The organism is Crossiella sp. NPDC003009 (assembly GCF_053591555.1).
The window spans coordinates 55,255-111,961 of sequence record NZ_JBSFUA010000017.1; the positions used below are offsets into that span (position 1 = coordinate 55,255).

The 56,707-nt window shown below is 71.2% G+C and carries 49 protein-coding genes (2 of these 49 running past the window's edge); 20 read left to right on the top strand and 29 right to left on the bottom strand.

The window, feature by feature from the left end; translation table 11 throughout:
- The 5 genes in view from rhaS to ACWDY5_RS19805 are tightly spaced (at most 18 nt apart) and all read left to right on the top strand, a layout consistent with a single transcriptional unit that may run on beyond the window.
- Window positions 1-380 carry the 3' end of a rhamnose ABC transporter substrate-binding protein gene (rhaS, locus tag ACWDY5_RS19785; protein ID WP_449723641.1) on the top strand. It extends 682 nt beyond the left edge of the window, so only the last 380 of its 1,062 coding nucleotides appear in the window; its start codon lies off the left edge, out of view; it ends in the stop codon at window positions 378-380.
- A gap of 1 nt (window position 381) precedes the next feature.
- Window positions 382-699, top strand: a complete 318-nt coding sequence (locus ACWDY5_RS19790; RefSeq protein WP_449723642.1) for an L-rhamnose mutarotase — start codon at window positions 382-384, stop codon at window positions 697-699.
- An 18-nt stretch (window positions 700-717) separates the two neighbouring features.
- Window positions 718-1,872 (top strand): L-rhamnose isomerase, encoded by a 1,155-nt coding sequence (rhaI, locus tag ACWDY5_RS19795; protein ID WP_449723643.1) that lies wholly within the window; start codon window positions 718-720, stop codon window positions 1,870-1,872.
- A gap of 1 nt (window position 1,873) precedes the next feature.
- The gene (locus ACWDY5_RS19800; RefSeq protein ID WP_449723644.1) at window positions 1,874-3,898 is read left to right on the top strand and encodes a bifunctional aldolase/short-chain dehydrogenase; all 2,025 of its coding nucleotides are present in this window, start codon (window positions 1,874-1,876) and stop codon (window positions 3,896-3,898) included.
- Entirely contained in the window at window positions 3,895-5,220 is a 1,326-nt protein-coding gene (locus ACWDY5_RS19805) for a rhamnulokinase (protein WP_449723645.1), read from the top strand. Before ACWDY5_RS19800 ends, ACWDY5_RS19805 begins: the two co-directional genes overlap by 4 nt.
- Here the strand turns inward: ACWDY5_RS19805 and ACWDY5_RS19810 are convergent.
- Complete coding sequence (locus ACWDY5_RS19810; protein WP_449723646.1) at window positions 5,168-6,220, bottom strand: LacI family DNA-binding transcriptional regulator; 1,053 nt, start codon at window positions 6,218-6,220, stop codon at window positions 5,168-5,170. The genes ACWDY5_RS19805 and ACWDY5_RS19810 overlap by 53 nt on opposite strands.
- 364 nt (window positions 6,221-6,584) lie before the next feature.
- Here ACWDY5_RS19810 and ACWDY5_RS19815 point away from each other — a divergent pair, with 364 nt between their 5' ends.
- Together ACWDY5_RS19815 and ACWDY5_RS19820 are read left to right on the top strand one after the other, a co-directional pair.
- Window positions 6,585-7,586 carry a GDSL-type esterase/lipase family protein gene (locus ACWDY5_RS19815; protein ID WP_449723647.1) on the top strand — a complete coding sequence of 334 codons (1,002 nt, stop codon included), beginning with the start codon at window positions 6,585-6,587 and terminating at the stop codon, window positions 7,584-7,586.
- A 21-nt stretch (window positions 7,587-7,607) separates the two neighbouring features.
- Window positions 7,608-9,488, top strand: a complete 1,881-nt coding sequence (locus tag ACWDY5_RS19820; RefSeq protein ID WP_449723648.1) for a glycosyl hydrolase 53 family protein — start codon at window positions 7,608-7,610, stop codon at window positions 9,486-9,488.
- A gap of 68 nt (window positions 9,489-9,556) precedes the next feature.
- Here ACWDY5_RS19820 and ACWDY5_RS19825 read toward each other — a convergent pair whose 3' ends face one another.
- The 7 genes from ACWDY5_RS19825 to ACWDY5_RS19855 all read right to left on the bottom strand — a co-directional run bounded on the left by ACWDY5_RS19825 (window position 9,557) and on the right by ACWDY5_RS19855 (window position 18,056).
- Window positions 9,557-10,249, bottom strand: coding sequence for a glycoside hydrolase family 12 protein (locus tag ACWDY5_RS19825; RefSeq protein ID WP_449723649.1), 693 nt, complete (start codon window positions 10,247-10,249; stop codon window positions 9,557-9,559).
- Window positions 10,250-10,408: 159 nt separating this feature from the next.
- Entirely contained in the window at window positions 10,409-12,163 is a 1,755-nt protein-coding gene (locus tag ACWDY5_RS19830; RefSeq protein WP_449723650.1) for a glycoside hydrolase family 35 protein, read from the bottom strand.
- Window positions 12,164-12,193: 30 nt separating this feature from the next.
- On the bottom strand, window positions 12,194-12,751 hold the full coding sequence (locus ACWDY5_RS19835) for a hypothetical protein (RefSeq protein ID WP_449723651.1): 558 nt from the start codon (window positions 12,749-12,751) through the stop codon (window positions 12,194-12,196).
- A complete protein-coding gene (locus tag ACWDY5_RS19840) occupies window positions 12,748-13,584 on the bottom strand; it encodes a carbohydrate ABC transporter permease (RefSeq protein WP_449723652.1) in 837 nt (278 codons plus the stop codon). The genes ACWDY5_RS19835 and ACWDY5_RS19840 overlap by 4 nt, the downstream gene beginning before the upstream one ends.
- Entirely contained in the window at window positions 13,581-14,471 is an 891-nt protein-coding gene (locus ACWDY5_RS19845; RefSeq protein ID WP_449723653.1) for a carbohydrate ABC transporter permease, read from the bottom strand. The genes ACWDY5_RS19840 and ACWDY5_RS19845 overlap by 4 nt, the downstream gene beginning before the upstream one ends.
- Before the next feature lie 17 nt (window positions 14,472-14,488).
- Complete coding sequence (locus tag ACWDY5_RS19850; protein ID WP_449723654.1) at window positions 14,489-15,751, bottom strand: ABC transporter substrate-binding protein; 1,263 nt, start codon at window positions 15,749-15,751, stop codon at window positions 14,489-14,491.
- 43 nt (window positions 15,752-15,794) lie between these two features.
- A complete protein-coding gene (locus ACWDY5_RS19855; protein WP_449723655.1) occupies window positions 15,795-18,056 on the bottom strand; it encodes a rhamnogalacturonan lyase in 2,262 nt (753 codons plus the stop codon).
- 214 nt (window positions 18,057-18,270) lie between these two features.
- On the opposite strand from ACWDY5_RS19855, the gene ACWDY5_RS19860 reads away from it, so the two are divergent.
- Window positions 18,271-19,266, top strand: coding sequence for a LacI family DNA-binding transcriptional regulator (locus tag ACWDY5_RS19860; protein WP_449723656.1), 996 nt, complete (start codon window positions 18,271-18,273; stop codon window positions 19,264-19,266).
- 6 nt (window positions 19,267-19,272) lie between these two features.
- On the opposite strand, the gene ACWDY5_RS19865 is transcribed toward ACWDY5_RS19860, so the two are convergent.
- Window positions 19,273-22,101: an AAA family ATPase gene (locus tag ACWDY5_RS19865; RefSeq protein WP_449723657.1), complete on the bottom strand. Its 2,829-nt coding sequence runs from the start codon at window positions 22,099-22,101 to the stop codon at window positions 19,273-19,275.
- 177 nt (window positions 22,102-22,278) lie between these two features.
- Between ACWDY5_RS19865 and ACWDY5_RS19870 the strand changes: the two genes are divergently transcribed.
- From ACWDY5_RS19870 to ACWDY5_RS19880, 3 genes are all read left to right on the top strand, one after another.
- The gene (locus ACWDY5_RS19870) at window positions 22,279-23,811 is read left to right on the top strand and encodes a S8 family serine peptidase (RefSeq protein WP_449723658.1); all 1,533 of its coding nucleotides are present in this window, start codon (window positions 22,279-22,281) and stop codon (window positions 23,809-23,811) included.
- A 34-nt stretch (window positions 23,812-23,845) separates the two neighbouring features.
- Complete coding sequence (locus ACWDY5_RS19875; protein ID WP_449723659.1) at window positions 23,846-25,297, top strand: trypsin-like serine protease; 1,452 nt, start codon at window positions 23,846-23,848, stop codon at window positions 25,295-25,297.
- Between the two features lie 141 nt (window positions 25,298-25,438).
- A complete protein-coding gene (locus ACWDY5_RS19880; RefSeq protein WP_449723660.1) occupies window positions 25,439-26,614 on the top strand; it encodes a serine hydrolase domain-containing protein in 1,176 nt (391 codons plus the stop codon).
- Window positions 26,615-26,618: 4 nt separating this feature from the next.
- Here ACWDY5_RS19880 and ACWDY5_RS19885 read toward each other — a convergent pair whose 3' ends face one another.
- Both ACWDY5_RS19885 and ACWDY5_RS19890 read right to left on the bottom strand, forming a co-directional pair.
- The gene (locus ACWDY5_RS19885; RefSeq protein ID WP_449723661.1) at window positions 26,619-27,608 is read right to left on the bottom strand and encodes a BTAD domain-containing putative transcriptional regulator; all 990 of its coding nucleotides are present in this window, start codon (window positions 27,606-27,608) and stop codon (window positions 26,619-26,621) included.
- A gap of 69 nt (window positions 27,609-27,677) precedes the next feature.
- Window positions 27,678-29,837: an ATP-binding protein gene (locus ACWDY5_RS19890; RefSeq protein ID WP_449723662.1), complete on the bottom strand. Its 2,160-nt coding sequence runs from the start codon at window positions 29,835-29,837 to the stop codon at window positions 27,678-27,680.
- A gap of 189 nt (window positions 29,838-30,026) precedes the next feature.
- On the opposite strand from ACWDY5_RS19890, the gene ACWDY5_RS19895 reads away from it, so the two are divergent.
- On the top strand, window positions 30,027-31,562 hold the full coding sequence (locus ACWDY5_RS19895) for an FAD-dependent monooxygenase (RefSeq protein WP_449723663.1): 1,536 nt from the start codon (window positions 30,027-30,029) through the stop codon (window positions 31,560-31,562).
- A 58-nt stretch (window positions 31,563-31,620) separates the two neighbouring features.
- Here the strand turns inward: ACWDY5_RS19895 and ACWDY5_RS19900 are convergent, their stop codons facing one another.
- The 3 genes from ACWDY5_RS19900 to ACWDY5_RS19910 all read right to left on the bottom strand — a co-directional run bounded on the left by ACWDY5_RS19900 (window position 31,621) and on the right by ACWDY5_RS19910 (window position 34,472).
- The gene (locus ACWDY5_RS19900) at window positions 31,621-32,607 is read right to left on the bottom strand and encodes a zinc-binding alcohol dehydrogenase family protein (protein WP_449723664.1); all 987 of its coding nucleotides are present in this window, start codon (window positions 32,605-32,607) and stop codon (window positions 31,621-31,623) included.
- 58 nt (window positions 32,608-32,665) lie between these two features.
- Window positions 32,666-33,586: a helix-turn-helix domain-containing protein gene (locus tag ACWDY5_RS19905; RefSeq protein WP_449723665.1), complete on the bottom strand. Its 921-nt coding sequence runs from the start codon at window positions 33,584-33,586 to the stop codon at window positions 32,666-32,668.
- A gap of 508 nt (window positions 33,587-34,094) precedes the next feature.
- A complete protein-coding gene (locus ACWDY5_RS19910; RefSeq protein WP_449723666.1) occupies window positions 34,095-34,472 on the bottom strand; it encodes a nuclear transport factor 2 family protein in 378 nt (125 codons plus the stop codon).
- A gap of 304 nt (window positions 34,473-34,776) precedes the next feature.
- Between ACWDY5_RS19910 and ACWDY5_RS19915 the strand changes: the two genes are divergently transcribed.
- Window positions 34,777-35,208: a PPOX class F420-dependent oxidoreductase gene (locus ACWDY5_RS19915; protein ID WP_449723667.1), complete on the top strand. Its 432-nt coding sequence runs from the start codon at window positions 34,777-34,779 to the stop codon at window positions 35,206-35,208.
- Window positions 35,209-35,288: 80 nt separating this feature from the next.
- On the opposite strand, the gene ACWDY5_RS19920 is transcribed toward ACWDY5_RS19915, so the two are convergent.
- Window positions 35,289-35,597 (bottom strand): winged helix-turn-helix transcriptional regulator, encoded by a 309-nt coding sequence (locus ACWDY5_RS19920; RefSeq protein WP_449723668.1) that lies wholly within the window; start codon window positions 35,595-35,597, stop codon window positions 35,289-35,291.
- A gap of 198 nt (window positions 35,598-35,795) precedes the next feature.
- Between ACWDY5_RS19920 and ACWDY5_RS19925 the strand changes: the two genes are divergently transcribed.
- Together ACWDY5_RS19925 and ACWDY5_RS19930 are read left to right on the top strand one after the other, a co-directional pair.
- Window positions 35,796-36,164 (top strand): winged helix-turn-helix transcriptional regulator, encoded by a 369-nt coding sequence (locus tag ACWDY5_RS19925; RefSeq protein WP_449723669.1) that lies wholly within the window; start codon window positions 35,796-35,798, stop codon window positions 36,162-36,164.
- A gap of 159 nt (window positions 36,165-36,323) precedes the next feature.
- Window positions 36,324-38,846, top strand: coding sequence for an excinuclease ABC subunit UvrA (locus ACWDY5_RS19930; protein WP_449723670.1), 2,523 nt, complete (start codon window positions 36,324-36,326; stop codon window positions 38,844-38,846).
- Window positions 38,847-38,941: 95 nt separating this feature from the next.
- Here the strand turns inward: ACWDY5_RS19930 and ACWDY5_RS19935 are convergent, their stop codons facing one another.
- The 6 genes from ACWDY5_RS19935 to ACWDY5_RS19960 form a co-directional block, all read right to left on the bottom strand.
- Complete coding sequence (locus tag ACWDY5_RS19935; protein WP_449723671.1) at window positions 38,942-39,196, bottom strand: hypothetical protein; 255 nt, start codon at window positions 39,194-39,196, stop codon at window positions 38,942-38,944.
- A 114-nt stretch (window positions 39,197-39,310) separates the two neighbouring features.
- On the bottom strand, window positions 39,311-39,808 hold the full coding sequence (locus ACWDY5_RS19940; protein ID WP_449723672.1) for an HAD domain-containing protein: 498 nt from the start codon (window positions 39,806-39,808) through the stop codon (window positions 39,311-39,313).
- Window positions 39,809-39,826: 18 nt separating this feature from the next.
- Window positions 39,827-40,948 (bottom strand): transcription termination factor Rho, encoded by a 1,122-nt coding sequence (gene rho / locus ACWDY5_RS19945; RefSeq protein ID WP_449723673.1) that lies wholly within the window; start codon window positions 40,946-40,948, stop codon window positions 39,827-39,829.
- A 190-nt stretch (window positions 40,949-41,138) separates the two neighbouring features.
- Complete coding sequence (locus ACWDY5_RS19950; RefSeq protein WP_449723674.1) at window positions 41,139-41,771, bottom strand: VC0807 family protein; 633 nt, start codon at window positions 41,769-41,771, stop codon at window positions 41,139-41,141.
- Window positions 41,772-41,773: 2 nt separating this feature from the next.
- Window positions 41,774-42,946, bottom strand: coding sequence for a cytochrome P450 (locus tag ACWDY5_RS19955; RefSeq protein ID WP_449723675.1), 1,173 nt, complete (start codon window positions 42,944-42,946; stop codon window positions 41,774-41,776).
- 57 nt (window positions 42,947-43,003) lie between these two features.
- Window positions 43,004-45,244 (bottom strand): ATP-binding cassette domain-containing protein, encoded by a 2,241-nt coding sequence (locus tag ACWDY5_RS19960; RefSeq protein WP_449723676.1) that lies wholly within the window; start codon window positions 45,242-45,244, stop codon window positions 43,004-43,006.
- 62 nt (window positions 45,245-45,306) lie between these two features.
- Here ACWDY5_RS19960 and ACWDY5_RS19965 point away from each other — a divergent pair, with 62 nt between their 5' ends.
- A complete protein-coding gene (locus ACWDY5_RS19965; RefSeq protein WP_449723677.1) occupies window positions 45,307-46,248 on the top strand; it encodes a helix-turn-helix transcriptional regulator in 942 nt (313 codons plus the stop codon).
- On the opposite strand, the gene ACWDY5_RS19970 is transcribed toward ACWDY5_RS19965, so the two are convergent.
- Together ACWDY5_RS19970 and ACWDY5_RS19975 are read right to left on the bottom strand one after the other, a co-directional pair.
- Entirely contained in the window at window positions 46,241-47,140 is a 900-nt protein-coding gene (locus tag ACWDY5_RS19970) for an SDR family oxidoreductase (protein ID WP_449723678.1), read from the bottom strand. The genes ACWDY5_RS19965 and ACWDY5_RS19970 overlap by 8 nt on opposite strands.
- A 20-nt stretch (window positions 47,141-47,160) precedes the next feature.
- Window positions 47,161-47,859, bottom strand: a complete 699-nt coding sequence (locus tag ACWDY5_RS19975) for a TioE family transcriptional regulator (protein WP_449723679.1) — start codon at window positions 47,857-47,859, stop codon at window positions 47,161-47,163.
- 82 nt (window positions 47,860-47,941) lie between these two features.
- Between ACWDY5_RS19975 and ACWDY5_RS19980 the strand changes: the two genes are divergently transcribed.
- Window positions 47,942-49,084: an erythromycin esterase family protein gene (locus tag ACWDY5_RS19980; RefSeq protein WP_449723680.1), complete on the top strand. Its 1,143-nt coding sequence runs from the start codon at window positions 47,942-47,944 to the stop codon at window positions 49,082-49,084.
- On the opposite strand, the gene ACWDY5_RS19985 is transcribed toward ACWDY5_RS19980, so the two are convergent.
- The 6 genes from ACWDY5_RS19985 to ACWDY5_RS20010 form a co-directional block, all read right to left on the bottom strand.
- Entirely contained in the window at window positions 49,079-49,855 is a 777-nt protein-coding gene (locus tag ACWDY5_RS19985) for an ABC transporter ATP-binding protein (protein WP_449723681.1), read from the bottom strand. The genes ACWDY5_RS19980 and ACWDY5_RS19985 overlap by 6 nt on opposite strands.
- Entirely contained in the window at window positions 49,852-50,880 is a 1,029-nt protein-coding gene (locus tag ACWDY5_RS19990; protein ID WP_449723682.1) for a FecCD family ABC transporter permease, read from the bottom strand. The genes ACWDY5_RS19985 and ACWDY5_RS19990 overlap by 4 nt, the downstream gene beginning before the upstream one ends.
- Window positions 50,877-51,854: a FecCD family ABC transporter permease gene (locus tag ACWDY5_RS19995; protein WP_449723683.1), complete on the bottom strand. Its 978-nt coding sequence runs from the start codon at window positions 51,852-51,854 to the stop codon at window positions 50,877-50,879. The genes ACWDY5_RS19990 and ACWDY5_RS19995 overlap by 4 nt, the downstream gene beginning before the upstream one ends.
- Window positions 51,854-52,849, bottom strand: coding sequence for an ABC transporter substrate-binding protein (locus tag ACWDY5_RS20000; protein WP_449723684.1), 996 nt, complete (start codon window positions 52,847-52,849; stop codon window positions 51,854-51,856). The genes ACWDY5_RS19995 and ACWDY5_RS20000 overlap by 1 nt, the downstream gene beginning before the upstream one ends.
- Window positions 52,849-53,733, bottom strand: coding sequence for a siderophore-interacting protein (locus ACWDY5_RS20005; RefSeq protein WP_449723685.1), 885 nt, complete (start codon window positions 53,731-53,733; stop codon window positions 52,849-52,851). The genes ACWDY5_RS20000 and ACWDY5_RS20005 overlap by 1 nt, the downstream gene beginning before the upstream one ends.
- A 118-nt stretch (window positions 53,734-53,851) precedes the next feature.
- A complete protein-coding gene (locus ACWDY5_RS20010) occupies window positions 53,852-54,280 on the bottom strand; it encodes an SRPBCC family protein (RefSeq protein WP_449723686.1) in 429 nt (142 codons plus the stop codon).
- A gap of 141 nt (window positions 54,281-54,421) precedes the next feature.
- On the opposite strand from ACWDY5_RS20010, the gene ACWDY5_RS20015 reads away from it, so the two are divergent.
- The 3 genes in view from ACWDY5_RS20015 to ACWDY5_RS20025 are tightly spaced (each overlapping or abutting the next) and all read left to right on the top strand, a layout consistent with a single transcriptional unit that may run on beyond the window.
- Complete coding sequence (locus ACWDY5_RS20015; protein ID WP_449723687.1) at window positions 54,422-55,375, top strand: hypothetical protein; 954 nt, start codon at window positions 54,422-54,424, stop codon at window positions 55,373-55,375.
- Window positions 55,372-56,463, top strand: coding sequence for a sensor histidine kinase (locus ACWDY5_RS20020; RefSeq protein WP_449723688.1), 1,092 nt, complete (start codon window positions 55,372-55,374; stop codon window positions 56,461-56,463). The genes ACWDY5_RS20015 and ACWDY5_RS20020 overlap by 4 nt, the downstream gene beginning before the upstream one ends.
- Window positions 56,460-56,707: the start of a response regulator transcription factor gene (locus ACWDY5_RS20025; protein ID WP_449723689.1), read on the top strand. Its footprint extends 358 nt past the window's final position; 248 of the gene's 606 nt are visible here — the first part of the coding sequence; its start codon is at window positions 56,460-56,462; the stop codon falls past the right edge of the window. The genes ACWDY5_RS20020 and ACWDY5_RS20025 overlap by 4 nt, the downstream gene beginning before the upstream one ends.

Consider the following 56,707-nt stretch of genomic DNA (forward strand, 5'->3'; position numbering starts at 1 on the left):
AGGGCCTGCTCCAGGCGCACCCGAACCTCAAGGGCATCATCTCCCCGACCACGGTCGGCGTCGCCGCGGCCGCGCGGTACCTCAGCTCCTCGGAGTACAAGGGCAAGGTCGCGCTGACCGGGCTGGGCACGCCCAACCAGCTGCGCAAGTTCACCCACGACGGCACGATCCGCGCCTTCGCCCTGTGGGACCCGGACAAGCTCGGCTACCTCGCCACCTACGCCGCCGCCGCGCTGGCCTCCGGGCAGATCACCGGCGCGCCGGGCGAGAAGTTCACCGCGGGCGACCTGGGTGAGTACACCGTCGGGGCCAAGGGCGAGCTGGTGCTCGGTCCGCCGACGGTGTTCACCAAGGACAACGTCGACCAGTTCGACTTCTGACATGCGCGTCTGTTTCACCTTGCGGGTGCGGCCGGACCGGATCGCGGAGTACCGGGAACGGCACCGCGAGGTCTGGCCGGAGATGCTGGCCGCACTGCGCGCGGCGGGCTGGCGCGACTACTCCCTCTTCCTCGGCGAGGACGGCCTGCTGGTCGGCTACCTCGAATGCGAGGACTTCGACAGCGCGCTCGCCGAGATGGCGCGCACCGAGGTGAACGCCCGCTGGCAGGCCGAGATGGCGGAGTTCTTCGTTGACCTCGGTGACGCCAAGGCCGACCAACGCATGCGGACACTCGACGAGGTCTTCCACCTCGACTGAGCACTTCCAGGAGAGAACATGAGTGTCAAGGCCGCGCTGCGGGAGCAGCGGATCGAGACGCCCTCGTGGGCGTACGGGAACTCGGGGACCCGGTTCAAGGTCTTCGCCCAGCAGGGGGTGCCGCGCACGCCGTTCGAGAAGATCGACGACGCGGCGGAGGTGCACCGGCACACCGGCATCGCGCCCACGGTGGCGCTGCACATCCCCTGGGACAAGGTGGAGGACTACGGCAAGCTGGCCGGGTACGCGCGGGAACGCGGCGTCGAGCTGGGCACCATCAACGCCAACGTCTTCCAGGACGACGACTACCGGCTGGGCAGCGTCACGCATCCGGACGCGGCGGTGCGGCGCAAGGCGATCGGGCACCTGCTGGACTGCGTGGACATCATGGACCAGACCGGGTCGCGGGACCTGAAGCTGTGGTTCGCCGACGGGCTGAACTACCCCGGCCAGGACAACCTCAGTGCCCGGCAGGACCGGCTCGCCGAGGCACTGCACGAGACCTACCAGCGGCTCGGCCCCGATCAGCGGATGTTGTTGGAGTACAAGCTGTTCGAGCCCGCGTTCTACGCCACCGACGTGCCGGACTGGGGCACCGCGTACGCGCACTGCCTGGAACTCGGCGACCGGGCCCAGGTGGTGATCGACACCGGGCACCACGCGCCGGGCACGAACATCGAGTTCATCGTCTCGTTCCTGCTGCGCGCCGGGAAGCTGGGCGCCTTCGACTTCAACTCCCGGTTCTACGCCGACGACGACCTGATGGCGGGCGCGGCCGACCCGTTCCAGCTGTTCCGGATCATGCACGAGATCGTGCTGGCCGACGCGCTGAAACCCGCCACGGGCATCGCGTTCATGCTCGACCAGTGCCACAACATCGAGCCGAAGATCCCGGCGATCATCCGCTCGGTGCTCAACGTCCAGGAGGCCACCGCCAAGGCGCTGCTGGTCGACCAGGAGGCGTTGTCCGCCGCGCAGCACGACGGTGACGTGCTGGCCGCCAACGGCGCGCTGATGGACGCCTACAACACCGATGTCCGGCCACTCCTGCGCGAGCTGCGCGCGGAGCAGGGCCTGGATCCCGACCCGATGGCGGCCTACCGGCGGTCGGGCTACGCAGAGCGGATCGTCCGGGAACGAGTCGGCGGCCAGGCCGCCGGATGGGGTGCGTGAGATGAACCAGGTGGAAGCGCTGCTGGGGCGGAGCAACCGGCTCGGCGCGGATCCGCGCAACACCAACTACGCCGGCGGCAACACCTCCGCCAAGGACTCGGTGACCGACCCGGTCACCCAGCAACCGGTGGAGCTGTTGTGGGTCAAGGGATCCGGCGGTGACCTGGGCACGCTCACCGAGGCTGGGCTGGCCGTGCTGCGGCTGGACCGGCTGCGTGCGCTGGCCGAGGTCTACCCGGGGGTGGACCGCGAGGACGAGATGGTCGCCGCCTTCGACTACTGCCTGCACGGCAAGGGCGGCGCGGCGCCCTCGATCGACACCGCGATGCACGGCCTGGTGGACGCCGCGCACGTGGACCACCTGCACCCGGACGCGGGCATCGCCTTCGCCACCGCCGAGGACGGCGAGAAGCTGGTGCGGGCCTGCTTCGGCGACCGGGTGGTGTGGGTGCCGTGGCGGCGGCCCGGTTTCCAGCTGGGGCTCGACATCGCCGAGGTGAAACGAGCCAACCCGCAGGCCATCGGCGTGATCCTGGGCGGGCACGGCATCACGGCGTGGGGCGCGACCAGCCAGGAGTGCGAGGCCAGCTCCCTGGAGATCATCGAGACCGCGCAGCGCTACCTCGACGAGCACGGCCGCGCCGAGCCGTTCGGGCCGGTGACCCACGAACCGTTGCCTGCGACGGAACGCCGGGTGCGCGCGGCCGAGCTGGCCCCGGTCATCCGCGGCCTGGCCGCCACCGACCATCCGCAGGTCGGCCACTTCACCGACGCCGAGGTGGTGCTCGACTTCCTTTCCCGTGCAAGGCATCCAGAGCTGGCCGCGCTCGGCACCTCCTGCCCGGACCACTTCCTGCGCACCAAGGTCCGGCCGCTGGTGCTCGACCTGCCGCCGGCCGCGCCCCTGGACGAGGCGATCGCGCGGCTGCGCGAGCTGCACGAGGCCTACCGCGCCGACTACCGGGCCTACTACGAACGGCACGCCGAGCCGGACAGCCCGCCGATGCGCGGCGCGGACCCGGCGATCGTGCTCGTGCCGGGTGTCGGCATGTTCAGCTTCGGCAAGGACAAGCAGACCGCGCGGGTGGCAGGCGAGTTCTACGTCAACGCCATCAACGTGATGCGCGGCGCGGAGTCGGTGTCCCGGTACGCCCCGATCGAGGAGCGGGAGAAGTTCCGCATCGAGTACTGGGCCCTGGAAGAGGCGAAGCTGCGCAGGCTGCCCAAGCCAAGGCCGCTGGCCACCAGGGTGGCACTGGTCACCGGTGGCGGCTCCGGCATCGGCAAGGCGATCGCGCGACGGCTGGCCGCCGAAGGCTCGTGCGTGGTGGTCGCCGACCGCGACGGCGAGGCCGCGCGGGCGGTCGCCGAGGACATCGGCTCTGCCGACGTGGCCGTGCCGGTCACGGTCGACGTCACCGGCGCGGCGGCTGTCGCCGAGGCGTTCCGCACCGCGGTGCTCGCCTTCGGCGGCGTGGACCTGGTGGTCAACAATGCCGGGCTGTCAATCTCCAAGTCGCTCGCCGAGACCACCGAGGCCGATTGGGACCTTCAGCACGACGTGATGGCCAAGGGCTCGTTCCTGGTGTCCCAGCAGGCCGCCAAGGTCATGCGCGGACAAGGGCTGGGCGGCGACATCGTCTACATCTCCAGTAAGAACTCGGTGTTCGCCGGGCCGAACAACATCGCCTACGGCGCGGCCAAGGCCGACCAGGCGCACCAGGTCCGGCTGCTGGCCGCCGAGCTGGGCGCCGACGGCATCCGGGTCAACGGGGTCAACCCGGACGGCGTGGTGCGGGGTTCCGGCATCTTCGCCGGCGGCTGGGGTGCCCAGCGCGCGGCGGTCTACGGCGTGCCGGAGGAGGAGCTTGGCGCGTTCTACGCCCAGCGCACGCTGCTCAAGCGCGAGGTGCTGCCCGAGCACGTGGCGGCCGCGGTGTTCGCGCTCACCGGTGGCGAGCTGTCGCTGACCACCGGGCTGCACGTGCCGGTCGACGCCGGTGTGGCCGCGGCGTTCCTGCGATGAGGGCCACCGTGGCCGCGGTCGACCTCGGCGCGTCCAGCGGGCGGGTGGTCCGGGGACTGGCCGGGGACGGCGCGCTGGCGATCGAGGAGGTGCACCGGTTCCCGAACGGGCCGGTGCGCCTGCGCGAGACCCTGCACTGGGACGTGCTCGGGCTGTACCGGGAGGTCCGCACCGGTCTGCGCCGGGCAGGTGAGATCGACAGCATCGGCATCGACAGCTGGGCGGTGGACTACGGCCTGCTCGACGAGCGCGGGGCGCTGCTGGGCAACCCGGTGCACTACCGCGACGCCCGCACCGACGGCATCACCCCGCCGATCGACCCCGACCGGCTGTACCGGCTCAACGGCCTGCAGTTCCAGCCGTTCAACACGATGTTCCAGCTCGCCGCCGAACCGCTGCTGGCGCACGCGGCGCAGCTGCTGCTCATCCCGGACCTGCTCTCCTACTGGCTGACCGGGGAACGCGGCGCCGAGTACACCAACGCGACCACCACCGGCCTCATCGACGTCCGAAGTGGACAGTGGTCGGACGAGCTGACGCGCGGCCTGCCGCCGGGGCTGCTGCCGGAGCTGCGCCATCCCGGTGACCCGGTGGGCGACTGCGAGGGCGTCCCGGTCACCGCGGTCGGCTCGCACGACACCGCATCGGCCGTGGTCGCGGTGCCCGCCGAGGGCGAGGCGTTCGCCTACATCTCCTGCGGCACCTGGTCGCTGGTCGGCGTCGAGCTCACCGCGCCGGTGCTGACCGTCGAGAGCAGAGCGGCCAACTTCACCAACGAGGGCGGGGTGGACGGCACGATCCGCTACCTGCGCAACGTCATGGGCCTGTGGCTGCTCCAGGAATGCCTGCGCTGCTGGGACGCCGAGCTGGACCCGGTGCTGCGGGCGGCCGAGGGCGCGCGAGGTTCGGTGTTCGACCCGAACGACCCGGTGTTCCTGCCGCCAGGGGACATGCCGGCGCGGATCCAGCGGTGGTGCCGCGAGGCGGGCGAACGGGTGCCCGAGACCCCCGGGGAAGTCGCGCGGTCCATTGTAGACAGTCTCGCGCTGGCCCACCGGGACGCGATCGCGGCGGCGCAGCGGTTGTCCGGCAAGGAGGTCGAGGTCGTGCACGTGGTCGGCGGCGGCTCGCGCAACGAGCTGCTGTGCCAGCTCACCGCCGACGCCTGTGGTCTGCCGGTGGTCGCCGGGCCTGCCGAGGCGACCGCGCTGGGCAACGTCCTCGTGCAGGCCCGTGCCGCCGGCGCGGTGCCCGGCACCCTGGGCGAGCTCAGATCGCTCGTGCGGGAGACCCAGCCATTGCGGCGCTACCTCCCCCGGTGAACGCCGGGCCGGGCGCGGTGCTCGCGCGGGTACGCAGCTTGGGCGGCAGCAGGGTCAGCGGCGGCGTCGGCAGCCCGTTCACCTTCGCCACCAACAGGTCCACCGCCTGCCGCGCCAGCTCCTCCGCGGGCAGCCGCACCGAGGTCAGGAACAGCTGATCGGCCAGCTCGTCCGGGCAGATGGCGACCACGGCCACGTCCTCGGGCACCCGCCGCCCCAGCGCGCGCAGGCTGCTGGCGACCCAGCCCAGCGCCGCCTCGTTGTGCACCACGAGCGCGGTCATCGCCGGTTGCGCGCGCAGCAGAGCCCGGGTGCAGATCAGCACCGACTCGTAGTCGTCCTCGGCGGGCAGCGCGGTGGAGGCGATGCCGCGGCGCATGGCCGCCGCGCCGAAGCCCGCCATCGTGCGCTGCGCGTACCCGGTGTTGCGCTGGTACACCACGCTCGGCGCGCCGAGGAAGCCGATGTAGCGGTGGCCGAGGTCGGCGAGGTGATCGACACACCGCGCAGCCGCGGCCTCGAAGTCCAGATCGACGCAGGTCAGCCCGTTGGTGGTGGCCGGATGTCCGATGAGCACGGACGGCTGGGCGAGCTGGCGCAGCAGGGGCACCCGCTCGTCGTCCAGCTCGACGTCCATCACCAGGAACCCGTCGACCTGGGCGCTGCCCGCGACCCGCCGCAGCCCTTGCGCGCCCTGGTCCGCGGTCACCACCAGCACGTCCAGCTCGTGCCTGCGGGCCTCGGCGATCGCCGAGGTGACGAACCGCATCAGCACCGGCAGGTACGCACCGCGACGCAGCGGCAGCACCAGCGCCACCACGTTGGTCCGGCTGGTCGACAGCGTCCGCCTGCCCGAGAGCGGGCGGTAGCCGAGCTGGCGGATGCTCTCGGCGACCTTGGACCGGGTCTGCGCCGAGATCGACCGCCTGCCGGTCAGCACGTACGAGACCGTGCTCGGCGCGACACCGGCGTGCCGCGCCACATCCGCGATGGTGACCACGTTGGCACCTCCGTGCGTTGAAGCGCTTCGACGACTTTCAGGTCGCTCAGCATGCACGTTCGGAACCGGAAATGTAAGCGCCGAAGGTCAGCGGTTCGACCTGTTCGACCCGGTTCCATCGAATGACTGTCGAACTGTCGCGGGCCGGACTTGGCCCACGACCTCGGCGGCCACCGTCCATATGCGACCACAGGGATTGAATCGTTACAACAAAAGGCTAAGCGCGCTGCTCCGGGCGCGTCAACCGCCGATCAGGGAAAGCGCCTTCCACCCTATCTGGCAACGCTTTTGCCTCTTGCGCTGTGAGTTGAAACGGTTCATCGTCACACAGCGGCAGCGTAGCCAGAACCTGAGGAGAAACGACATGAAGTTGCTCGTCGCGGCGACACTGCTCGCCAGTCTGGTGCTTCCGGTCCCGGCGGCGCAGGCCGCGACCACGGGTTCGCCCACTGACCCGAACGTCAAGTACTTCGGCCGGTGGAACACCAGCTCCGCCAGCGCCTACACCTCCGAGTGGGCAGGCGGGTACCTCGTCGTCGGCTTCACCGGCACCACGCTGAAACTCAAGCAGCGCAGGGCGATCGACTTCTTCGTCAGCATCGACGGCGGACCCGACGTGTCCTACGTCAACCGCAGCGGCACGGTGGACCTCACCCCGAACAAGCTCGCGCCGGGCAGGCACACGGTGCGGGTGTCCTACCGGCCGATCGCCGGGTCCTACCGGGGTGACGCGGTGTTCCAGGGCATCACCCTGGACGCGGGCGCGACCACGTTCGCGCCGAGCGTGCCGTCGAAGATCATCGAGTTCGTCGGCGACTCGATCACCGTCGGGCAGCGGTCATCGAAGCAGGCACTCACCGCCTACGGCTGGCTCACCGGCGAGAAGCTGAAGGCCGGGCACACCCAGATCGCGGTCGGCGGCGCCTGCCTGCACCCGGCGGCCGACGGCTGCCTGAGCATGCGCGAGGGGTTCCTGCGCACCGGCCTCGCGACCAACGCGCCCGCGTGGAACTTCAACCGCTACCGGGCGAACGCCGTGGTGATCAACCTTGGCACCAACGACGTCGGGCACAACGTGAGCAAGGAGGAGTTCCGCTCCTCCTACGTCACGCTGCTGCGACGGGCCCGGGAGAAGTACCCGACCGCGGCGATCTTCGCCATGGGCTCCCTCCGCAAGCGGTACCTGCCCGAGACGCAGGCGGCGGTGCGCACCCTCAACGACGGCGGCGACCGCAACGTCCACTTCGTCGGCACCGAAGGCTGGATCAACGAGGCCACCGACACCGTGGACAACGTGCACCCCAACGACCAGGGCCACCGCAAGATCGCCGACCGCCTGGCGCCGATCGTCGGCGCGAAGCTCTAGGCCGGATCCCTTGGGAGAGTCATGACCATGCGATGTGGGGCCAGGGTCGCCGCGGTGCTCACCGCGCTCGCGACCGTGGCGGCGGGGATGTTCGTCGCTCCCCCGCCGGCACACGCCCTCTACGGCACCGCTGACATCAAGCCGATCGAGAGCAACATCGCCGCCAAGTTCTGGGCTTCGGCCACCGCGAGCAGCGGCTCGTCCACCGCCCCCTCGGCGATCGACGGAAATCCGGCGACCTCCTGGTACGCGGAGGGTTCCGGCAGGCAGTGGCTGACCGTCGACCTCGGCGGCGGCTATGACAACCTGCGCAAGGTCAAGGTGGTCTTCGCCGGCCGCGGGGTGGCCTACCGGTACCGCGTCGAGGTCTCCCCTGACGGCCGCCGGTGGACCGAGATCGCCGACCGGACCGCCGCGCGTGGCGCGGTGCACCTGTTCACCCGGCCGGGCACCCGCTTCGTCCGGCTCACCGTCCTCGGCGCGTCCGGTCACGCCAGGATCGGGGTGAGCGAGCTCCAGGTCTTCAACTACCTGCGCCCGGACCTCACCCTCGGCGCGGACCTGTCCTGGGTGGACGATCGGCAGGACCAGGAGCACTGGGTGCACCCGCTGGCCGCCGACAAGGGGGCCGGACCGCACCTGCTCGACGTGGCCAAGGACCGCGGCATGGAGTTCGCCCGGCTGCAGATCTTCAACGAGCCGAGGAGTGAAAGCACCGGCGAGCCGACGCCGATCCCCCGCCAGGGACCGGAACGCTCACTCCGGTCGGCACGGTGGATCAAGGACCGGAAGATGGGCCTCGGCATCGACTTCCACTACGCGGACTCCTGGGCGGACCCGTCCAAGCAACCAAAACCGCGCGCCTGGGCCGGGCTGGAGTTCGAGGACCTGACCAAGGCGGTGTACGGCTACACCCGCGACTACCTCCGCCAGTTGATCCGGCAGGGCACCAGGCCGGACAAGGTCGCGGTCGGGAACGAGATCATCAACGGGTTCATGTACGGCAGCGAGGCGGCCCTCATCGGCACCACCGACCCGCCGTACTTCGTCAAGCAGCCCGACATCTACCAGGCCAAGCCCGGCGGTGGCCTGCTGTGGCGCTACTGGCAGTCGAGCGACCCGGTCGAGCAGCGGCTCTACCACGAGGCCTGGGACCGGTTCACCACGCTGGCCGCGGCCGGGATCAAGGCGGTCCGGGACACCTCGCCGAAGTCCAAGGTGGAGATCCACGTGATCGTCGGCACCGACCGGCTGGCCAAGACCATGGAGTTCTGGCACCAGTTCCTCACCAGGGTCAAGGCCAAGGGCCAGAACCCCGACGTGCTCGCCATCTCCTACTACCCGGAGTGGCACGGCACCCCGGAGGCCCTGGACGTCAACCTGCACACGATGGCCAAGACCTACCCCGGCTACGAGATCGACATCGCCGAGACCGCCTACCCCGCCTCCGGGGGCAACGGATCGCCGATGCCCAACTCGCCCTTCCCGCGCACCATCCAGGGCCAGGCGGATGCGATCCAGCGGGTCTTCCAGGCGGCCAACGACGTGGTCGGCAACCAGGGCGCCGGCGTGCTGGTCTGGGAACCCGCGGGCTTCCAGCCGATGTTCCGCGCCGTGCCGAACCTGCCCAACACCTGGGAGCCGCACGCCTCGATCAACGTCTTCAACGCGAGCCGGGCCAAGCACATCCTGGAGGACACCGTCTACCTCAGCACCCGCACCGGCGGGGTCCCGGCACTGCCCGCCACCGTCCGCGCGCTCACCACCGCGAACAACACCATCGCCGCTATTCCCGTTCGCTGGCAGGCATTGCCGGCCGGGGCGACCGGCACCCCCGGTGAGGTCGTGGTCGTGGGGACGACGGCGCTGGGCCGGGTCACCGCGGTCATCGACGTCAGCTAGCGGGGGCCACAAGACCGTGGGCAGGCGGGCTGAACACACCGCCCGCCTGCCCACGCTTCAGCCGCGGATCAGCCGCCCGAGACCGAGTAGCTGTTGGTGGTGAAGTTCATGCCACCGTTGGAGGAGGTGATCTCGTAGCCGAACTGGACCTCGCCGACGGTGACGTCGCCGTACCAGCCGCGGCCGCGGATCCAGTCCAGCACCGCCTTGATGTCGACCGTGCCTGCCGAGGTGTTGGAGGTGCGCAGGAAGGAGAACACGGCGTTGTGGCCGTTGGAGCCGCGGTAGACGTCCCAGGTGTGGCCGCCGACGCTCGCCCGGACCTGGAAGGAGCCGATGGCGCCGACCGGGCCGGTCTTGTTCATCCACAGCATGATCTCGTAGGCGTTGTTGTTGGCCCAGATGTCATACGCGGTCGCGTAGGCGCCCGAGCCGGGCACATTCACGTTGAAACTGCTGCGCAGGGAACCGATCGAGCTGATCCTCTTGTTGATCGCCTTGCCCGCGTGCGGGTACGACTTCACCCCGCCGGTGTTGGGATGGTTCGCCCACACGCCCCAGTTGCTGTACGAGTTCGCCCAGATCGACTGCGTGCCCGCACCGCCGCCCCAGATGTTGTTGCGGACGGTGTAGCCACCGTTCGACCAGGTGCCCCACTTGTCCGAAGACGACCAGGACGCCGCGGACGCGGCAGGCGCGCCCAGCGAGACCGCCAGTAGCGCGGCCACCGCCACCACAAGCGCACGAATTAGTTTGCTCATCAACTCGTCCTTTCCGCACAGCATTGAACGGAATTCGATCCGCCGCTGAATCGAAGCGGTTCACCGGGACCTTAGAGAGCGAATGTGTCGAAGGCAACGAAAAGTTCGTTCGACGTGCGTTCGACAGTCGAAACGGTCGATTCGACGCCAAGAAAGGAGTCAGGCCTCGGTGTGCCCGAGCAGCGGTTCGGGCACGAACCGCACGATCGGCTCACTCATGGCGTCGAGCTCGAGCACGACCACCTCGTTCTCCCCGGCGCGGACCACCGGGCCGGGCAGGTAGAGCGTGCGCTGCGGGGTGCGCGACCAGTACCGGCCGAGGCAGAAACCGTTGACCCACACCACACCCTTGCCCCAGCCCTGGGTGTCCAGGTGCAGGTCGGCGGGCTCCGGCAGGCTGAACCCGGCGCGCAGCAGCACCGGTCCGGCGATCGGGCCGGTCACCGGCGTGCGCTGCTCGGCGGCCCACACCGGCGGCGGGCAGCTGAGGTCGATCGGCAGGACGTCCCACTCGGTGAGGGGGACGCCGTTGAGCGTCGCGCCGCCGATCAGGCCCTTGGGCTCGCCGATGCGCGGGCCGTAGTTGACCCGGCCCTGGTCCTCGATGAGCACCGACAGCGATCCGGTGCCGCTGCCGAGTCCGAGCACCCGCTGGTGGTGCTCGCGCAGCAGGGTGCCGACCGGCTGGTCGTCCAGGAACACCGAGGCCCGGTCCCGCACCTCGCCGAAACTCAGCACCGCGGCTCCCGGCACGTCGATCCGGGTGCGCAGCAGGGCCAGCCGCGGCGCGCCGTCGAGGTCGTCCAGGCGCGGGAGGGTGTGGTGGCGCTGCCAGGAGCCCCAGGCCGCCGGGTTGTCGAACAGGCGGACCGGGTCGCCGAGCGGGGTCGCCGGCGACGGCGCGGGCGGCACCGGCGGCGGGGCGTCCGGCACCGGGTGGTACTTGGCGATCACCTCGCGGAAGGCGTGGTACTTGGCGGTCGGCCTGCCCGCCTCGTCCAGCGGGGCGTCGTAGTCGTAGGAGGTGACCGTGGGCTGGTAGACGCCCTTGTCGCTGGCGCCGCTGGTGAGTCCGAAGTTGGTGCCGCCGTGCACCAGGTAGATGTTGACCGAGGCGCCCGCGGCCAGCAGCGTGTCCAGTTCGGCGGCCGCGTCCTCGACCGGCGTGGTGTGGTGGTGGGCGCCCCAGTGGTCGAACCAGCCGACCCAGAACTCCGAGCACATCAGCGGTCCGGTCGGCTGGTGCCTGCGCAGGGTGGCCAGGCGTTCCGCGGCACGGGAGCCGAACGAGGCGGTCATGTGCACGCCGTCGATCCGGCCGGCCGCCATCATCTCGTCGATGGGCTGGTCCACTGTGGTCAGTGGCACGGTGATGCCCGCGTCGCTGGTGTAGTCGACCAGTGTCTTGAGGTAGACCTTGTCGCTGCCGTACGCGCCGTACTCGTTCTCGATCTGCACCAGGATCACCGGGCCGCCCCGGTGCACCTGCAGCGGTGCGATGACCTCGTGCACGCGGCGCAGGTACTCGCGCACCGCGGCGAGGTAGCGGTGTTCGGTGCGGCGGATGCCGGTCTCCGGGTCGCGGAACAGCCAGGCCGGCAGGCCGCCGTTGTCCCACTCGGCGCAGATGTAGGGGCCGGGGCGGACGATCGCGTACATGCCCGCGTCGGCGACCAGGCGCAGGAACCGGCCCAAGTCGAGTCCGCCGGTCAGGTCGAACTCCGCCGGCGTCGGCGCGTGCGCGTTCCACGGGACGTAGGTCTCGATCGTGTTCAGCCCCATCCGCCTGGCCTTGTCGATGCGATCGGCCCACTGCCCTGGATGCACGCGGAAGTAGTGCAGCGCACCGGACAGGACGCGGAACGGCTGGCCGTCGAGCAGGAAGTCCTGCTCGCCGATGCGGAACTCGGGCACGAGATTTGTCCTCCGGGTCAGGGTGAAGCTCTACTGGACTGTGCACCTGTCGCGGCGGCGTTCGACCGCGACCGCCGCCATGGCCACGCAGCCGGTCATCGGCACCAGCAGCGGCAGCAGCTGCCAGGTGACGAGCACCAGCACACCCAGCGCCATGACCAGCAGCAGCGACCCGCCGAGGTCGGCGACGCCCCGGCGGGCGGCCGTGCGGGCCAGCGAGGACCAGCGCGCCCCCGGCGACCAGGCCGCCGCGGACCGCAGCACCAGCACCGCCAGTCCCGCCGCCGCCACCACGCAGGCCACGGCGACGAAGCGGCCGCCGGCAATGCCATGCCGCAGCACCACGACGTCCACCGCGAGCACCGCGAAACCCGCGAGCACGCCGCCGGAGAACGGCCAGCTGCCGGGACAGGCGGCCCGGAAGCGGGTGAAGAACATGCGCAGCGTGGTCGCCTCACCGTCCACATGGGACTTGACGTGCGCGCAGCCCGCGGCCAGCGCGGGCAGCAGGGTGACCAGTGGCAGCGCGGTGAGCACCACCAGCAGCCCGGCCGTCAGGCACTCGGCGAACAGCTCGAACCGCCTCATCCCTTGATCCCCGAGGTGGCCACGCCCTCGACCAGATAACGCTGGAAGAAGAGGAAGAACAGGATCACCGGGACCAGCGCCAGCATCGACATCGCCATCAGCGCGCCGAAGTTCGTCCCGCCGGTCTCGTCGATGAACAGCTGCAACGCCAGCGGCAGCGGGTACTTGGCAGGTGTGCTGAGGTAGATCAGCGGGCCGAGGAAGTCGTTCCAGCTCCAGATGAAGGTGAAGATCGAGGTCGTGATGAGCGCCGGGCGGGACAGCGGCAGGATGATGTTCCAGAACAGGCGCCACTGGTTCGCGCCGTCGATCTTGGCCGCCTCGTCCAGCTCGTGCGGGATGGTGCGGATGAACTGCACGATCAGGAAGACGAAGAAGGCCTCCGCGGCGAGGAACTTCCCGATCAGCAGCGGCACGTAGGTGTCCACCAGGCCGAGCTGCTGGAACACGATGTACTGCGGGATGAGCAGCACGTGGAACGGCAGCAGCAGGGTGGAGATCATCACCGCGAACAGCACCGTGCGCCCGCGGAAGCGCAGCCGCGCGAAGGCGTAGGCGGCCAGCGCGGAGGAGGCGACGGTGCCCACGACCGAGAGGATGGCCAGCACCGAGGAGTTGAGGAAGTACTGCCCGATGCCGACTCCGCCGACCCCGTCGATCGCCTGCCGGTAGTTGTCGGTGATGAACCGCTCCGGCAGCAACCGCAGGCTGCCGACGATCTCCGCGGACGGTTTGAAGGTGGAGACGACGATCCACACCACCGGGTACAGCACCACCGCGAGCACCAGCAGAACACCCGCGTGCCAGACAAATCCGGGAACCCGTTGCTTCATCGCCGGTCTCCCGGGTAGTGCACCCATCCGCGCGCGGTGCGGAACAGGAACGCGGTGATGAGTCCGACCCCGAGCATCAGCATCCAGGCCATCGCGGAGGCGTAACCCATGCGGTAGTCGCCGAAGCCCCGGTCGAACAGGTAGATCGTGTAGAACAGCGTGCTGCCCGCGGGCTGGCCGTTCGGCCCGCCGACGACGTAGGCGGAGGTGAACACCTGGAAGGAGTTGATGGTCTCCAGCAGCAGGTTGAAGAACAGCACCGGCGAGATCATCGGCAGCGTGATCGACCAGAATCGCCGCAGCGGCCCCGCGCCGTCGACCTGCGCCGCCTCGTGCAGCTCGGCAGGCACCTGCTTGAGCCCGGCCAGGAAGATCACCATCGGCGCGCCGAGCTGCCAGACCGCGAGCAGCACCAGCATCATCAGCGAGTAGTCCGGGTTGCCGGCCCAGCCGCCGGTGCCGATCCCGAGCACGCGCAGGGCCCGGTCGACCACCGAGCCGTCGCTGAACATCATCTTCCACACGATCGCGATGCTCACGCTGCCACCGATGAGTGACGGGCCGTAGAACGCCGCCCGGTAGAAGCCCTGTCCGCGCCGTTTGCTGTTGAGCAGCAACGCGATCGCCAGCGCGGCCCCGAGCTTCACCGGCACCGCGACGGCGACGTAGAGCGCGGTGACCCCCACCGAGCGCAGCCAGCGCTGGTCGGCGAGCATCTTCTGGTAGTTCTCCAGCCCGATCCAGCTCGGTGTGCTGAACAGGTCGTAGTCGGTGAACGACAGGTACAGCGAGGCGATCATCGGCCCGAGGGTCAGCAGCAGGATGCCGATGAGCCAGGGCGAGAGGAACAGGTACCCGGCCGCGCCTTCACCGGTTCGCCGCCGCACCGGAGTGATCGTCGCCATCACGACCCGAGCGTCTCGTCGGCCTCGGTGAAGAACCGGTCGACGGCGGCGTCCACCGAGATCCGGTTGTACAACAGCTCTTCGGTGATCCGCATGAAGGTCTGCTCCAGGGTGCCAGCGCCCTTCGGCGGCGCAGGCGGGGTCTTGGTGAACTTGCCCTTGAGGCTGTCCTGGAACTTCGCCACCGTCGCCAGCGGTCCGTCAAGGGTGACCGCGTCGCGCTGCGCGTTGGTGGGCGGCAGTCCCCGGTTCGCGGCGAAGATCTTGCCCGCCTCCGGGTCGTTGATCATGAAGGAGACCAGCTTCGCGGCGGAGGCGGGGTAGGCGGTCCGCTGCGAGGCGCTCAGCAGCATGGCCGGCCGGACGTACTGGCCCAGCACCTGGGGGTGGTCGCTCGGCGCGGGCCCCAGCTTGATCTCGGCCTTGGTGTTGCCGGCGTAGCGGGCCAGGAAGTTGTCCCAGCCGAGCGCGCTCGCGGTCAGGTCGGCCTCCAGCGGGTGCCTCGGCTTGGTCTGCACGACCTTGTCGATCGGCAGGGTGGACTTGGTGTCCGCCTGCGCCTTGGCGTCTTCGAGGAAGGCCTTCAGCCTGGCCTTGTCGAAGCCGAGCTTGCCCTCCTCGGTGTAGAGCGACTTGCCCTCCTGGAGCAGCCGCAGCTCCAGGTTGTAGTACGTGAGGGCCAGGCTTTCGCTGCCGTGCACGCCGGTGCGCTGGGTGATCTGCTCGACGCCGCGCCGGTAGTCGCTCCAGGTCCAGCCTGCCTTCGGCTCCTCGACCCCCGCCTGCCGGAACAGCGCGGGGTTGTACATGAAGCCCCAGGTGTTGCCGCCGACCGGCACACCGAACAGCTTGCCCTTGATCTCGCCCGCGCCCTTCAACCCGTCGACCAGGTCGTCGAGCTGGAGCTGCGCGCCCTCCTGCTTCTTGAGGTCGTACAACACGTTGCGGTCGGCGTACTCCCGCAGGTACACGAAGTCCATCTGGAAGACGTCGGGAGCGTTGCCGCCCGCGGTCTCGGTGGCGATCTTCTGCCAGTACGCCTCGAACTCCTGGAAGCTCGGCGTCACCTTGATGTTGGGGTGCTTGCGCTGGAAGACCTCGATCGCCTTCTGCATCAGCGCGGCCCGCTCCGCGTTGCCCCACCACGCGAACCGCAGGGTCACCGGCCCGCTCTCATCCGTCTGGGCCGGACCGCCGCAGGCGCTGGCCAGCACGGTAGCCAGCACGGCCAGGACCACGGCGGATTTCTTGAATCGTTTCACATGCCGCACGTGGGGCACCTCCGGTCTCGATCTTCAGGGACTTTTACCGCGCAGGCCGTGGCACCCGTTGCCAGTCCACATCGGAGGCCAGGTAGAAGCCCGGGTAGGCCGGTTGGTTGTAACCGGTCTGCTGGCGCGCCACGTCCACGCGGTACTGCTTGTCGTGCATGAGCGTGTACATCTTGTGGTTCGTCGGCTCGGTGCTGGTGAAGATCCGCAGCGCCGAGCTGTCCGCGGTGCGCACCAGCATCTCCTCGCGCCAGTCACCGAAGACGTCGGCGACCAGGGAGGGCGTGCCCTTGGTGTGGTTGTTGGTGCGCGTGCCCTCGGCGGTGAGCAGCCTGCCGCGCCGCCAGTCGTCGATGGCCGGTGTCTCCTCGATCGCCCCACTGACGAGCTGCGTGGTCAGGTCGCCTGCCCAGCGGATGCTCATGTTCGTGCCGGGAGAACGCTCCTCGACCAGCCTGCCGTCCGCGCTCCAGATGCCGACCGCGCCGGAACCGCCCGGCATCGACGCCCAGGTCTCGATACCGGGCACGTCCGGCCGGACGTCGCCGATCATGCCGCGGCCGGTGTCGCGCCCGGAGTAGCCGCCGTACCGGGTCTCTCCGGTGGCGGCGTCCCGCATGGCGTAGCCGTACGGGGCCCACCTCGCCCCTTCGTGCACCATGTAGATCTCCAGGCCCGGCCGGTTCGGATCGATGTCGGTGACGTGCAAGGCATCCCCGTGCCCGACCCGCGCCCGGGCACCCGGATCCGCGCTCCCCGGCGGCAGGATCCCGGTCGAGCTGTACTTCAGGCTGCCGTCCTCGTCGAGGGTGGCGCCGCCGTAGACGATCTCCTGCCTGCCGTCGCCGTCCACGTCGGCCACGCTCAGCGAGTGCGCGCCCTGGCCGGTCAGCTTGGCGTGGCTGGGGTTCTCGCCGTCGCGGCCGTGCGGTGCGTCGTTGAACGGGTTGCTCATCGGCGTCCAGCCGCTGTCGGCGAGCCAGCGCTGCCTGAGCCGCCTGCCGTCCCAGTCGTAGGTGGCCACGGCGGCCCTGGTGTAGTAGCCGCGGGCGAAGATCGCCGACGGGCGTCTACCGTCGAGGTAGGCGACGCCGGAGAGGAAGCGGTCGACCCGGTTGCCCGGTTCGATCCGGCCCATCGCGTAGTCGCCCCACCGCAGCCCGTCGTCGCCCCGGCCCGGCTGGTAGCGCACCGTCTGCAACTCGCGGCCGGTGGCGCCGTCGAACACGGTGAGGTACTCGGGTCCGTTGAGGATGAACCCGGCGAAGTCCCTGAGCTTGTTGTTCGGGCTGCGGCCCGGCGCGTAGACGTCGATGAAGTGGTCGGCCAGCGCCTTGGCGTCATTGTCGGACAACGGATACCGGTAGCGCGGTTCGAGACCGAAGGCCTGTTCCAGCGTCTTCGGCCACCGCCCGGCCAGCACCTCCGGATGCCGGTCCCAGCCCCGGAACATGGTCACCAGGTGCTGGTAGTAGCCCGCGGCGCTCAGCCGGTAGTCATCGGTGTGCCGATAGCCGGCGCGGAGGTCCTCCGGCGGCAGCGTGATGTGCCGCTCGCGGCCGTCGCGGCCGGTCGACTTGGTGCCCGGCGCGGTCTTGACCATCAGCTCCGAGCGGCCGTCGCCGTCGAAGTCGTAGACCAGGAACTGGGTGTAGTGCGCGCCGGCCCGGATGTTGACCCCGAGGCTGACGCGGTTGAGCAGCGTGCCGTCGAGCCGGTAGGTGTCCAGGTGCACGGGGCCGGTGTAGCCGGCCTGCGAGACGTCCTTGGCGTTGGAGGGCTCCCACTTCACCACGTACTCGTACTGCCCGTCGCCGTCCACGTCCCCGACGCTCACGTCGTTGGCCAGGTAGGTGTAGCTCTCCCCCGCCGGCGTCACGCCGTCCGCGGGCTTGCGCAGCGGCAGGTCGTGGAAGGAGGCGGCCCACGCGGTCACCGGTTTCGACCACCGGAGCGGCACGCCCCGCCCCAGTGGCGCGACCCGGTATCGCGCGCCGGGCCGCACGATGGGATCGAGGTAGGTGGTGCTCGCCGACACCGTGGCCACCCGTGTGCCGTCGCGGTACACGGCGAACTCCGGCCCGGCCATGCCGGTGGCGGTGGCCCCGGTGACCTCCTCGCCGAGCAGCCGCCAGCTCAGCTGCACGCCCCGGTCCGTGGTGGCGGCGACCAGACCGCGGTCGAGCTGTCCCAGTGGCGCGCGGTGCCGCGGGCCGGGTTCGGCCGCCGCGGTCGCGGGCAACAGCAGCGTCACCGCCAGGGCCGCCGCGTGCACAGCCAATCGTCGCGAACCCACGGCGGTTCCTCCTTGCTCCGGCGACTTCCTTACCCTGCAACATGGAATGCGCTTTCCGCAACGGCTTGACGCCAGCCAGGCCGCTACCCTAGCTTGTCCTTGAATCGATTCAAAACACCGCGGTCCGCCACCTGACCTGATCTTCGGGCATACACTCCGCTACGGGACCCGAGGGACAGGAGCGGCGGTGCGGCCACAGGTGAGCATTCGCGACGTGGCGACACGCGCGAAGGTGTCCGTCGGCACCGTGTCCAACGTGCTGAACCGGCCGGAGATCGTCGCGCCGGGCACCAGGGAGCGGGTGCTGCACGCCATCGTGGAGCTGGGTTTTGTGCGCAACGACGCCGCGCGGCAGCTGCGGTCCGGCACCCCGAAGGCCATCGGCCTGGTGGTGCTCGACGTCGGCAACCCGTTCTTCACCGACGTGGCCAGGGGCGCGGAGGAGGCCGCCAGCGAGGCGGGCCAGGCGGTGATCCTGTGCAACAGCGACGAGTCGCCGCAGCGCGAGGCCAGGCACGTCGAGCTGCTCACCGAGCACCGCGTGCACGGCGTGCTGATCACGCCGGTGGCCACCGACCTGGCCTCGGTGCGCAGGCTGCGCGAGTGCGGGCTCTCCGTCGTCCTGGTGGACCACCCGACCACGGACCTCGACCTGTGCTCGGTCGCGGTGGACGACCGCGCGGGCGGGCGGCTCGCGGTCACCCACCTGCTCGCCGAGGGGTACCAGCGCCTGGTGATGGTCAACGGCCCCGCGCACGTGCACCAGGCGCGGGAGCGGTGCCGGGGCGCGATGGACGCCGTGCGCAAGGCGCGCAGGCCGAAAAGTGTGCTGGAGGAGCTGACCATGCCCGCGCTCAACGTCGCCTCCGGGCAGCGCGCGGGCGAGCAGATCCTGGCCCGGGCCACCCGGCCGGACGCGGTGTTCTGCGCGAACGACCTGCTCGCGCTCGGGATGCTGCAGACCTTCATGCGCACCGGTGTCCGGGTGCCGGAGGATATCGCGATCGTCGGCTACGACGACATCGACTTCGCCGCCTCGGCCGCGGTTCCGCTGACCTCGGTGCGCCAGCCCAGGCAGCTCATCGGCCGCACCGCGGCGGAACTGGTGATCGCGGAGACCATGACGCCCGCGGAACACGAGCACCAGCACGTGCTCTTCGCGCCGGAGCTGATCGTGCGGGAGTCCAGCCTGCGCGCGCGGGGGCGGTGACCGCCGCTACAGCCGGATGTCGTGGCGGGAGGCGGCGTTGAGCTTGCGGCACACCTTGGCCACGTACTCCTCCACCGTGCGCCGGGAGATGAACAGGGCCTGGGCGATCTCCCGGTTGGTGCGGCCGCTGGCCACCAGGCGGGCGATGTCCTGTTCGCGCGGGGACAGCTGGCTGCCGTAGCCGCGTCTGCCCCGTGGCGAGGGGGTGGGCACGCCGATGCTGCGGCTGTGGTGGCGGCAGCGGGCGGCGTCGACGGTGGCGCCGAGGGCGTCGTAGGTCTGGGCGAGCGAGCCGAGTGCGGTGGTGTCGGGCGGAGCTGCGCGCATGGCCGCTTCGGCGAGCTGGGTGGCGCGGTAGCTCAGTCCCAGTTCGCGGTGCTCCTCGACCGCGGTCTGGTAGAGCCGCTGGGCCTCGCCGCGGTCGCCGGTGGCCGCGGTCAGCCTGGCCTGGCAGGCGGTCAGCGTCGCCTGGGCGAAGGGGGCGTCGGTGCCGGTCAGGCCCTCGGCCAGCTCGGCGAGCAGGTCACGGGCGGCCTCGGGGCGCTGGCCGGCCAGGTAGCACTCGACCGCGTGCGGCACCACCTCGCCGGCCCAGACCCAGGCCCCTTTTCCGCGCAGCAGGGCCACCCCGCGCTCGGCCTGCTGCTCGGCGGCCGCGGTCTCGCCCCGGCTGAGCAGCATGGCGGCCAGGCCGCCGACCGCGGCGATCCGCACCGGAATGGTCGCCGCGCCCTCGGCCGCCTGGAACCCCGCTTCAGCACGCGCCCAGTCGCCGCGCGCGGTGGCCAGCCAGCCGCAGGCCAGGTTCAGCTCGGTGGTGACCGGCGGCAGGTGCGCGTAGGTCCGCAGCAGCTCGGCGATGCGCTCCTCCAGCCCTGACCACTGCCCGGTCAGCCAGTCCAGCCGGACCGCGGTGGCCTCGGCGGCGCCGATCACGTACGGCGCGCCGACCCTGGCGGCGAGGGTGAGCCCGGTGCGCAAGAAGGCCTTTGCCCGCTGGTGGTGCCCGATCCACGAGCAGGCGTCGGCCAGGTTGCAGTGCGCGCGGGCCAGGTGGCGAACCTCCTCGGGGTCACGCACCTCGGCCGGGGCGGGCAGCCGCGCGGCGCGGTCCCAGGCGCTGGGGTCCCCCGCGATCAGCCTGCCGCCGAGCGTGGTGGCCAGCACGGCCAGGCGCAGGGCGCGGGTGGGCAGGTGGTCCAGGATGCCCTCCACCCGGTCCAGCCAGGCCTGGTGCTCGGCGAGGGGCGCGGTGTTCAGGTAGGGCACGGCCAGCACCGCCATGCCGCGCGCGATCCGGCCGGGCTGGTCGGCCAGCAGCTCGACCGCGTGCGCGATCTCCGCTTCGGCGCGGTCGGACTCGCCGGTCTGGCGGAGCAGCAGCAGGCCGAACCACAGGTGCACCTCGCCGCGGACGTCGGCGGTCAGCCGGGGGTCGGAGAGCAGGTCCTCGACGCGAGCCAGTGCCGAGGGGCTGTGCAGCCCGGCCACCGCGTTGTCGCACAGCTTCATCGCCAGCCGGTTCACGTCCTCGGCCCGGGCGTCCGCATCGGAGATCACCTGGCAGAGCAGGTCGATCGCGGTGGGCACGTCCCTGCCCTCGACCGCGGCGTCGGCGGCCAGCTCGCTGTACCGGAGCCAGTCGGCGACCAGGCCACCGGCCTTGGCGTGTGCGGCCAGCCGGGCCAGCGGCTTGCGGTCCAGGCCGGACAGCACGCGGATGGCGCGCTTGTGCAGCTCGCTGCGCCACGGGCCAGGGGTCGACTCGCGCACCGCGCGCGCGGCCATCGGGCACCGGAACCCGTAGCGGTTGGCCGAGACCTCGACCAGCACGGCCGAACGCACGAGCATGGTCAGCTGGTCCAGGCAGTCCTGCCCGGCGACCGCGGCCAGGATGTCGGCCGACTCCGCGACGCCGAGCACCGCGGCCGCCTCGGCGAGCGAGCGGGCGGCGGGCGGCAGGCCCCGCACCCGCTCCTGCACCGCCTCCCGCACCAGGGCCGGCACCCCGGTCTCGGCCAGCACCCAGCGCGCGGCCGTCTCGTCGGTGCGCGCGTCCCGCTCCGGCGCGGGCAGCGCCCGCACCGTCTCCTCGACCACGAACGGGATACCGGCCGTCTCCTGCCACAGCGCCTCGGCGAAGTGCTCGGAGGCCAGCGGCGCGCCCAGCACGGCGTTGACCATCGCGCGCACCTCCCCCGCGTCCAACGGCCGCAGGGTGAGGTGCACCCCGGTCACCCCGGGCGGGATGCGCAGGGCGCGGCCGAGCGGGGCCTGCGCCGGGAGGTCCTCGCCGCGGTAGGTGGCCACGATGGACAGCTCCGGCGGCGGGTCGGCGAGCACGAAGCGCAGCACCTGGCGGGTCCGCTCATCCGCCCAGTGCAGGTCCTCGACCACGAGCACGGTCGGCCCCAGCGCGGCGAGCAGCTGCCGGATGGCGCGGAACACCCGGTGCCGTTCGGCCACCGGATCGCCCAGCGGCGGCGGCGCGGGCGGCAGCTGCGCGGCCAGCTCGGGCAGGTGGTCGCGCAGCGCGCCGGTCACCGGTCCGGGATCGCGCAGCCGGTGCCCACACCGGCTGAGGCAGTCCAGCAGGACCCCGTACGGGAACGGGTCGGCCAGCGGCTGGCAGGCGGCCATCACCACCTGGGCGGGCCCGCCGCGCGCGGTGGCGGCCAGCTCGGCCACCAGCCTGGTCTTGCCGATGCCTGCCTCGCCCGCCACGAAGGCCACCGAGGGCGGCCGCGCGGTCGCGGCGCGCAGGGCGGCCAGCTCCGCGTCCCTGCCGATCAGCGGCGGCGGACCGGAGCGGGCTCGCGCGGCAGTCTCAGGCATCCTCACTCCCCTCCTCGACCGCCAGGGTAGGTCGGCGAATCTGACGCCATAACCCCGAATTCGGCTGGTCCGCCGGGTGCGGTCAAGTCGGGTACCCCTACGGGGACTTACCACGGTTGTTCCCCCTCCGCCGACGCCGAATGGTGATGCCCATCCACTGCGGAATGGAGGAAGCCGATGCACAGGACGCGAAGAACAGCGGCCCTGCTGGCCGTCGCCGCGGTCGCGATGACCGTGACCGCGGGAGTCGCGACCGCACAGCCGGAAGCCGCCGTCGTCCAGGCCGGCGAGCACATCGCCGGGCGTTACCTCGTGGTGCTGAAGGACGGTGCCCGTGCGGCCGAGGGCCACGCGAGCACACTCACCCAGCGCTACGGCGGGGTGGTCGCGGACACCTACTCGGCCACGCTGAACGGGTTCGCGGTCCGCGATCTGCCCGAGCGGCAGGCGAAGCTGCTGGCCGCCGACCCGTCGGTCAAGGCGGTGCACGAGGACGGCACGACCAGGGCGGTCGCCGAGGAACAGCCCAACCCGCCGTCCTGGGGGCTGGACCAGATCGACCAGCGGACCACCAGCCTGGACAAGAAGTACACCTACCCGAACAAGGCGGACAACACCACCGCCTACGTCATCGACTCCGGGGTGCGGATCCAGCACTCGGAGTTCGAGGGCCGGGCCAGCCACGGCTACGACTTCATCGACAACGACAACGACGCCAGCGACTGCTTCTGGCACGGCACCCACGTGGCGGGCACCATCGCGGGCAAGACCGTCGGCGTGGCCAAGAAGGCCAAGGTGGTCGCGGTCCGTTCGCTGAACTGCGGCGGTTCGGGCCCGGACTCGGCCACGGTCAGCGCGCTGGAATGGGTGGCCAAGAACGGCGTGAAACCGGGCGTGGTGAACCTCAGCCTGGTGATGGACACCGTCGGCGTCGGCGACGAGCAGGTCAAGGCGTTGGTGGCCAAGGGTTTTGTGGTCGCGGTCGCGGCGGGCAACAACGGTCAGGACGCCTGCACGGCCAGCCCCGGGCGCACCCCGGAGGCGTTCACCATCGGCTGGATCAACCAGGGCGGCGGCCGCAGCGGTAACTACGGCCGCTGCGTCGACCTGTTCGCCCCTGGCGGCAACATCTACTCCACCGACCACACCGGCGCCTACCGCACCGGCAGCGGCACCTCGATGGCCTCCCCGCACGGCGCCGGTGCGGCCGCCCTGTACCTGGGCGCGAACCCCGGCGCGACCCCGCAGCAGGTCCGGGACGCGTTGGTGGACAACGCCACCCCGAACCTGGTGACCAACCCGGGGGCGGGCTCGCCGAACAAGCTGCTCTACACCGGGTTCATCGGCGGCGGCCCGACCAAGTGCGGGGTCAAGGCCAACGACGAGGACGTGTCCATTCCGGACGCGGGCGCCGCGGTCGGCAGCAGCGTGACGCAGAACTCCTGTGAGGGCAAGGCTTCCGCGACCCTGCCGGTCCGGGTGGACATCGAGCACGGCTACACCGGGGACCTCGCCATCGACCTCATCGGCCCGAGCGGAGCCACCTTCCCGCTGCACCGCGCGGGCGGTGTCGGCGAGGCCGGCGGCGTCCACCAGAGCTTCACCGTGGACGCCTCCCGCGAGGACGCCAACGGCACCTGGCGGCTCTCGGTCCGCGATGTGCTCCGCTTCGACACCGGAACCCTGACCGGGTGGTCGATCACCTTCTGAATTCCCGCCAATCCCCTGCAAGTCAAGGAGCACCATGAGAACAACACGTCTGGTCACCGCCCTGTGCGTGGCGCTGGCCGCGCTGGCCATGCCGGTGACCGCGGCGGCCGAGCCCGCCCCGATCAGCACCGCCGCCGTCCCGACCGATGAGCTCAAACCCGGCGACGCGGGCGCGAACGTCATCAACGGGCAGCGCACCACGGTCAAGGAGAACCCCTTCGTCATCGCGGGTATCCGCGCCGGCGGCGGCGGGCCGCAGGGCCAGTCCTGCACCGCCGCGGTGGTGGGCAAGCGCAAGATCCTCACCGCGGCGCACTGCATGATCGATGCCACCGGCGCCAAGAGCTACATCTACGGCGACGACGACCTGAACACCGCGGGCGATGAGACCTTCCGCACCAAGGTCACCTCCTTCAAGGCGCATCCGCGCTACACCGGCCCGGGCTCCTGGCAGACCGGGTACGACGTCGCGGTGATCACCACCGCGGACGACCTGCCCGTGCCGGAGAGCCAGTGGGCGAAGGTGGCGGGCTCCGGTGACACCGGGCTCACCCAGCCGGACAAGTCCGGCACCGTCTTCGGCTACGGCCGGACCAGCTCCAGCGGCGGCTCCGGCGCGCTGTACAAGACCACGTTGCCGGTCAACGACGCCAAGAACTGCCAGGTCTTCAACGTCCGGGTCAACCCGGATGTGATGGTGTGCACCGGGTACGACAACGGCCGCACCGGGACGTGCAGTGGCGACAGCGGCGGTCCGTACATTGTGGACGGTGTGGTGGCCGGGGTGGTGTCCTGGGGCGCTAGCGGCTGCGACCGTTACAGCGTCATGGCGCGGCTGACCAACGAGATGGGTGACTGGGCCAGGAAGGAGATCGGCGGGCAGCCCGGCGACGGCAAGTTCACCGTTGGCCTCTCACCGTCATCCGGCAAGGTCGAGCCCGGCAAGCACGTCTCGACCAGCGTCACCAGCAAGGCGGGCGACCAGGGTGCGGAGAAGCTGGAGCTCAGCGCCGCCGACCTGCCCGGCGGGGCCACCGCCACCTTCCAGCCCGCCTCGATCACCTCGGGCGAGGTGGCCAAGCTGACCATCGAGACCGCGGCGAGCACGCCGAAGGGCACCCACAAGATCACCGTCACGGCCAAGGGCGGCTCCGGCGCGAAGACCGCCGAGTACACCCTCACCGTCGGCGACGGCGGCGCCACCGACGGCCCGAAGCCCGCGGCCACCCCGAGTTCGGCCACCTCCGGGCCGGGCGGGTTCATCAACACCACGGTCGCCGTCACCGGCGGCAGCGGCACGATCAGCCTCAGCGCCGAGGGCCTGCCCTCGCGGCCGATGTTCATGCCCGCGACGGTCAGCCCCGGCGGCAGTTCGCGGATGAGCGTCGGCGTCCCGTTCCAGACCGGCACCTACAAGATCACCATCACCGCCACCGACAGCGCGGGCAAGTCCGGCAGCACTGAGTTCACCCTCACCGTGCGCTGACCCCCGCGGGCCGGAGCCCGTGCCGCCGCCCGCGGCACGGGCTCCTCCGCACCCGTCGCGACCAGCCATCTCATCCGGATTTCAGCGCACGCTGGGAGGCTGCCGCCGGTAGCACGACGGCTACCGAGAAGGGGGTTCTTCGTGATCAAGAGACTCGGGCGCAGACCGGTGGCAGCGGCGCTGGCCGCCCTCGCCGCGGCGGGTTCGGTGGTGGCGGGCGGCACCGCGCACGCCGCCGACGGCCACGCCGACACCCAGGCGCTGCTCAACGGCTACCAGTCGCACGCCGGGCCGGGCGCGGCGGTGTACGCGGGCAACCGGACCGGTTCCTGGCACCTGAGCGCGGGCACCGCGTCGATCAGCGGGCCCGCGCGGCCGATCCGGCCGGACGAGCACTTCCGGGTGGGCAGCCAGACCAAGACCTTCACCGCCGCGGTGGTCCTGCAACTTGTCGATGAGGGCAAGGTGGCGCTGGATGAGCCGATCGAGCGCTACCTGCCAGGTCTGGTGCAGGGCAACGGTTACGACGGCAACCGGATCACCGTGCGGCAGCTGCTCCAGCACACCGGCGGGGTGGCCAACCCGAACGTGCTGACCTACGCCCAGAACGCCGCCGGACTGCTCAAGCCGGACGGCAGCGTGGAGTTGCGGCCGCTGGTCGAGGTGGGCTTGCGGACCTTCCCGCCGGTGGCCGAGCCGGGCGCGAAGGTGGAGTACTCCAACCTGGGTTACATGATCAACGGGCTGCTGATCGAGAAGCTCACCGGCGTCTCCATCGGCGAGGCGATCACCAGCCGGATCATCAACCGGCTCGGCCTGACCAGGACCACCTTCCCCGGCCCTGGCGACCGCTCGCTGCCCGCGCCGTACCTGTCCGGCTACCGGGGTGTGCGGGCCGGTCCGTTCTTCTTCTGGACCGAGACCACCTCGGCGCCGCTCATCTCCGAGCCGTCCATCGGCAGCCCGGCAGGCGCGGTGCTGTCCAGCATGGCCGATCTGTCCAAGTTCTACCGGGCGGTGGTGGACGGCGGGCTGTTCTCCGCGGCCACCGGGGCGGAGATGCGCCGGATCGCGACCATGCCCAACCCGTCCGACCCGCGCTGGCTCGGCATCGGCCTCGGCGTGCAACAGCTCGCGCTCTCCTGCGGCGGCAATGCCTGGTTCCACAACGGCATCGCCACCTCCGGCTACACCTCGCTGACCGCGGTGACCGAGGACGGCAGGCACGCCTCGATGATGACCAACGCCTGGGAGGCCACCTCGATCAAGCCCACCCCGGTGGACGTGATCGAGTCCGCGCTCTGCGGCAGCCGGTGAGGCGTCACGGGGTGGCGGGGTCGCCCGCCACCCCGTGCAGCACCGCCTGCCGCATCCGGCGCAGCTCCGGACCCGGCCGCGCGGCCAGGTCGGCGGCCAGCCGGTCACGCACCCGGTCGAACAGGGCCAGCGCGTCGGCCGGTCTGCCGCCGGCGCTCAGGGCCCGCATGAGCAGTGCGGCCACCGGTTCGTGGTGCGGGTGCACCGAGGCCAGCGCCCACAGCTCGTCCAGGGTCTCGGCGTGCCTGCCCAGGCGCAGCTGGCAGTGCGCCGTGCGCAGGGCGAGGTGCACGCGCCGGTCGGTCAGCCGGAGCCGTTCGGTCTCCGCGAACGGTCCCAGCAGTCCGGCCAGCGGGTCACCGCGGAACAGGGCCAGCGCCCGGCGGTAGGCCCGCACCGCCTCGGCCAGGTCACCCGCGCGCTCGGCCGTGGCCGCCTCCGCCGCGATCCGGGCCAGCCCGGTCAGGTCGAGATCCACCGCGCCGCCGAGGAAGCGGTAGCCGCGCCGGTCCCGTTCGATCACCGGGTCCGCGCCGCGGTGCAGGCATTTGCGCAGCCGGTAGACGTAGACCGGGACCACGTTGCCCAGCGGCGGTTCCAGCCCCCACACCCGGTGCAGCAGCTCGGCCTGGCTGACCAGGATGTCCGGGCGCAGCACCAGCGCGGCCAGCAGGCTCTGCTGCCGGACCGGCCCGAGGTCGAGCGCTTCGGCGCCGTGCCAGGCCCGCACGGGTCCGAGCATCGAGATCCGCAGCCGCGCGGCCTGGACCGGGGCGGCCAGCGGGAGGGTGATGCCGTGGTCGAAGGCGTAGACGATGGCCGCGGCCCGGTCGCGCAGGCCGAGCTTGGCCCGGATGCGCCGGACGTGCTCGGCCACCGCCCGCTCGGTGACCGCGAGCACGCGGCCGATCTCGGCGTCGGTGCGGCCGCGGCCGAGCGCGCGCAACACCTCGCGTTCGGTTCCGGTCAGCTGTTCGGTGGTCAGGCTGGGCACCCGCTGAGCGTGCGGTCAGGTCCGGGCGGCCGACCAGGCCACGGACCGGCCATTTGTGGCCGGTCGCGACTACCGCTTCGGCTGCGGCCTGCGCCCCTGTCGCCGGTACAGCCGCAACGCCTGCCGCCACACGTCACCGGCCGGTCCGGACTCGCCGAGCGCGAGCTGGGCCTCGGCGAGTTTGGCCAGGGTGTTGGCTTCCTCGTAGGTGTTGCCGAGCTCGCGGTACACGGTCAGCGCCTGCCGGTAGTAGTCCAGGGCGTCGGCGTGCCTGCCGGTGTGCTGGGCGATGTAGCCCAGGCTGTCCAGGGTGTAGCCGAGACTGTCCGGCGCTGCGCTGTCCCGATGCTTCCTGAGCAGGGACAACGCGTTCTCGCAGTGCGCGCGGGCCTGCTCGAAGTCGGTCAGCAGGGCGTGGTACCAGCCCACCGCGTTGAGCGCCTGGGCTTCCCGCAGCGGCAGTCCGAGCCCCCGGTACAGCTCCAGCGCGCGGGTGGCGTGCGCCAGCGCGTGCTCGTTGTTCCCCAACTGTTCCCTGGCCCAGGCGAGGGTGTGCTGGGTGTGCGCCTGAGCCAGCGCATCGCCGCTCTGCTCGGCCAGCTCCAGCGCCTGCCCGAGATGCCGCACCGCCTCCTCGTGCTGCCCCGCCCTGGCAAAAGCGTGCCCGAGCAGCCGGTGCCCCCTGGCCCGCGCGGCCAGATCACCCAGCGCCTCGGCCGCGGCCAGCCCGGCCTGCCACAACGCGAGCGCCCCGTGCAGCCGCCCGCGCCGCCGGTGCACCACGTCCAGCGCACCGGCCAGCTGCCACACCAGCAGGTGCCACCCCCGGTCCCCGGCCAACCTGTGCACCGCGGCCAGGTTGCCCTCCTCGGCGTCGAACCAGGCCAGCGCCGCGGCCTCGTCCCGCAGGTGGCTGTCCGCGGCGGGCGGTTCCAGCGGGATCGGCTCGCGGTGCGGGGCCAGCAGCCGGTCCGCGGCGTGCGCGGTGCTCAGGTAGTGCCCGGCCAACGCGGCCTCCCGGTCCGCCTCGCCCGCCGCCAGGCGCTGGGCGTACTGCCGCACCAGGTCGTGGAAGCGGTACCGGCCGGGCACCGGCTGCTGGAGCAGGTGCGCGTCCACCAGCTCTTCCAGCAACTCCTCGGCAGCGACCACCTCGATCCCGGCGAGCGCGGCCGCGGCCCGCCGCTCGATGTCCGGCCCGGGATGCAGCCCCAGCAACCGGAACAGCCGCTGCTGCGCAACCGTGAGCTGCCGGTAGGACAACTCGAACGCCGCGCCCACCCCCGCCAGCCGCCCCTCCCGCAACCGCTCGGTCAGATCCGCCACCGTCCACGCCGGACGCCCGCGCAACCGGGCGGCCGCGATCCGCACCGCCAGCGGCAGGAACCCGCACCATCGCACCAGCTCCGCCACGGCTTCCCGTTGTCCCGCAACACGTTCCGCCCCAGCCACCCGCTCGAACAACACGACCGCGTCCCCGGCGGACAACACGTCCAGCGACACCGCCCGCCCACTGCCCAGTCCGGCCAGTCGCCCCCGGCTGGTCACCAGCGCCAGACACCCGGCCGCCCCCGGCAACAACGGCCGCACCTGCGCCGCGCTCACCGCGTTGTCCAGCACCACCAGCACCCGCCGCCCGGCCAGCTCCGCCCGCCACAACGAGGCCCGCTGATCCAGCCCAGCCGGAATCCGCTCCCCGCCAACCCCCAGCGCGCGCAACAACATCTCCAGCGCCGCCGCCGGATCGGTGGCCTCCCGCTCGCTGGCATGCCCGTGCAGGTCGATGAACAGCGCACCGTCGGGATAACGCCCGGCCAGCCGGTGCGCGACGTGCACGGCGAGCGTGGTCTTGCCCACCCCGGCCATACCGTCGATCGCGTCGATCACCACCGTCCGCGGCCGGCCGTCATCCAGCTCCGCCAGCAGCCGCTCAACCTCCTCGGCCCGCCCGGTGAACTCCGCGGTGTCCCCCGGCAAATCGTTGCGGCCACTGGCAGGCGGCGCGGAATCACCGACGGCCGCGGCCAGCAACCGGCCGCGTTCGGGCGGCACCAGCTCGAGCGCGTCAGCCAGCCGCCGGGCCGTGGACGGCCGGGGATCGGCCCGCTTGCCGGTCTCCAGCCCACCGATGGTGCGCACACCGACCCCGGAACGCTGCGCCAACTGCTCCTGGGTGAGCCCCGCCAGGCCCCTGAACTGCCGCAGCAGCAAGCCGAATCGGCCCGTCACCCGTCACTCCCCCTCCGGCGCGGATCACACCAGGGCGAGGTTAGCGCGCGGAAGAAGGGGAAAATGGAGCAGCTACTCCGTCCCACTCCAACATATAGCGCACCGGGGGCCTTGCGGCAAGACCCCGGTCATGCCGCAGAATCTCCCGCCGTAGCCTCAACCAGCGGAAACGGGAGTACCCAGGTGCGAATGACGGACGCCGACGTGATCATCGTGGGCGCGGGCCCCACCGGGCTGACGCTGGCCGGTGAACTGCGGCTGGCCGGGGTGCGGCCGCTGGTGCTGGAGCGGCAGCCGGAGCTGCGGGACATCCCGAAGGCCGGTGGGCTGGGCGGGCAGATCCTGGAACTGTTGCGCTACCGGGGTGTGCTGGACAAGTTGGTCGCGGCCACCACCGGTCCGCTGCCGCCGCCCCGGTTCCCCTTCGGCGGGGTGCACGTGGACCTCACCCGCCTGCCGGATCCGCCGATGCACGCGCTGCCCCTGCCGCAGGCGCGACTGGAACGGGTGCTGGAGGACCACGCGCTGGAGCTGGGCACCGAGATCCGGCGCGGGCACGAGATGCTCGGGGTGAGCCAGGACGAGCACGGGGTCACCGCGGAGGTGCGCGGGCCGGACGGGCCGTACGAAGTGCGGGGCAAGTACCTGGTGGGCTGTGACGGGCCGCGCAGCCCGGTGCGGGAGCTGGCCGGGATTCCGTTCCCTGGCACCGTCTATCCGGAGGTGAACCGGTTCGCGCACGTGACCTTGCCGGACTCGGTGCGGGTGCTGGCCAACGGCGATCTGGACATTGCCGGGCAGCACCTGATCAGCGCCGGTTTCACCAGGACCGAGCGGGGTGTGTTCGCCTTCGGGCCGCTCTCCCCCGGGACGTTGATGGTCTACACCACCGAGGACGAGTTCACCCAGCCCGAGGACGACGCGCCGATGACGCTGGCCGAGGTCAGCGAGAGCGTGCGCCGGGTGCTGGGTGTTGACCTGCCCATGGGCGAGGCCAGCAGGCTCTCCCGCTACCGCCACCAGGCGCGGCAGGCCGAGCGGTACCGGGACGGGCGGATCCTGCTCGCCGGCGATGCGGCGCACCAGTTCCCGGCCACCGGGGTCGGGCTCAACGCCGGCATGCTGGACGCGGTCAACCTGGCCTGGAAGCTGGCCGCCGTCCTGCAAGGATGGGCTCCGGAGGGGCTGCTGGAGACCTATCACCGCGAGCGCCACTTCGCCGGGGCGCGCACGCTCCAGCACACCCAGGCCCAGGTGGCGTTGCGGCGCGGTCAGGACGCGGCCGCCGACGCGCTGCGGGCGGTGTTCCAGGAACTGCTCGCCGACGAGCCCGCGGCCCGGCGAATCGGCGCCATGATCGCGGGTTCGGACTTCCGCTACCCGCTGCCCGGCGCCGACCGGCACCCCTTGGTCGGCGCCTTCGCCCCCGACCTCGCCCTGCACACCGACCAGGGCGGCACCAGCGTCGCCGAGCTGCTCGCCGCCGCGCGGCCGGTGCTGCTCGACCTGACCGGGCGGGCGGACCTGCACGAGGTCGCCGCGGACTGGCGGCACCGGGTCGACCTGGTCACCGCCAAGAGCGAGGACCGGCCTGCCGACCTGCTGCTGATCCGCCCGGACGCGCACATCGCCTGGGTGGCAGTCACCGACGAGTCCGCGGACACCGCGGGCCCCGCACTGCGCGAGGCGCTCGCCACCTGGTTCGGCGACCCGGCCGCCCGCTGAGCTCGACTAGACGGTGCGCCCGCGCTGCCTCCGCCAGGGGCAGCGCGGCCGCCACTGCCTACTGGAAACCAACTCTGACCACGAGTTTCCCCACCGCGCCGCCGTCCTCCATCAGCTGGTGGGCCTCGCGGATCTCGGTCAGCGCGAACACCCGGTGGATGCGCGCCGGCAGCTTCCCGGCCTCGATCAGTTCCAGGTAGCGCTGGAGGTCCGCCTGCGGCAGGTCACTGCTCTCGCCGCCGTATGCGGTGAGGCGGACGCCGTTGGGCAGGTAGTCCATCGGGTAGAAGTCCGGGATGGTCCACTGGTCGCTGAGCATGCCGGTGAAGCAGACCGTGCCGTGCTTTCCGGTGGCGCGCAAGGTGTCCGGCAGGGTGTTGGTGCCCACCAGCTCCAGCGCCGCGTGCACGCCCTCCGGCCGGATCTCCCTTACCTGGTCGGCGATCCGGCCGTCGTCGATGAGCGGGTGGTCGACGCCCAGGTCCCGCAGCGCGTCCAGCTTGGCCGGGTTCCTGGTGGTGGACAACACTTCCAGCCCGTGTTCCTTGGCCAGCACCGCGGCCGCCACGCCCACCGAGGAGGTGCCGCCGCGGACCAGGAAGCTCTGGCCGGGCTGGATCGCCAGGCCGGTGTGCAGCGAGCCGTGCGCGGTCTGCAGCATCTCCGGCAGCGCGCCGAGGGTGGCCCAGTCCAGGCTGGTCCGCACCGGGATGACGCTGCTCGCGGGCACCAGGGTGTACTCGGCGTAGCCGCCGTCGAAGGCCCGGCCCATGCCGCCCATCATCGCCACCACCGGCTGGCCCGGCTCGAACTCACCGCCCGGCGCGGCATCCACGGTGCCCACGGCCTCAATGCCCGGAATGATCGGAAATACCGGGTTGGCGGCCAATCCAGTGCGCAGGTGCTGCTCGGAACGGTTGAGCCCGAAGGCCTCCACCTTGATCCGCACCCACCCCTCGCGCGCCTCCGGCACCGGCACCTCACGCAGCTGGAGCGCCTCCACCGGACCCGGCCCGGCCAGCACCACCGCACGCATCATCCTCATGCCGTGATGCAACCTGCCCCGGTCCGGAAAAGTTCCCGGACCGGGGCGGATCATTCGATCAGTGCGAGGCCCGCAGCGCGGCGATCACCCATTCGAAAGCGGGCACCGCAGGCCCGGCCGGCCGGGGCGGCCACCCGTTGAGCACGCCCAGCAGGTGCCAGTACCGCTCCACCCTGCGGTCGGTGAAGGTGGCCAGCTGATCGGCCACCCCGGCCCGCTCGGCCGCGGGCAGCTTCGGCGCGATCCGGTCCAGGTACGCCGCGGCCTCCGGCGCGTCCGGCGCGACCCCGGCGGCCAGCGCCGCACCCGCGTGCGCCACCACCAGTTCCGCCGAGATCCCGAAGTCCGGCGACTGCTGCCCGGCCTGCTCGGACCCGGCCACCGCCATCTCCCGGACCCGGCGCTGAAAGTCCTCGTCCCGCACCAGCTCCGCCAGCTCCACCCAGGCGTTGACCTGCTCATCGGTGGGGTCGTCGGGCAGCTCGGCAGGCAGCTGCCGCATGGAGTCCGCGAGCCCAGCCCCGGGTGCCGCCGGGTCGGTGCCGTCGAACGCGCGCTCGACGAACTCGTCCAGTATGCGCTGCCGCTCCCCCGCGGACAGTCGCGCCAGTTCGTGCATGAGTTTCATCTCCTCGGTAGTTCCGCCACGTCGAACGACCGCCCGCAGCACCGCCCGCCGCACCCGCAACGTGCGGATCTCGGCATCCAGCGCGGTCACATGCGTCCGCGCCACATCGGTCACCGTGACCTGCTCGGCCAGCACCTTGGCCACCGTGTCCAGGTCCATCCCCAGCTCACGCAAGGTGCGCACCAGCTCAAGCCGGCCGACCGCGGCCGCGTCGTAGAGCCGGTAACCCCCATAGGACCTGGCGGTGGGCGGCAGCAGTCCACTGTCGGACCAGAACCGGATGGTCCTGGTCGACAGACCGGTGCTGCGGGAGAGCTGTCCGATGGTGAACAGCTCGTCTTCGTCGTTCACGAGGAGCAGCCTGAACCTTCCAGCAGGTGGAAACTCAAGCCCATTCTCACCCCAGACCCCGGCAACTCGCCCGAAACCGGCACTCGACCGGTTTCGAACTCGCGGAGCTGAGCGCTCCAGCTCCAGGCCAGTCGGCTGGTGGCCGGCAGCCTCCGGCCGGCGGCCGCACCAACTTGCGCTCCGCTCGGTCCATGGCAACCGCCGCGCTCGCACCAGTGACGCGGGAACCACCCGCACGCGCGCGTTACCTGCCTGCCCGTCCTGTTCCCGGAACAAGGAGGGTGGCCGCTATGACGGCTCCATCACTATCGGAGACCCCACGCCAGGATGACCGCGATGGGCTGACCGAACTGTTGCGGGTCGCCGGCACGTGGGCTTGAGCGCGAGATTTCATCGTGTTTCGCGCCTGTGGTCCAAGTATGCCCCTTTGGGGCGGTGCGCAGGGGTGCTGAGGACCCCCGCGACACGCCGTCTGCCTCCCGGCGGGAACGCCGGAGAACCGTCCTCTTCAGAACATCGGGTTCGTGTTCGCACGCGCTTCCGGCATCTGCATCATCGCATCCCAGTGCTCAGCCAACTGGCCGTTCTCAACACGATAAATGTCGATAAACCGCCACTCGGCTCCCGCCATTTCGTAGCGCGAATGGAGGATGACGATGTCGCCTTCGGCAACGACATGCTTGAACTCGATTTTTTGCTTTGACACTCCTTGCGAAGAGAGCATTCGCACAAGCGCCTTTACACCCTCCGGACCGTCGGCGATCGTTGGATTGTGCTGCTTGAAATCCTTGCTGAAAAATTCATCGACCGCAGCCGCGTCCAAATCACCAAACGTGCGCTGATACGCCTCGATGGCGATTTCCTTGTTGTCCTGTTCTTTGCTCACGGAAACTCCCATTCTCACTGTGATAAGTATCCCGGCATCGACCTATCTGGTTAAGGTCATGCGGGGGCCGCGGTAGGCCGGTTGAGAACGAGTGCCGGAGAACTGGTTGGCTCTAGGCTGGCACCAGACGATGTCATCGGCGAGCATTGCCGCGACCGTGGCGAAGTCCTTGGCGGACAACACCTCGAAGTACTTGCGGCTCGGTCGACTGCACCATCACCCGTGTCCCTTCGAAGCTCGTTCCCCTGTGGCTCCAATGGTCACCATCAGTGCTCAGTCACCTCAACGTAACCAACAGAGTTGCATGACGCACATCACATCCACAGCGCGAGAGTCCACAGAGGACGATCAGTCGCCGGTGCGGTCGGCCGTGTTTGGCGGCAATCTGGTGCCATGCGCCCCCAGCCTCTCGCCGCTGTGGTTCACAGTGGACGGTGACGACGTGGTCTTCAGCACCGGACGTGACAGCCTCAAGGGACGGCACCTGGCGGCCAACCCTCGCGCGGCGCTGACCGTGGACAGCGACGAGTTCCCGTACGCGTACGTGACCGTCTGCGGCCCGGTTGTCCTGACCGACGATCCGGACGAACTGCTCGAATGGAACACCAAGCTCGCGGAGCGGTACGTCCCCGAGGGCAGGGCGGAGGAGTACGGCAGGCGCAACTCCAGCCCGGACATGCTGGTGTGCCGACTGCGTCTGCAGCGCATCTCGGCCTTCGCCGAGATCGCCTCCTGACCCGCAAGCGCGGCACCGGCCCGAAACGATCCGCGGAAGTTGATTTCACGGAATCAACTTCCGTGGATCTTTGCACGGATTCAGTGACTGCCGGCGTCGTAAGCCTCGCGCGCCGCGAGCACCTCTGCCGTGTGCTCCTCCGCCCATCGGCCCAGCGCCTGCAGCGGCACGTGCAAGGTGCGCCCGAGTGCGGTCAGCTCGTACTCGACCCTGGGCGGCATCTCCGCGTACTCGTGCCGCGCGACGATCCCGTCACGCTCCAGGTCCCGCAGGGTCTCGGTGAGCACTTTCGCACTGATCCCCTCGACCACCGCACGCAGGTCGCGGAAGCGCAGGCCGTCGCCACGGCCGAGCGCGATCACCACCATGGCCGTCCACTTGTTGTCCATGCGCGCCAGCGAGGTGCGCGTCGACCAAATCGCCGTCGAGGCGGCCCACCTCGGATTCTGCGACAAGGGCCACATCCACTCATTGGTTACGTTGAGGTGACCGGTTACCAGCGGTGAGCATAGGACAGCACCAACGACAGCGCACGCGGAGGCGAGTACGGTTGTCAACTACCCGTACGTGACCGACAGGGAGCAAGAATGGCCGAGCACCCCGAGTTCAACGTGCTCACGGCAACCTGCCCGTCACGTACCTCGCTCGCCCGCATCACCAACAAGTGGACGGCCATGGTGGTCTCCGCGCTCGGCGACGGCAGACTGCGGTTCTCCGACCTCCGCTCCGCCGTGGACGGCATCAGTGGCAAGGTCCTCACCGGCACACTGCGGGAGCTGGAGCGGGACGGCCTCGTCAGCCGCCACGTGTTCGCAGAGGTTCCACCGCGGGTCGAGTACGAGCTGACCTCGCTCGGGCACACCCTGCACGCACCGCTGCGCGCGCTGGGGAACTGGGCCGAGGAGCACCTCGAGAAAGTGCTCACGGCCCGCGAAGCCTACGACCACCGTCGCTGACCACCGGTGCGAACGGACAGACCACCGGCCTGAGTTCACCGCGAAGACCTCCACGCAGCTCACGTCCGGCACGGGTGATCGACTGTCCACTGTGTATAGTTTCCTTGGAAGCAAGTTCTGTGGAATACCCATGGAACCGTAGCCGGATGAGAGGCGCTCATGGGCGACGACGATCAGCCTTTGGCGATCGAGGTGCGCGGGGCACGGGTGCACAACCTCCGCGATGTCGACGTCACAGTGCCGCTGCGCAAGCTCGTCGCACTCGCGGGGGTGTCCGGGTCCGGCAAGTCCTCCCTGGCGATGGGGGTCCTGTACGCGGAAGGGTCCCGGCGCTACATCGAGGCACTGTCGACGTACACGCGCCGGCGGATCTCACATGCCCCGCGAGCGGCCGTCGACAGCGTCAGGCACGTCCCGGCCGCGCTCGCCCTGCGGCAGCGCCCAGGCGTTCCCGGTGTGCGCAGCACGTTCGGCACCTCCACCGAACTGCTGAACATCCTGCGCCTGCTGTACTCCCGGCTTGGTTCCCACTGCTGCCCGAACGGCCATCGCCAGCAGCCGACCATCGACGTCGCGCTCAACCTCAACCTGACCTGCCCGGTGTGCGATGTCTCGTTCTACCCGCCGGGCGCGGAGTCGTTCGCCTTCAACTCCGACGGCGCGTGCCCGCACTGCACGGGAACCGGAGTCGTCCGCGAGATCGACGAGGAACGTCTCGTCCCCGACCCGTCCCTCAGCATCGCGGACGGAGCCGTTGCCCCGTGGTCCATGTTCGGGCTGACGGTGATGCCGCAGGTTGTCGCGGAGTTCGGGGTACGCGCCGACGTGCCGTATGCGGAGCTGACCGCGCAAGAGCGCGACGTCGTGATGCACGGTCCGGCGGAGAAGCGTCACATCGCCGTCCCGTCCAAGAACGGCAAGCTGTTCGAGCTGAACTTCACCTACCGCAACGCCCGGCAGGCCGTGCAGGAGGCTTTGGACAACGCCACCAGCGAGCGCGGGCTGAACCGGGTGAACAGGTTCATCAGCACCCAGGTGTGCCCCACCTGCCACGGCACGCGACTCAGCGAACAGGCGCGAGCGTCCCAGGCCGACGGGATCAACCTCGCCGAGGCCACCGCCAAGACCCTCGACGAACTGACCTCCTGGGTGCCAGGGATCGAGAGCACCTTGCCGCGGGACATGGTCCCGATGACGAGGAGCATCACCGCCCAGCTGCTGCAGACCGCGCGTCGGCTGGTCGACCTGGGCCTGGGCTATCTCAGCCTCGACCGGGCGTCGTCGACGTTGTCCACCGGTGAGCGGCAACGTGTCCAGCTCGCGCGCGCGGTGCGCAACGAGACGACGGGTGTGCTCTACGTTCTCGACGAGCCCTCGATCGGCCTGCATCCATCCAATGTGGACGGACTGCTGGGGGTGATGCGGGACCTGCTGAAGGACGGGAACTCCGTCGTCCTCGTCGACCACGACGTCCAGGTGCTGCGCGAGGCCGACTGGCTCATCGAGATCGGCCCCGGCTCCGGCACCGACGGCGGACGCGTCCTGGCCACCGGCGAGGTGGCCACCCTCGCCGAGAACCCGCAGTCCCTCCTGGGCGGCTTTCTCGCCAGGCGGGAACCGGTTGTCGTCCGCCCCCAGCCAGACGACGACGAGGTGTTCGACCACGGTCGCATCCACCTCGCGACCACCCCGTTGCACACGGTTCACGCCCTGGACCTCGACATCCCGCGGGGTCGCCTGACCGCGGTGACCGGCGTGTCCGGATCGGGAAAGACCACGCTGATCCTCGAAAGCCTCGTCCCGGCACTCGAAGCGGCAACCTCCGGCGGCAGGCCTCCCGCCTGGGTCAGGACGGTGGACGCCGGGGGAATCGGCCGGGTGAACGTCGTCGACGCCACCCCGATCGGCGCCAACGTCCGCTCCACCGTGGCCACCTACAGCGGCGTTCTCGACGAGCTGCGACGTGCCTACGCGGCCACACCCACGGCGCGCGAGCACGGGCTGGCCGCAGGCGACTTCTCCTACAACACCGGATCGCTGCGGTGTCCCCGCTGCGAAGGCACCGGCCAGGTGTCGCTGGACGTGCAGTTCCTCCCCGACGTCGACATCGGCTGCCCGGAATGCGAAGGCTCCCGCTACGCCCCGGCGGCGAGCGAACACCGGCGAGCCTCCCCTGGTGCGGAAGAGATCTCCCTGCCCGGCCTGCTCGCCCTCACCGTCCGGCAGGCGGTCGGACAGGTCCAGGACATGCGCCGGGTCCGGAACCGGCTGGAGACGCTCATCGACCTGGGGCTGGGCTACCTCACCCTCGGCGAAGCCACGACCGCGCTGTCCGGCGGAGAGGCGCAACGCCTGAAGCTCGCCTCCGAGCTCGACCGCGACCAGACCGACGCCCTCTTCGTCCTCGACGAACCCAGCGTCGGCCTGCACCCCCTCGACATCCGCACGCTCCTGTCGGTAATCCAGCGCCTCACTGGCAAGGGCGCCACCGTCATCGTCATCGAACACGACCTCGACATGATCGCCAATGCCGACTACGTCGTCGACATGGGCCCCGGCGGCGGAACCGCCGGTGGCATGATCGTCGCCACCGGAACACCGCGACGCCTCGCCCGCGATCCCCACAGCCTCACCGCCCGGTACCTCCGCGAACACCTCGCGCCTCAGAGGACAGCCAGCTGAGGGCCGCCTCGACATCTGACGAAGCACCGTCAGGTGGTGGTGGGGTGCGGATTGCTGAGCGTGGACCGAGCGGACGAACACGTTCCGGCTGGTGGTCAACGTGGAGGGGGCACGCCGAGTGCGTCGAGTCGCGTCTCGGCGCGCCGCAGCTCGTGCAGCCGGCGGCCGCAGTGCCGGAGGTGCGTCGCCACGAACAGGTCGAGGAAGTTCGCTAACCCGGTGCGGTCCACGTCGCTCAGCGCCTCGTAGAGCTCGGCGCGGACGCCATGCACCTCGGCCGCGACCAGACACTCGACTGCGAGCGCCAGTGCCGCGGCATCGCCGGCACGGGCTTGTTCGAGAGCACGCACCGATGCGCCGAAAGGCCACCCTCGCCGACCACGAGCAGACGCTGGGCGCGGAGCACCCGCTGACGGCGACCGTGCGCGCCAACCTGGGACCGCTGCAACGGCGCTGACCAGCAGCTACCGCAGCCACTCGGTCAGCTTGGCGTAGTCGGCGCCGGTGAGGCCGTGCCGCGGGTCGACCCGGTGCAGCAGCGCGGTTCCCGGGTGGTGGGCGGACACCCAGGCGCGGTCGGGGGCGGTGATCTCGTCGTCGACCCAGGCGAACGCGCGTCCGGCGGCGAAGGTGACCAGGGCGCGGGTCTTCCAGTGCAAGCCGGTTCGCTCGTCTTGTTCGTCCACATCGGACGGTTCTGGCCAGTCGACCACCGGGAGTCGCGGCAGTCCGAGCAGCGGTGTGAGGCACTCGTTGGCCTCTTCCATCCAGGTCGTGGCCCAGACCAGTTCGCAGGGCAGGGCGGCGAGGCGGGGGCCGTGCGCGGGGTTGAGCCTGGACAGCAACGGGTTCGCCGGGGCTTGCGGGCCGGTCGGGTATGTCGGGTAGGACTGCCCGCCGAACGGGATGAGGGGGCCGTCGACGTCGAGGAACAGCAGCGGAGGTGGTGCGGCGCCGGTCACGGACGCACGATAGCGAGGTCAGGCGGCGCGGGGTGTGGCCCGGAGGAGTTGGGTGAGGAACTCGGTGTTGCTGGGGGTGGCCCGCAGGCCGTCCAGGAGCTTGTCCACCGCCTGGTGGGGTTCGCAGGTGTGCAGGGCGCGGCGCAGGGCGCGGGTGGCCGCGATTTCCGTTGCGGAGCACAGGATCTCGTCCTTGCGGGTGCCGGTGCGGCGGATGTCGACCGCGGGGTGGCGGCGCTGGTTGGCGACGCCTCGGTCCAGCACGAGCTCGGCGTTGCCGGTGGCCTTGTACTCCTCGAAGATCAGGTTGTCGCCCGCGGAGCCGGTGTCGATGAGGGCGGTGGCGAAGATGGTGAGGGAGCCGCCCTGCTCGATCGCCCTTGCCGCGCCGAGGAACCGCTTCGGCGGGGTGAGCGCGGCGGCGTCGATGCCGCCGGAGAGGATGCGGCCGGAGGCGGGCGCGGCCAGGTTGTAGGCGCGGCCCAGGCGGGTCAGGGAATCCAGTAGCACCACCACGTCCTGGCCCAGTTCGACCAGGCGTTTGGCGCGTTCGATGGCGAGCTCGGCCAGTGCGGTGTGCTCGCGGGGCGGCTGGTCGAAGGTGGCGCCGATGACCTCGCCGGGCACGGTGCGGGCGAAGTCGGTGACCTCCTCGGGGCGTTCACCGACCAGGACCGCCATCAGGTGGCATTCCGGGTGGTTATGACTGATCGCGTGCGCGATCGCTTGCAGCACCGTGGTTTTGCCCGCTTTGGGTGGGGCCACGATCAGCGCGCGCTGGCCCTTGCCGACCGGCATGAGCAGGTCGATCACCCTGGTGGTCAGCGCCTGCGGGGTGGTTTCCAGGCGCAGGCGGTCGCGGGGGTGGATGGGGGTCAGGTCGGTGAAGGCCGGGCGGGTGGCGGCGCGCAGCGGGTCCTGGCCGTTGACCGTCTCGACCTGGGTCAGGCGCAGCTTCCCGTTTCCGGCTGGCTGCGCGACTCCGGTGACGAGGTCGCCTCGGCGTAGCTTGCAGGCACCGGCGATGGCTTGGGGGACAAGGACATCCTCGGGGGTGGGCAGGTAGGAGTGGTTGCGGAGGTAGCTGCGGTTGTCCTGGGTGTCGAGCACCCCGGACACCGTGAAGGTGTTGTCGGACATGGGGTTTCTTTCCGTGAGTGGGTTCGCCGGGGAAGGCGGGTAGCCACGTCCGGCGAGGGGGGAATCGTGAAATCGGAAACCGGCTGTTGGGGGACGACTGTCCAGAACCCGCGAGCGGTAGACGTCTTCACGGTAGCAGACCGCGCGCGGCTCGCCCAGTGAGTTGTCCCACGGCACCCCCAAGCCCAGGTCAGGAGCGGACCGCCCGGTCCGGACGCGGCGCGGTCGCGGCGTGCGGCCGTCGGCGGAACCACATCGTCCACGCCACCAGCAGCCCGATCGCGGCCAGCTCGATCACCTGGCTGAGCCCGGCCATCACCTCGATCGGCAGCCGGTAGACCAGCACCGCCCTGACCGCGGAGGCAGCCAGCAGGCCGCCGCCCCAGACCACGGTCAGCAGCAGGAACAGGCGGCGGAACGCGGGTTCCGCGGCAATGCGCTGGTCCCAGTCCTCGGTGCCCGTGCCGCGCATGCGTTTGGCGACGTGGAAGAGGGCGGGCCGGGTGGTCAGGCAGGTGCCGAGGAAGACCAGCGCGACCGCGGTGGTGATCAGCGGTTCGCGCAGCAGCATGAGCCGGGGATCGCTGGTCAGCAGGGCGGCGATGAGGCTGAGCAGGCTGGTCAGCAGCATGAGCAGGACCAGTGGCTCGACCCGGCGGCGGATGCAGAGCAGGTATCCGGCGCGCAGCCCCACCGCGATGGTGCCGGCCAGCAGGCAGGTCAGGTTGTCGAAGCCGAACAGGCGGGCGGTGTAGAAGGTCAGCGGGGACAGGCCGATGTCCAGCACCAGTCCCAGCAGCCAGGTGAACCGGTTGCGCGGCATGGTCACCACCCCACCGGCAGGCAGTCGAGGCCGAAGACCTGCGCCTGCTGTTTGTAGCGCAACTCCGCCGAGGTCAGGTGCAGCGTGGGCAGCCGGGTGAGCAGGCGGGTGAAGGCGATCTCCAGCTCGGCGCGGGCCAGGTGCGCGCCGATGCACTGGTGCGGTCCGTGCCCGAAGGCGAGGTGGTGCCGGGCCGGGCGGGCCGGGTCGAACTCGTCGGGGCGGTCGAGGAACTCGGGGTCCCGGTTGGCGGACAGGCCGAGGGTGAGCACGCCCTCCCCCGCCCGGATCAGCCTGCCGCCCAGCTCGACGTCGGCGGTGGCGACCCTGGCGGCCACCGTGTCGGCGACCGAGTGGAACCGGAGCAGTTCCTCGACCACCGCGGGCATACGCCGGGGATCTTCGCGGAGTTCCCGGCACAGCTCAGGTTCACCGAGCAGGGTGAGCAGGCCAAGGGAGATCATGTTCGCGGTGGTCTCGTGGCCGGCGACCAGCAGGATCAGCAGCATGCCCACCGCGCCGGGCCTGCTCAGCCTGCCCTCGGCGACCGGCCCCGCAGCGAGCCTGCTGATCAGGTCCCCGGCCGGATCGCGCTGTTGCCGCTCGAACAGCGCGTCCAGGTAGTCGAACAGCTCCCCCGTGGCCGCGCCCGACTCCTCGGCGCTGCTGGCCTGGCTCAGCGCGATACGGGTCCGCGACTCGAAGAACTCGTGGTCGGCATAGGGCACTCCGAGCATCCGGCAGATCACCAGCGAGGGCAGCGGCAGTGCGAACGCGGACACCAGGTCTGCCTCCGGCCCACTCGCTTCCAGGTCGTCGATGAGCCGGTCGGCCACCTGTTCGATTTCCGGCCGCAGCGCGGTCACCCTGCGCACGGTGAACTCGGCGTTGAGCATCCGCCGGTACTCCCCGTGCTCGGGCGGATCGGTGTCCAGGAACGGCCGCCGCCGCGCGGGTGGGCGCTCGCCCTGGCGTCTGCGGGGAAAGCCGGGGCGGGTGGCGTCGATGCTGAAGCGCGGGTCGGTGAGCACTGTGCGCACGTCGGCGTGCCTGCTGACCAGCCAGACCCGGTCGCCGCTGGGCAGGGTGGCCCTGGCGACCGGATCATCGGCCCGCAGCCGGGCGTACTCCGGTGGTTCGGTGTGCGGGCAGGTGCGCGGGATCGGGAGTTTCACGTCTGCGACGGTAGGGACGGGCCGGGTGGAGTTGCCTCGGCGCACGGGTGGGTTCGCTCAGCCGGGGATCTCCACCCCGGGGTGGAGGGCGGCCGCGGTGGCGGTGCCGGTGAGGTCGGCGACCCGGCCCTGGAACAGGATCCGGCCGCCGTGCCTGCCCGGGCCGGGGCCGAGGTCGATCAGCCAGTCGGCGCGGCGGATCACGTCCAGGTTGTGTTCGATGACCAGCACGGTGTGGCCTTGTTCGACCAGGTCGTCCAGCACGGAGAGCAGGTTGTCGATATCGCTCAGGTGCAGGCCGGTGGTGGGTTCGTCCAGGACGTAGAGGGTGGGCTCGGTGGCCTCGCGCAGCTCCTTGGCGATCTTGACGCGCTGGCACTCACCACCGGAGAGGGTGGTCAGCGGCTGGCCGAGGCGGAGGTAGCCGAGGCCGACCTGGTCCAGGTGGCGCAGGGAGCTCGCGATCGCCGGGTCGGTGAGGCGGTGGATGGCCTCGGTGATGGTGAGCTCGTCGATATCGGCGATGGACAGTCCGTCCACCTTGTGCCGCAACACTTCCGGCGTGAAGCGGCGGCCGTGGCAGGTCTGGCAGACCGTCTCCTGGCCGTCCAGGAACGCGAGGTCGGTGTAGATCACGCCCAGGCCTGCGCAGTCGGGGCAGGCGCCCGCGGAGTTGGCGCTGAACAGGGTGGCGGGGACGTTGTTGGTGCGGGCGAACAGTTTCCGGATGGGGGTGGCGATGCCGGTGTAGGTGATGGGGGTGGAACGGCGGTTGGTGCTGACCGGTTTCTGGTCGATGACGATGGCCTGGTGCTGGGCCAGCAGCTCGGCGGCCAGGCTGGACTTGCCCGACCCGGCCACGCCGGTGAGCACGGTCAGCACGCCGGTGGGAATGTCGGCGGTGACGTTGTCCAGGTTGTTGCGGGTGGCGTTGGCGATGGTGAGGTGCCCGCGCGGGTTCCGGGGCTGGGTCTTGATCGGGCGCGGCCGGCGCAGCGCGGTCGCGGTGGGGGTGCTGGCCTGCTGGAGTTCGGCGAAGGTGCCTTGGAAGACCAGGGTTCCGCCGTGTTCGCCCGCGTGCGGGCCGATCTCGATGATCTGGTCCGCGATGGCCATCACCTCGGGGTCGTGCTCGACGACGAGGACGCTGTTCCCCTTGTCCCGCAACTGTTTGAGCAGGGTGGTCATCGCGGCCACGTCGTGCGGGTGCAGGCCGACGGTGGGTTCGTCGAAGACGTAGAGCATCTCGATCAGGCTGCTGCCCAGGTGTTTCACCGTCTTGATGCGCTGGGACTCACCGCCGGAGAGGGTGGTGGTGGCGCGGCCCAGGTGCAGGTAGCCGAGGCCGATGGTGACCATCGCGTCCAGGCGATCCCGCAACGCATCCAGAACGGGCCGCACCGTTGGATCGGTCAGTTCCGCCACCAGGTTGGCCAGTTCGCTGATCTCCATCCTGGCCAGCTCGCCGATGGTGTGGCCGCGCACGGTAGCGGTGCGGGCCGCCTTGTTCAGCCGGTCGCCGTGGCAGTCCGGGCACCGCGCGGCGCGGGTGAACCGGGCCAGCGTCTCCTTCTTGCGGTCGGAGAGGTCGTCGCTGGTGTGCAGGTGGATCCGCTCGAACCGCTCCACCACGCCCTCGTAGTCCTTGGGCGGCTTTGTCCCCAGCCGAGCGGCATGCTCGCCGCCGTAGAGCAGCGCGTCCCGCTCGGCCTGGCTCCACTCGCGCAACGGGGTGTGCACGTCGAAAGCGCCGATGTCGGCGTACTGGGAGTACCAGTAGCCGCCATTTCCGAAGCCGGGCAACAGGATCGCGCCCTCGGCCAGCGAGCGGTCCAGGTCGAGGAAGCGGTCCACCGCGCTGGCCACCACCTCGCCGAGGCCGGAGCAGGTCTCGCACATGCCTGCCTGGTCGTTGAAGGAGAAGTGGTTCGACTCGCCCACGTGCGGGGTGCTCAGCCGGGAGTACAGCAGGCGCAGGTAGGTCCAGGCGTCGGTGATCGTGCCCACCGTGGAGCGGGCGTTGCCGCCGAGGCGGCGCTGGTCGATCACCACCACCGGGGACAGGCCGTCGATCTGGCCGACCTCGGGCCTGGTCCACTTCGGCAGCCGGTTGCGGGTGAACGGCGGGAAGGTCTCGGTGAGCTGGAAACCGGCCTCGGCCGCGATCGTGTCGAACACCAGGGAGGACTTGCCGGAGCCGGACAGGCCGACGAACACCACCACCTGCCCGCGCGGCACGTCCACATCGAGCGACTTCAGGTTGTTGGTCCGGGCGTCCCGGATGCGGATGGTCGACATGGCCGCCACGCTAGGAGTAGATGTGGCCAGAAACTGACCGCGATTCACGGGAGAATGTCGGCATGGCGGATGTGTTGCACCGGATGCTCTCGCTGCTGGCCGAGCTCCAGACCGGCCGGGCGTTCACCGGCGAGGAGCTGGCCGCCCGGCTCGCGGTCGCCCCGCGCACGCTGCGCAGGGACGTGGATCGCCTGCGGAGCTACGGCTACCCGGTGGAGACCCAGCCGGGGCCGGGCGGCTACTACCGGCTGGCCGCCGGGCGGGCCATGCCGCCGCTGCTGCTGGACGACGACGAGGCCATCGCCACCCTGCTCGGCCTGGCCGCGCTGGCCGCCGTCGGCCAGGCCAGCGAGGGCAGCGTGGACGACGCGGCCACCCGCGCCTACGGCAAGGTCGACCAGTACCTGCCCAAGCGGCTGCGACCCCGCGCGGCAGCGTTGCGCGCCAGCCTGGAGACCACCGCCACGCCCGCGCCGAGCACCAGCGCCGAGACGATGAGCACGCTGGCCGAGGCCATCCACCACAACCACCTGGTGTCCTTCGGCTACACCGGCGCGAACGGAACCGCCAGCACCCGCCGGGTGGAGCCGCACCGCCAGCTGCACTTGCACCTGCGCTGGTACCTGCTGGCCTGGGACACCGACCGGGCGGACTGGCGGGTCTTCCGCATCGACCGCATCACCGAGCCGAGGGACCTGGGCCGGACCTTCACGCCCCGGCCGCTGCCCGCCGGCAGCGGGATTGACTATGTGCGCCAAGGCATGCAGCGGCAGCGGCAGCGCGTGGTGCTCACCGTCGACGCGCCGCTGGACGCGGTGGCGGATGCGTTCAAGTACCAGGACGTCGAGCTCAGCCCGCTCGCCGAGGGCACCAGAGCGGTGCTGTTCCTGGACTCCTGGCAGTGGCTGGTGCAGGGCCTGGCGTTCCTGGACGCGGACTTCACCATCCACGAACCGGCGGAGTTTCGCCAGGCCTGCCAACGGTTCGGCGCGCGGCTCAGGTGAGCGGTTTGCCGCCGGTGACCGCCAGCACCTCCCCGGTGATGTAGCTGGACTCCTGGGAGGCGAAGAACACGTAGGCCGGAGCCAGCTCGGCAGGCTGACCGGCGCGGCCCATCGGGGTGTCGCCGCCGAAGGAGTCCACCTTCTCCTCAGGCATGGTGGCCGGGATCAGCGGTGTCCAAATAGGACCGGGAGCCACCGCGTTGACCCGGATGCCTTGCTCGATCAGGTCACTGGACAGCGCCTTGGTGAAGGTGACGATGCCGCCCTTGGTGGTCGCGTAGTCCAGCAGCTCGGCGGAGGGCTGGGAGGCCTGGATGGAGGCGGTGTTGATGATGGCGCCGCCGGGTGGCATGTGCGGCACGGTGGCCTTGCACAGCCAGAACATCGCGTACAGGTTGGTCTTGAGCACCCGGTCGAACTGCTCGGTGCTGATGCCGAGGATGCCTTCGTCCTGGGACATCTGGTAGGCGGCGTTGTTGACCAGCACGTCGATCCGGCCGAACTCCTGCACCGCCCGAGCGACCAGGTGCCCGCAGTGCTCCTCGGACTGGATGTCCCCCGGCACGCACACCGCCTCGCGACCGGCCTCGCGCACCAGCTCGGCCGTGCTCTGCGCGTCCTCTTCCTCCTCCGGCAGGTAGGACAGCAGCAGGTCCGCGCCCTCGCGGGCGAAGGCGATGGCCACCGCGCGGCCGATGCCGGAGTCGCCGCCGGTGATCAGCGCCTTGCGGCCGGCCAGCCGGGCGCTGCCGCGGTAGGTGCGCTCGCCGTGGTCGGGTTCGGGGCCCATGGCCTCGCCGGTGCCGGGGTGCGACTGCTCCTGGCCCTGCTGCTGCCCTGGGCGCGGGTACTGGGTGCGCGGGTCCTGCTGGGTGTACTGGTCCTCGGCCATGCGGTGGTCTTACCCCGTGTTCAGCCGGCCAATCCCAGGTAGTCGCTCAGTTGGGTGGCCGCGCGCAGCATGGCCAGGCCCTGCGCGGTGAGCTTGCGCTGCCAGTCCTCCAGCGCCCCGGCCAGGCTGTCGGTGCCGCCCGCGGTGCGGATCTGGCGCACCACGGTGGCGATGTGCGCGAGGGGGTAGCCGCCGCGGCGGAGCAGGTGGGCCAGTTCGGCGTCGCGGCGGTCCTCGGCGGTGTAGACCCGGTAGCCGGTGGCCGGATCCCGTGCTGGGGTGAGGATTCCGGCCTGTTCCCAGTTGCGCACGGTGGCCGGGGTGACGCCGAGCTGGTGGGCGAGCTCGCCGATGCTGCGCGGCCCGGGTGACGGCGGAGCGGCGGGTTGCCCGGTCAGGTGGGCGACCGCTTCGCGCACCGCGGCCAGGGTTTCCTGGTCGCGCAGGGACTGGCTGTGGCCGCGGTGGATGGTCAGCAGCACCTCGTTGAGCTCGCCGTGGTGCACCGTGCGCATGATCTGGCCGCCGAGGGCGTGCCCGTAGGCGCCGACCAGGGCGAGGTAGGCGCGCAGCGCGGCGGCGTGCCGTTGCGTGTAGATCCGGTAGCCGCTGGCGGTGCGCTCGGCGGGCGGCAGGAAGCCGTCGCGCTCGTAGTTGCGTACCGCCTGGGTGGACAGGCCGTGCTCCCGCGCGAGGTCGGCTGGTCGTAGGGTTCTCACCGGTTTGAGACTTTACCGCAGCAGCTCCGAGGCCAGCGCGCTGGAAGTTTCAACCGGTCTTTCAAAGTTACGATTGAGACCCATGAGTCAGGACATTAGAGACTTCGTGACCACTGCCGAGCTGGTGGCGCTGGGCGAGCCGACGCACCAGGAACCGGCCTTCGGGTATCTGCGCAACGAGCTCTTCGCCCAGCTGGCCGCGCACGGCTTCCGCTCGATCGCGCTGGAGACCTGCCGGGTGGCCGCCCTCGCGGTCAACGACTTCGTCCAGGAGGGCGTCGGCACCCTCGATTCGGTGCTGGCGGAGGGCTTCACGCACAACTTCGGCGAACTGGCGGCCAACCGGGAGCTGGTGGCCTGGATGCGCGAGTACAACGAGGGCAGGCCGCCCGCGGACCGGCTGGCCTTCCACGGCTTCGACGCCGCGATGGAGACCTTCAGCGTGCCCAGCCCCCGGCGCTTCCTCGAGCACGCCCGCGACTACCTGGGCCTCGACCTCGACTTCGCCGGTCTGCTGGGCGCGGACGAGCAGTGGAGCGACACCGCGGCGGTGATGGATCCGGACCAGTCGCCGGGGGCCACCGACGAGGCGGCGCGGGCGCGGGTGCTCGGCGACGAGCTGCTCACCATGCTGGACCAGTGCGCCCCGGGGTTGATCGCGAGGACCTCGCGGGCGGCCTGGGTGCGGGCGCGCGTCCACCTCACCGCCGGTCTGGACCTGCTGCGCTACCACTACCTGGCCGCGCAGCAGATCGAGTCCAACGAGCGGTGGGGCCGGCTGAGCGCCACCAGGGACACCTTCATGGCGCGCAACATCCTGGACATCCGCGGCCTGGAGGCGCGGCGCGGCGGGACCCTGCTCGGCGCGCACAACCTGCACCTGCAGACCCGCCAGAGCCACCTGGCCATGGGGCCGTTGAACATTTCCTGGCTGTCCGCGGGCGCGATGGTGGCCGCGCTGACCCAGGAGCGCTACACCTTCGTGGCCGGGAGCCTGGGCCGCAGCGCCAAGATCGGCCTTGGCGAGCCGCATCCGGACACCTACGAGGCCGAGCTGCAGGAGCGGTTCGCCACCTGGGGCCTGACCAAGGCCGAGGCGATCGCACCGGCGGAGGTCCGCACCGACATGACGCCGCAGCAAGGCTACTTCCCGCTGGATGAGTTCAACCTGGGCGGCGCCGCCGCGGTGCTGCACATCAGCGACGGCGCCGCGGTCGGGTCATAGCGTCGGCACCACCATCGGGGTGCCGGTCACCGGGTCCGGCACCACGATGCTGGGCAGGTCGAAGACCTCCTTGAGCAGCGCGCTGTCCACCACCTCGGCCGGGGCGCCCTCGGCGACCACCCTGCCCTCCTTCATCGCCACCAGGTGGTCGGCGTAGCGGCAGGCCTGGTTGATGTCGTGCAGCACCGCCACGATGGTCCGGCCTTCCTCCCGCAGCCGGGCCAGCAGGGTGAGCAGCTGGTACTGGTGGGTGATGTCCAGGAAGGACGTGGGCTCGTCCAGCAGCAGGTAGGGCGTCTGCTGGGCGAGCACCAGGGCCACCCACACCCGCTGCCGCTGGCCGCCGGAGAGCTCGTGCACACCCCGTTCGGCCAGCTCGGCCACCCCGGCGGCGGCCATCGCCTCCGCGACCGCCCGATCGTCCTCTCTGGACCAGGTGGACAGCAGGGACTGGTGCGGGAAGCGGCCCCGGCCGACCAGCTGGCGGACCTTGATGTTCTCCGGGGTCACCGGGTCCTGCGGCAGGAAGCCGAGCGAGCGGGCCAGCGCCTTGGCCGGGTAGGCGCCCACCTCGCGGTCGTCCAGGCGCACCGCGCCCCCGGCCGGGCGGAGCAGCCGGACGAAGGCGCGCAGCAGGGTGGACTTGCCGCAGGCGTTGGGGCCCACGATGGCGGTGAACTTCCCGTCCGGGATGTCCAGGTCCAGCCGGGTGGAGACCACCCGCTCGCCGTAGCGAAGGGTGAGTTCCCGTGCGTGCAGGCGTGCGGTCACGCGCGCCTCACCTCCCTGGTGAGCAGCCAGATCAAGTAGCAGCCGCCGATCGCGCTGCTGAGCACGCCGACCGGCAGCGCGACCGGGGCGAGCAGCAGCTGGGCGAGCAGGTCCGCGCCGAGCAGCAGCACCGCGCCGGTCAGCGCGGCGGGCAGCAGCGGCACGCCGGGCGAGCGGGCCAGCCTGCGGCCGATCTGCGGGGCGGCCAGCGCGATGAACACGATCGGCCCGGCCACCGCGGACACCGTGGCCGTGCAGCCGACGCCGATGAGCACCACCAGCAGCCGCAGCCGGGACACCCCGACCCCGGTGGTGGCCGCCAGGTCCGCGCCCAAAGCGTGCTGCTGCAAGGCATGGGACTGGGTGGCCAGCACCGCGACCAGCACCGCGACCACCGCGAACGGCAGCCACACCTGCGGCCAGCCGATGCCGTTGAGCGAACCGGCGTGCCAGCCGACCGCGGCGATGGCCACCTCCAGCTCGGCGCGCAGCACGATCCAGGAGTTCAGCGCCGCCGCCATCGCGTTCATCGCCACGCCGATCACCACCAGCCGCAGCCCGGACAGCCCGCCGCGGCTGGCCAGCAGGTAGATCAGCCCGGCCACCAGCAGCGCGCCGCAGACCGCGCTCACCGCGCGCTGCGCCGAGGTGCCGGCCAGCACGGTGATCGCGAACAGCGCGCCGGTGTAGGCGCCGCTGTCCAGGCCGAGCACGTCCGGGCTGCCCATCGGGTTGCGGGTGATGTTCTGGAAGATCGCCCCGGCCAGGCCGAGCGCGGCCCCGAACACCAGTGCCGCCAGCACTCTCGGCAGCCGCCAGTCCCTGATGACCACGATGGAGTCGCCCGTTCCGGCCAAGGCGGCGAACACCTGGGCCGGGCTGGACCAGGACGCGCCGAGGCACAGCCCGAGCAGGCCGAGGCCGAGCATCGCCACGACCAGCGCGAGCACCACCACCAGGGTCCGGCGCTCGATGCGGATGCTCTTCCCGCCGCGCGGCAGGGCGAAGGTCACCGGGCCGCTCACAACGAGTCCGCCCCGTAGCGCCGGACCGCCCAGATCAGCACCGGGCCGCCCAGGAAGGCGGTCACGATGGCCACCGGCACCTCGCCGGTGACCAGCAGCACCCGGGACAGGGTGTCCGCGACGAGCAGCAGCACCGGGCCGAGCACCATGGTGTGCCCGAGCAGCCAGGGGATCGAGCCGTCGGCCAGCCGCCGGGCCAGGTGCGGCACCATCAGGCCGACGAAGATGATCGGCCCAGCGACCGCGGTGGCCGCGCCGACCAGCACGGTGATCAGCACCAGCGCGAGCAGCCGGACCCTGGCCACCCGCACGCCGAGCGCGTGCGCCACCGTCTCGCCGAGGGTGACCGCGCCGAGCGAGCGGCTCAGCAGCAGGGTGCCGAGCAGCGCGATGCCGATGGCCGCCATGGGCAGCGCCAGCGAGAGCCGCTCCCGGCCGGCCAGCGAGCCGACCGACCAGAACCGGTACTGGTCCAGCACTTCCGGTGACATCAGCCGCAGGCCGAGGGAGACGCCGGTGAGCACCGCGGTCAGCGCCACCCCGGTGAGCACCAGCCGCAGTGGCGAGCGGTGCCCGACCGAGTAGACCACCAGCGCGGCCAGCACCGCGCCGAGCATGGCCAGCCCGAGTTGCTCGCCCTGGGAAGCGGCCAGGCCGAGCGCGGAGCCGATGGTGATGGCGAACCCCGCGCCCGCGGTGACGCCGAGGATGCCGGGCTCGGCCAGCGGGTTGCGGGACAGGGTCTGGATCACCGCGCCCGCGGTGGCCAGCGCCGCGCCCACCCCGATGGCCAGCAGTGCGCGCGGCACCCGGATGTCCCAGACGATCAGGTGGTCGCTGGATCCGTTGTAGGACACCAGCGCGCGCACCACCTCGGCGGGTGCGACCGGATTGGCGCCGACGCCGATGCTGACCACCACGGCCAGCACGAGCAGCGCCAGCGCACCGGCCAGCACCCAGAGCTGCCGAGCCATCACCCGGCCAGCAGCGGCGCGAACGCGGTGTCGATCGCGCCCAGGGTGGTCAGCGCCGAGGAGTAGGTGGCGGCCTCGGTGTAGCGGAACGGGAAGGTCTTGCCCGCCTTGACCGCGGGCAGGTTCTTCCACAGCTCGGAGTCCAGCACGTACTGCACCGGCGCGGGCACCGAGCCGTCCGGCTTGACCGAGTAGGTGATCGCGTCGGCCTCGGCGTAGGCGGCGGTCAGCTCCTCGATGGAGGAGTACTCGGCGACGGCCTTGGAGCCGCTGCCCTTCTGTTTCACCTCGCCGTAGTAGTTCGCGCCGATGTCCTGGGCGATGTTGGTGCCCCAGGAGCCGTTGAACTCGTGGTGGAACTGGCCCTTGGCGACCTCGCCGTAGGCGCCGAGGTGGCCGAGCTTGAGCTTGGGCAGCACGGCCTGGTACTTGGCTTTCAGCTCGGCGGCCTTGGCGTCGTACTTGTTCTTGGCGTCGTCGAACTTGGCCGAGACCCCGGCCGCGTCGGCCTGGCGACGGGAGAGCTCACGCCAGGCCGAGGGCACGGTCGGGCCGATCGCGACCACCGGGGCCACGGTCTTGAGCCGGGCCACGTCGATGTCGCCCAGCACCGGCGCGGGCACGCCGATCACGATCAGGTCGGGCTGGGCGTTGGCGATGGCCTCGTAGTTGGTCTCCTTGGCCTGCTCGCCGGCGACCTTCTTCAGACCCTCGTAGGTCTTGCGGTCCTCCGGGGTCATCAGCGGCAGGCCGCGGGCCCAGGTGGAGATGCCCACCAGCGGCGCGCCGGCCTCGATCAGCGCCGGGACCGCGTAACCGGTGGCGATCACCCGCTGCGGCTTGGCCGGGATGGTGATGTCGCCGTTGTCGGCCTTGACCACCCTGGTGCCACCGGCGTTCTCCTTGCCTGCCTCACCCGAGCCGCAGCCGGTGACCGCGAGCGCCAGGGTGAGGGTGAGCGCGCCGAGCAGGCGCAGGGGACGGCGGGCGGACATCAGCGTTCCTCGTTTCCGGCGGCGGCGGTGTGCTCGTGCTCGTGGTCTTCGTCGAAGTCGGCCTCGCCGCGCTTCCAGTAGCCGGTGATGTCGTGCTCGCCCTTGCCCAGTCCCAGATCCTTGACCCAGCGGCGCAGCGGCTTGATCTCCCCGGCCTCCCCGGCGACCCAGACGTGGATCCGCTCGCCCTCGGGTAGGGTGACCTGCTGGACGGCGGGCGCGAGCAGTCCGGCGGTGCCCGGCGGCAGCGCGCCCCGGTGCAGCCAGCGCACCTCGAAGCCCTCGGGCGCGGCGAGGTCGATCTCCTCGGTGGCGTCGGCGACCTCGATGAAGGCCCAGCCCTTCGCGGTGCGCGGCAGCTCCTCCAGCCAGCGGGCGATCGCGGGCAGCGCGGTGAGGTCCCCGGCGAGCAGGTAGCGGTCGAAGGTGTGCGGCACGATCCGGCCGCCGGGCGGACCGGCCACGTGCACCGGCTCGCCCGGCTGGACCGTGCGGGCCCAGTCCGCGCCGAGGCCGCCCTCGTGCAGGGCGATGTCCAGCTCGAGCTCGCCGGTGGCCGGGTCGTAGCGGCGCACGGTGTACTCGCGGGAGGTCGGCGCGGGCCGGGGCCAGCGCAGCATGTCGCCGTTGGGCTCGGGCAGGCGCAGCGAGCCGTCCGGCTCCGGGAAGATCAGCTTCACGTGCTCGTCCGGCGCGTGCGCCTCGAAGCCCTCGGTGCCAGGACCGCCCAGGGTCACCCGGACCAGGCCCGCGCCGACCGGGCGGACCGCGCGCACCTCGGCCTGCCGGATGCGGATCGGGTAGGGCACCTTCTCCGCGCTGGTTCCGGCCCTGACCTCGGCGATCCGCTCGCGGTGCCGATGTCGATGATCTACTTTTTCCACTGCGAACTCCCCAGTTACCAGGGCGGCGGCCCTGACCCGACCTTCGCAGCATAGGTTAGCCTCGCCTAATTGAGCGGAAGCGGGGGCGGTCTAGACCACCCCCGCCCCTCCCCCACTCTCAGCCGGTCACCCTCTCCAGCTCGTCCAGGTAGCCCTGCCAGCCCGCGGTGGTCGCCTCCAGGTACTCCTCCGGCAGCGGCCCTACCTGGGTGAACTGCACGTTCGTGCCGCCCTCGACCTCGGTCAGCGCGACCGTGATCAGCGCGTGCGGGCCGGATCCGTCCGCCTGGTCGGTCAGGGTCAGCACCACGCGGCGCTCTGGCACCAGCTCGACGAACTCGCCGGAGAAGGTCATCTCCTGGCCCTCGTAGACCAGCACGCCGCGCCACTTGCCGCCGGGCCGAGCGTCCAGGGTGGTGCGCTCGGGGTCGGTGCCGTACCACTGCGTGAACAGCTCGACGTCGGTCCACGCCTGGTAGATGCGCGCCCTGGTGCCGGGCAGCACACGGTTGATCTCGATCCGGGTTTCCGTTGTGGTTTCAGCCATGGCCACAGCCTGTCCACTCCGGACCGGACCGGGCAGAGCGCGAAATCACCGGAGCCGTGTGACATCCGCATCTGGTCACTGACAAGTTCCGGCGGGCACGATCGGCGGCTGTGAACCGCGCCGGTCGTTTACCGTGCACGCGTGCCGGACTCCCTCGACGTGCCCCCGCGCTGGCTGCTCGCCGCCCGGATCGGGCTGGTCGCGTTCCTGGCGCACATCCCGCTGATGTCCCTGGTGCGCCTGGAACTGACGCCGGTCGAACCGGGCCACACCGCGCAGGCGGCGGTGGCCACCCTGTTGTTCCTGCCGCCCGCCTGCGTGCTGCTCTACGCCGCGACCGGCGGGCGGCGGCCCCGGCACGCCGGGCTGCTGCTCGGCTACGTCGCGCTGGTGGTGCTCGGCGCGACCGCGGTGATCGGGCTGGACTGGCTGACCTCCTACTACCTGCTGATCACCCTGGTGCTGGTGGTGCTCCGGCCGCCGTGGTCGCTGCTGGCCGCCGCGCTGCTGGCCGCGTCGCTGGTAGCGCTGCCGCTGGCCATGGGCCGCCCGGACCACGTGCTGTTCTTCGGCCTCGGCGGCCCGATGATCGGGCTCAGCGCGGCGGTGCTGATCTGGCTGCTGGTGGCGGTGGTCCGGCTGCGGGACAGCAGGGCGGAGCTGGCCGCCGAGGCGGTGCTGGCCGAACGGGCCAGGGCGGGCGCGGAGATCACCGAGTCGCTGGGCGCGCCGCTGGCCCGGCTGGCCGAGGGCGCGGCCGCGGCCACTCGGCTCCTCGGCGCGGACACCCCCGGCGCGGCGGTGCGCATCCGCGAGCTCGCCGGGGTGTCCCGGCAGTCGCTGGCCGGGGCCAGGCGGCTGGTCAGCCGGTACCGGCGCGGCCCGCTGCGCGCGGAGCTGGACACCGCGGTCGCGCTGCTGGCCGCGGCCGGCATCCCGGCCCGGCTGGAGCTGCCCGACGGCCCGCTGCCCGAACCCGAGGAGGCGGAGCTGGTCCGGCTGCGCGTGGAACTGGCCGCGGTGCTGGCCGGGCCGCCGATCGCCGAGTGCGTGATCACGGTGCGCGCCAACGGTTCGCTGGCGGTGACCGGATGATCCCGGTCCGCTACCTGCGGGTGCTGGTGATCGCGGTGCACGTCATCCTGCTCTCCATCGGCCCGCTGTTCGTCACCTTCGGCGCCCGGCACGAACCGCCGCAGGGCGCGGGCACCGGCCTGCTCTTCGGCGCGGCGATCCTGGCCCTGCAACTGCGGCACAGCCTGGCCGTGATGCGCGGCGAGACGCCCAGGCACGGGAAGTGGACCTTCGCGCTGCTGGTGGTGCTGGTCGCGGTGCCGCAGCTGTGGTTCACCTGGACCTGGGGGCTCAACGTGAACCAGGCGGTGGCCGCCTCCGCGCTGATGGTGTTGCGCAGGCGGGCCGCGCTGGCCTGGTTCGCGCTCGTCGTGCTGGGCGGGCTCGGCTGGTGGGTCTACTACGCGCTCAGCGTCGGCCAGCCGCTGGCACTGTTCCAGTCGGTGCAGGGGGTGGCCACCGCGGTCGGCTTCTCACTGACCCTCTACGGCGGCGCCAGGGTGGTGCGGATCATGGACGAGCTGGCCGCCAACCGCCGCGAGCTGGCCGAGCTGGCGGTCAACCGGGAACGGCTGCGCATCTCCCGCGACCTGCACGACCTGCTGGGGCAGAGCATGTCCGCGTTCTCGCTCAAGGGCGACCTCGCGCTGCGCCTGCTCACCACCGACCCCCCGGCCGCGCGGGCCGAGGTGGCCGGGATGGCGGAGGTGGCCGGTGCCGCGCTGCGCAGCCTGCGCGAGATCAGCCAGGGCGAGCACACGCCGACCTTCGCCGGGGAGCTGGCCGCGGCCGAGTCGCTGTTGCGCGCGGCGGGCATCCGGCCGCACCTCGACGTGCTGCCACCGGCCGAGCACGAGGAGGTGCTGGCCTGGACCCTGCGCGAGGCGGTCACCAACCTGGTGCGGCACAGCCACGCCACCGCCGCGACCATCACCGTCCGCCCCGGCCGCCTTGAGGTGGTCAACGACGGCGCGGACTCCCCCGGCCCGGACGGCAACGGCCTCACCGGCCTGCGCCAGCGCGCCCGCGCCCACGGCGGGCAGCTGCGCGTGGACTGCCGGGACGGCGAGTACCGGCTCGTGCTCGAACTACCCGTGGAGGCCCCGTGATCCGCATCCTGATCGCCGAGGACATGCACCTCATCCGGGGCGCGCTGGCCGCGCTGCTGACCATGGAGGCCGACTTCACCGTGGTCGCCCAGCTGGACCGGGGAGACGAAATCCTCGCCGCGGCAAGGGAATCGAGCCCGGACGTGGCGGTGCTGGACATCGACCTGCCCGGCATGGACGGCCTGAGCGCGGCCGAGCTGCTGCACCGCGAGCTGCCGGACTGCCGCACGCTCATCCTCACCGG

What these genes read in the sequence shown, in the direction of transcription:
- ACWDY5_RS19790 (WP_449723642.1), top strand. Translation starts at nt 382, where the DNA reads ATGCGCGTCTGTTTCACCTTGCGGGTGCGGCCGGACCGGATCGCGGAG.
- rhaI (WP_449723643.1), top strand. Translation starts at nt 718, where the DNA reads ATGAGTGTCAAGGCCGCGCTGCGGGAGCAGCGGATCGAGACGCCCTCG.
- ACWDY5_RS19800 (WP_449723644.1), top strand. Translation starts at nt 1,874, where the DNA reads ATGAACCAGGTGGAAGCGCTGCTGGGGCGGAGCAACCGGCTCGGCGCG.
- ACWDY5_RS19805 (WP_449723645.1), top strand. Translation starts at nt 3,895, where the DNA reads ATGAGGGCCACCGTGGCCGCGGTCGACCTCGGCGCGTCCAGCGGGCGG.
- ACWDY5_RS19815 (WP_449723647.1), top strand. Translation starts at nt 6,585, where the DNA reads ATGAAGTTGCTCGTCGCGGCGACACTGCTCGCCAGTCTGGTGCTTCCG.
- ACWDY5_RS19820 (WP_449723648.1), top strand. Translation starts at nt 7,608, where the DNA reads ATGACCATGCGATGTGGGGCCAGGGTCGCCGCGGTGCTCACCGCGCTC.
- ACWDY5_RS19825 (WP_449723649.1), bottom strand. Translation starts at nt 10,249, where the DNA reads ATGAGCAAACTAATTCGTGCGCTTGTGGTGGCGGTGGCCGCGCTACTG.
- ACWDY5_RS19835 (WP_449723651.1), bottom strand. Translation starts at nt 12,751, where the DNA reads ATGAGGCGGTTCGAGCTGTTCGCCGAGTGCCTGACGGCCGGGCTGCTG.
- ACWDY5_RS19840 (WP_449723652.1), bottom strand. Translation starts at nt 13,584, where the DNA reads ATGAAGCAACGGGTTCCCGGATTTGTCTGGCACGCGGGTGTTCTGCTG.
- ACWDY5_RS19865 (WP_449723657.1), bottom strand. Translation starts at nt 22,101, where the DNA reads ATGCCTGAGACTGCCGCGCGAGCCCGCTCCGGTCCGCCGCCGCTGATC.
- ACWDY5_RS19870 (WP_449723658.1), top strand. Translation starts at nt 22,279, where the DNA reads ATGCACAGGACGCGAAGAACAGCGGCCCTGCTGGCCGTCGCCGCGGTC.
- ACWDY5_RS19875 (WP_449723659.1), top strand. Translation starts at nt 23,846, where the DNA reads ATGAGAACAACACGTCTGGTCACCGCCCTGTGCGTGGCGCTGGCCGCG.
- ACWDY5_RS19895 (WP_449723663.1), top strand. Translation starts at nt 30,027, where the DNA reads ATGACGGACGCCGACGTGATCATCGTGGGCGCGGGCCCCACCGGGCTG.
- ACWDY5_RS19900 (WP_449723664.1), bottom strand. Translation starts at nt 32,607, where the DNA reads ATGAGGATGATGCGTGCGGTGGTGCTGGCCGGGCCGGGTCCGGTGGAG.
- ACWDY5_RS19915 (WP_449723667.1), top strand. Translation starts at nt 34,777, where the DNA reads ATGACGCACATCACATCCACAGCGCGAGAGTCCACAGAGGACGATCAG.
- ACWDY5_RS19920 (WP_449723668.1), bottom strand. Translation starts at nt 35,597, where the DNA reads ATGGACAACAAGTGGACGGCCATGGTGGTGATCGCGCTCGGCCGTGGC.
- ACWDY5_RS19925 (WP_449723669.1), top strand. Translation starts at nt 35,796, where the DNA reads ATGGCCGAGCACCCCGAGTTCAACGTGCTCACGGCAACCTGCCCGTCA.
- ACWDY5_RS19930 (WP_449723670.1), top strand. Translation starts at nt 36,324, where the DNA reads ATGGGCGACGACGATCAGCCTTTGGCGATCGAGGTGCGCGGGGCACGG.
- rho (WP_449723673.1), bottom strand. Translation starts at nt 40,948, where the DNA reads ATGTCCGACAACACCTTCACGGTGTCCGGGGTGCTCGACACCCAGGAC.
- ACWDY5_RS19950 (WP_449723674.1), bottom strand. Translation starts at nt 41,771, where the DNA reads ATGCCGCGCAACCGGTTCACCTGGCTGCTGGGACTGGTGCTGGACATC.
- ACWDY5_RS19960 (WP_449723676.1), bottom strand. Translation starts at nt 45,244, where the DNA reads ATGTCGACCATCCGCATCCGGGACGCCCGGACCAACAACCTGAAGTCG.
- ACWDY5_RS19965 (WP_449723677.1), top strand. Translation starts at nt 45,307, where the DNA reads ATGGCGGATGTGTTGCACCGGATGCTCTCGCTGCTGGCCGAGCTCCAG.
- ACWDY5_RS19970 (WP_449723678.1), bottom strand. Translation starts at nt 47,140, where the DNA reads ATGGCCGAGGACCAGTACACCCAGCAGGACCCGCGCACCCAGTACCCG.
- ACWDY5_RS19980 (WP_449723680.1), top strand. Translation starts at nt 47,942, where the DNA reads ATGAGTCAGGACATTAGAGACTTCGTGACCACTGCCGAGCTGGTGGCG.
- ACWDY5_RS19995 (WP_449723683.1), bottom strand. Translation starts at nt 51,854, where the DNA reads ATGGCTCGGCAGCTCTGGGTGCTGGCCGGTGCGCTGGCGCTGCTCGTG.
- ACWDY5_RS20000 (WP_449723684.1), bottom strand. Translation starts at nt 52,849, where the DNA reads ATGTCCGCCCGCCGTCCCCTGCGCCTGCTCGGCGCGCTCACCCTCACC.
- ACWDY5_RS20010 (WP_449723686.1), bottom strand. Translation starts at nt 54,280, where the DNA reads ATGGCTGAAACCACAACGGAAACCCGGATCGAGATCAACCGTGTGCTG.
- ACWDY5_RS20020 (WP_449723688.1), top strand. Translation starts at nt 55,372, where the DNA reads ATGATCCCGGTCCGCTACCTGCGGGTGCTGGTGATCGCGGTGCACGTC.